Source organism: Gordonia araii NBRC 100433 (assembly GCF_000241265.1).
In the GTDB taxonomy this organism is placed as follows: Bacteria; Actinomycetota; Actinomycetes; order Mycobacteriales; family Mycobacteriaceae; genus Gordonia; species Gordonia araii.
Window position 1 is genome coordinate 1 of the sequence record NZ_BAEE01000065.1, and the last position, 41,750, is coordinate 41,750.

A 41,750-nucleotide genomic window follows, 5' to 3' on the forward strand; every position below is an offset into this window, starting at 1 on the left:
ACCGGCCGGCACCGGCGCGCTCCCGGACGCCAGCTCCGGGGTGGTCAGCAGCAGTTCGAGCCCGGCCTTCGCGTTCATGCCGTCGCGCAGCCCGTTGACGGCGAATCCGGCGCCCACGAGCCGGTCGCCCAGCGAGGTGCCCAAGATGAGGAACGGCAGGATGGCGACGGCCGGCATCCACCCGACCGTGATCAGTGCCGTGCCGGCCACCGCGATGACGACCATCGACGTCATCGGACGGTTGAGCTGGATCATCGACGCCTTGGTGCCGATCGTCTCCATCTGCCAGTCCTTGAGGAAGCCGCGTACTTCCGCCATCTCGCCCGGGAGGTCGACGGTCGCGGCGTCACCGAACACCCGGCTGACCGACTGGCCGGCGATGTATCGCTCCGTGTCGCCCGGCAGCGTGGAGTTCCATCGCAGCAGTCGGGTCATCCGCGGCCGATCGCTGGCCGCGAGGCGGAACATGATGACGACGTAGGTGATGACCGGCAGCAGCAGAACGAGCGCCAGGGTCCAGTTCACCGAGAACAGGTAGCCGAGGATCACCAGCGGAGTCACGATCGCGGTCGCCAGATCGACCACGGCGTGGGTGATCAGGTAGTGCAGCGCACCGATGTCGTCCTGAGCGAGTTTGCGCACCTCGGAGTGCCGCCTGCCCTGGAACCAACCCAGCGGCAAGCGCGTGAACTTCTCCATCACACGGCGTCGCAGCGCGGTCGCGTAGAACTGGTCGTAGACGTGCAGGCCCACCATCAGAGCCGAGGTCAGCAAGGCGCCGACGACCAGGACGACAATGCCGGTGACGCCAACCCGGACCAGGTCGTCGCGGGCCGCGCCCTCGACGAACCGCTTGGCCAGTTCCGAGAAGAGCACCAACGGCACGACGGCCAGAGCCGCCAGCAGCACCGCGATGACACCGCTGAGGATGAACGCCGGCTTGGCCGGGCGCAGCACCGAATGCTCCTTCGCCCGCGCCCGCGACGCCTTCAGCGCCTCCTGCTGGGTCTCGAGCGCCAGGACGGGCTCGGCCGGCGCGGCTTCCGGAGCCACTGCGGACGCTTCCGAGTCGCGTTGGGCTGGTGCGATCTCGACGATGTCCGCTGCTTCGGCCTCTTTGCCCATCGCGCGCCCGCGGATCCAGTACGCCTGGGCGTGCATGGTGCCCTTGTTGTGGCCGTCCTCCAAGGTCAGACGCGACCGGACCAGGCGGGTGGCGGTCGTCTCCGCCGCGACGTAAGCCTTCCAGCCTTGGAAGCTTTCGTTGCCGAGGGCGTCGACCAGAGCACGGCCGTCGTCGGTGCCCGGAACCCAGGTCGCCTCCAGGCCGGGGTGTTCGGGAATCGGCAGGTCTTTGTCGTCGTCGTGCGTGTACTCCAGGTACATGCGGATCGGCACGGTTTCGTCGGCCGCCGCGATCGCCGAGACGAACGCCGGCCACGTGGCGACGTCGCCGACCAGAAGATAGCCGGCCGGCTGCGGGTCTTCCATGTCCCAGCCGTCGCCGCCCAGGCGCTGGACGACGATCTCGTCGCCCGGCTCGGCATGCATCGCCCAGTACGACGCGGGACCGGCCGGTTCGTGCACCAGGAAGCACATCGAGAAGTCGCCGGTCGCCGGATCAGGGTCCATCATCGTGTAGCCGCGCTGATGGAGTTTGCTCCCGCCCTGCGGGTCGGGGAACCAGGCGCGCACCCAGGCGGTCGGCTTCTCGCCCTGCTCGTAGATCAGCCCGTCACTGCTGAAGTGAACCTTGACGACCGCCGATGTCACGCGCTCGACACCGGTCACCGTGACGATGTGATCCTTCGCCCCGAAGGCGCGCAGCAACGCGCCCTGAAACCCTTTGCCCATACTTCCGACCCTCCGAGAGTTAGATGAGGCTCATCTTATCTCGCGGCCGTGTATCGCTCGCATGGCACAGGTCACAGCGCCGGCGCGGTCGAGTCATGTCATCCGAGGCGGCGGTATCGGCTCGGGTTTGGCGCTCCGATGTGGGTCGTCACACCAGGTCGCAGATCACGACGGGAATGTCGCGGTCGGTCCGCTTCTGGTAGCTCTCGTAGCCGCGGTACGCCGAGACGATCTGCGGCCACAGCGTCGCTTTCTCGTCAGGCGACGCTGTTCGCGCGCGCACCGGCCGGCGGACTCCATCCAGGGTGATCTCGGCCTCCGGGGTCGTCTCCAAGTTGCGGTACCAGTCGGGGTGGCGATCGTCGCCACCTTTCGACGCGACCAGAATCACTCGACTCTCGTCGTGGACCGGCGTCGTCAGGTAGCACGAGCGCTCGAGCCCGGACTTGCGCCCGACGGTGTGCAACTCCACCACGGGCATGCCGTACGGCTTGGACAGGATTCGGTTGCCAGAAACAGTTAGCACGACGCGGTGCGCCACGTTCATCGCCTTGGCGCCATAGTCACGGATCGGGCGCATGGTTCTCCCCCACTTGATTGTTGACAGTGATCACATAAATGGCCACGTGGTATGTTAGCACCGTCCACATAGTGTGCAAAGCATCGAAGGACAGGCGGGCAAGCAGCGGCTGATCGACGGACTGTAGGACGCGTCGGCCGATTTCGTCGGATTCGAAACGCCCTGAAAACGGCCAGTCGCCAACGGAATTGATATCGACTGTTTAGTAAGATGGAGGGTCGAACTATAGGACTCCGAGGCTGAACTCCAGAGGTTGAATAATGGCTTCCGCTACTCCGTATCACCACGGCGATCTGCCCAGTGCGCTGGTGCGGGCCGCCATGGAGTTGCTCGAGGAGAACGGTGCGGCCGAGTTGTCGTTGCGCGCTGTCGCGCGCCGGGCCGGCGTCTCGACGGGAGCCCCCTACCGCCACTTCGCCGACCGCAACGCGCTGGTGTCGGCGGTCGCCGCGGTCGGCTACACCGAACTCGCCCAGGAACTCGTCGCGATCAATCCCGCGCCGGCCACGCCCGACGACGTCGCCGCTCTCGCCGTGGCCTACGTCAATTTCGCACTCCGTCGGCCCGGGCTGTTCCGGGTGATGTTCGCCGAGGGCTGCGACACCACCAGTCCCGACCGCGTGAATGCCGTCGCGGCCATTCACGATTACCTGACCTCGGCGGTGAAGCGGCTCCTGCCCGATGCCGACCCGGAATCGACGGCGACCGGCGCCTGGGCACTCGTACACGGCCTCGCTTTCCTCCACCTGGACGGCAAGCTCGATGCCTCGTCGCCGGAGGTCGTGGCGCAGCGCGTCTCCTCGGCGGTGGCCTCGGTGCTGGGGCTGTCGCTCGCCAGCCGCGCCTGACCGTCGCGTCGGAGACCAGCACGTTGACAGAGCGGAGCCGTGCCCCTTGACATCGGTAATGTAAACAGCGTAAACATACGGGAGTCTCCGGCCATGACCAAGCGCATCCTCAACGTCGTCACCAATGTCGGGCACTACGACGACCCGACGCACCTGACCGGATTGTGGCTGTCGGAACTCACCCATGCCTGGCATGTCTTCGAGCAGCGCGGATTCGAGCAGACGATCGTCAGCCCGGCGGGCGGGGACGCACCGCTGGAACCGCGCTCGCTCAAGTTCCCGAACTATGACAAGACCGCGAAAGCGTGGCGGGCAGACCCGGAGCGGATGGCGCTGCTGGCGAGCACGGCCAGCCCCGACCAGATCGACTCGGCCGACTACGACGCCATCTACTTCACCGGCGGACACGCCGTGATGTACGACTTCCCCGATAGCGAGGGCCTGCAGTGGATCACCCGGGAGATCTTCGAGCGCGGCGGCATCGTGTCCTCGGTCTGCCACGGGTACTGCGGGCTGCTCAACACCACGCTTTCCGACGGCAGCTACCTCGTCGCGGGACGCAAGGTCACCGGCTTCGCCTGGCAAGAAGAAGTCCTGGCCCGCGTGAACAAGCTCGTGCCGTACAACGCCGAAGAAGAGATGAAGAAGCGCGGCGCGCTCTACGAAAAGGCCAAGCTCCCGTTCGTCTCCTACGCCGTCGTCGACGGCAACCTCGTCACCGGGCAGAACCCGGGCTCGGCCAAGGAGACCGCGCAGAAGGTCGCGGCGCTGCTCTGATCAGGCGCGGCCGCTAGAGCGCCGCGAGGACCTCGGCCGCCGCCCGCTTGCCCGACCGGATCGCACCCTCGAAATAGCCGTTGAAACGGTCCGACGTTTCGGTGCCGGCCCAGTGCACCCGCCCGAGCGGGCGCGCCCGCTCGGCCCGCACCTGTGCCAGGTGCCCGGGCGTCGGCATGCCGAGGTATCCACCGCGCGCGAACTCGTCGTGATGCCAGGCCTTTTCGTGAAAGCTCAGCGGCATTTTCGCCCGCTCGCCGAAATGGTCTGCGACTGCCTCCAGGACCGCCTCGCGACGCGTCTTCTCGTCCAGCGCGTCGAGTTGCCGCGCCGCCGGTCCGGGCACGAGGACACAGATGTGCCCCGGGCCGCCGGGCGGCGATACGTCGAAGGCAGACCGGATCGGGCCGTCGAGGACCAGCAGCTGTCCGTCGCATCGATCGTCGCGCCAGAACGGCTCCTCGTATGCCGCTACCGCCTTGTACACCGCACCCATGCGCAGGTTGCGCTGCATCGACTGCCGCGCTGGCGAGAGGCCCGGCCGATGGGCGATCCGTTCAGCTGCGGGCGGCGCCACCGCGATGACCACCCGCTTGGCGCGAATGGCGGCATCGTCGGTATGCACGGTGACGCCGTCGGAAGAACGCTCGACATCCGCCACCCGCGCGTTCAGTTCGATGACGCCATCGAGATCGGCGGCCATCGCCTCCGCCAGACCGCCTGCGCCCCTGCTGAGGAGAGCATCCTGCGCCCCGTCCTTGACCGTAAGCATCTCCCGGACGCCGCCGGCGCCGGTGAACATGTCGGCGACCGTCGCCATGGAGATGTCCGACGCCGAACAGCAGGTGAGCTCCGCGAGGACGACGTCGAGCACGCGCCGTGCTTGCGCCGGCCGCACACCCGTCAGCCAATCGCTCAGCAGCCGGTCATCGGAGAGACCGCGTCCGAACCGAATGGCGAGCGACAGCCGGGCCAGCCCCGCGATCGCCCCGGCGGCAGTGCGCGAGAGCCGCGAGATCGGCCGACCGTCGGCCATCACCGTCTGGCGACCTATGTCGTAGGACGGAAACACCTCGACGCCCTTGCGCGCCGCGAGTGACCGCAGCTCGGTGTGCTGGGATCCCACCCACTGTCCGCCCAGGTCCACGGTGCTGCCCGCGGCGGTGTCCACCGACAGCGCCCGGCCGCCGACGCGCCCGGACGCCTCCAGCACGCGAACCGAGGCGCCAGCGCTCACCAGATCGCTGGCCGCGGTCAACCCGGCGTATCCTGCCCCGACCACCACCACGTCGACGTCGTCGCTCATCCCGGCCACCTTTCGTAAAACAGTTGTTGTATTACAAGTGTTACACATAAGTTAGGCTGGCACCATGCCCCGTTTGGTCGACCACGCGCAGCGGCGCGCACTCATCGACGACACCGTCGTCGCCATCGCCGCGGAGTCCGGGTTCGATGCCGTCACCATTCGCGCGGTGGCTCAGCGGATCGGCGCCTCCACCTCCGCTGTCACGCACTACGTGACCTCGCGCGACGAGTTGTTGCGCAACGCGATTCGACGAGAGATCGACCTGCGACTGGCGGAGGCCGACACCGCGATCGGCGCAAGTTCGGGCGTCGACGGTCTGCATGCCCTGCTCGACTGGGTGATGACCGGCCGGAATCACAACGGGCACCGGTTCTGGCTCGCGGCCATCCTCTCCGCGTCCAGCCAACCGGTGGTCGCGGCCGAACTGACCCGGTTCAACGACTGGTGGACGGCGCGGGTGCGCACGCTGCTCGCCGATACGCCGGTCGACGACGTCGAGGCCGCCTCCGACCTGATCGGAGTGCTGGTCGACGGCCTCGTCATCAACGGTTTCTACGAGGACGCCCCGGCGACGGCTCAGCGCCGTGCTCGGGTACTCGACCTGGCCTGGAACGCTCTCGGGTTGTAGTACGAGGGTCGGGCTACCACGCGTCGACGAAGCGTCCGCTCCCCCTGGACGGTCCGGCGGAGGCGAGGACCAGCGCGATCGCCGTGCGCGTATCCGCCGGGTCGACGACGTCGTCGAGCTCAAAGACCTCGGCGGCGTTGAAGGCCTTCGACGATTCGTGCAGCGCCGCCGTCAACGCGCGTACGCGGGACTCGCGCTCGGCCGGGTCGGCGATCGCCTCGAGTTCTTTGCGCGCCGCCAGGCGGACGGCGCCTTCCGGCCCCATCGCGCCCAGCGTGGCGCCGGGCCATGCCATCGTCATCAACGGCGCTCGTAGGCTTCCGAAACACATCGCCTGGGCGCCGAGCCCGTAGGCGCGTCGCAGGACCACCGCGACGGTCGGCACGGTCATCGCGGCGCCAGCGATCAGCAGGCGACTGCAGTGACGGACTAGCGCCTGCGCCTCTTGGTCCGGACCGACCATGTAGCCGGGCGTGTCGAGCAACGAGATCATCGGCAATCCGAAGGAGTCGCACAGCTGGACGAAGCGGGAGGCCTTGTCGCTCGCCGCGCCGGTGATCGTGCCCGCCATGTGCAGGCTGTTGTTCGCGATGATCCCGACCGGGCGCCCTTCGATGCGCGCGAGCGCCGTGATCAGTTCCGGTGCGAACTTGGCGCGAAGAACCGTGACCGAGTCTCGGTCGGCCAGCCGCGTGATGACCGGCAACGTGTCGAACGCTGTCCGGCTGCTTTCGGGCACGACCTCGCGCAGCGGCTCCTGGTCCTCGGCCGACCATCCGTCGACCGTCCCACGGAAGTAGCTCAGCAGGCGCCGGGCCACCGCGACGGCTTCGGCTTCGTCGGCCACCACGACGTCGACCACGCCGTTGGGTCCCTGGACGGCCACCGGGCCGATCTCCTCGGCGGAGAACTGTCCCAAACCGCCGCCGGCGATCATTGCCGGTCCGGCCATGCCGATGGATGCGGACTCGGTAGCGATGATGAAGTCCGAGCAGCCCGCGATCACCGCGTTGCCGGCGAAACACGAGCCGTTGACGATGCTGATCCGCGGCGCGCGGCCGGACAGCCCCGCCCACAACGCAAACGATTCCGCGTCGAGGGCGCTGACCAGCGGAATGTCGGTATCGCTTGGTCGGCCGCCACCGCCCTCGGCGAAGAACACCACCGGGACGCCGGTCCGCTCGATCACGTCGAACATCCGGTCGGTCTTCTTGTGCCCACGCATCCCCTGGGTGCCGGCCAGCACGGTGTAGTCGTAGGCCAGCACCGCGGTCGGCTGCGCGTCGACCGTGGCCATGCCCGCGACGATGCCGTCGGCGGGCGTGCGGGCGATCAGATCGTCGTGATCGCGCCGTAGACGTTGCGCTGCGACGGCGTAGCGGCCCCACTCGACCCACGATCCATCGTCGATGAGATCGCCGACGTTCTCCCGCGCCGTGCGGCCGCCGGACCGGTGGCGCTTGTCGACGGCCTCAGCGCGGGCGGCGTCCTCGGTCAATGCGCGACGGCGCCGGAGTTCGGCGATATCGGATCGGATGCTTTCGTCGGTCACGCGACACTCCCTACGGCGTCGGATGGTCTGGCAGGTTGTTCACCCGGTTATCGGCGGCGCCGAACGCCGCTTCGAGCAGCGAGGCGACGTGGACCCCTCTCGTACGGTAGAGGCTCCGGCGTCCGTCTTTGCGCACCCCGACCAACCCGGCCAGCCTGAGCTTCGCCAGGTGCTGCGAAACAGCCGGTCGGCCGACGTCCAGCACGTGGGCCAGCGTCGCGACATCGCACTCCTCGGCCCGCAACCGCCACAGGATCCGCATCCGCGTCGGGTCGGCGAGCATCCGCAGCAGCATCGAGGCGTCATCGACTACGTCGTCGGGCGGAACCCCGTCCCGCCACCCCAATTGGTTAACATGTGCGTACATAAGCACCATTATCCCCACGGAGGGAGATTGCCGTGGCGAACTCGCCGTGGACGGTCCGTGGCTATCGCCATCTGTTCGGCGCCCAGGTCGTCGGGCTAGCCGGGAACGGGCTGACGACGGTCGCCCTGGGCCTGCTCGCCTATCGCCTCGCTGGGCCCGATGCCGCTGCCGTGCTGGGCACCGCACTCGCGATCAAGATGATCGCGTACGTGACGATCGCGCCGGTGGCCGGCGGCTATGTCGATCGCTTCAACCGCCGGCGCCTGCTGGTGGTTCTCGATACCGTGCGGGCCGGGACGGTGGCGATGTTGCCGTTCGTCGACCAGGTCTGGCAGGTGTACGTGTTGCTCGCTCTCACCCAATCGGCGTCGGCGGCCTTCACCCCCACCTTCCAGGCCACCCTGCCCGACCTGCTGCCCGACGAGGGCCAGTACACGCGTGCGCTGTCCTACTCACAGCTCGCGTCCACACTCGAGACGCTGCTCAGTCCGGTGCTCGCGGCACTGCTGGTGACCGTCGTCGACTTCCACTGGCTGTTCGCCTGCACGTCGGCCGCCTTCGTCATCTCCGGTCTTCTGGTGGTCACCAGCGGGATTCCGGACGCGCCGACGATATCCCGCGGCGGGGCGGTCGACCGAATCTCGGCCGGACTGCGGATCTTCGCGGCGACGCCCAGGCTTCGCGGCGTGCTCGGATTGGACGTCGCGGTGGCCGGAGCCGGATCGATCGTGATGGTCAACACCGTCAACCTGGTGCAGCAGGATCTGGGACGGACCGAAGCCGACGTCGCCTGGCTCCTCGCCGCCAACGGCGCCGGTGTCTTCCTGGTGGCCTTCGCCGTCCCCCGCCTACTCGACCGGTACGGCGACCGCACGGTGATGCTCGTCGGCGCGGGGGTCCTGGCCGCGGCATCGGCCGGCATCCTCGCCCAGACCGTCGCGCTGTCGGGCGACTGGCGGTGGCCCGTGCTCCTCATCCTGTGGGCTCTGGTCGGCGGCGGCACCGGTGCCGTGCTGACACCCGTCGGGAACGTGCTGCGCCGGTCGAGCCGGCCGGAGGACCGTCCGGCCCTGTTCGCCGCCCAGTTCTCCCTCTCCCACGCGGCCTGGCTCGTCGCCTACCCGATCGCCGGGTGGGGAGCCACGATCGCCGGCTACGGTCCGACCTGGGCGGTGCTCGCCGCGCTCGTCCTCGCCGGGTTCGCCACCGCGGTGCACAGCTGGCGCCGCGACGACCCCGATCGGCTACCGCACTTCCACCCGACGACCGATACGCCGGAGCCTGGACACCTGGTCGGGGCTACCGCCGTGACGGGCGGCTACGTCCACACCCACGCGTTCGTCATCGACCGCGATCACCGGCGCTGGCCGCGCTGACGCATGGGTGCCATCGCGAGGTTGCGCAGTGCCGCCCCGCCGTCGAGCATGCCGAGCCGGCACATGACGCGCGACGCCGCGGCGATGCGGTAGGCCGACGACCGGCGGTCGCGTCGGTAGCGCTGGAACGCGCTCGCGACGTCGTCACTCACACCTAGCACCCGCGCGAGGGCCGCCGCGTCGAGAATGGTCTCGCAGGCGCCGCGACCCAGATTGGGCGCCATGGCGTGCACCGCGTCGCCGATCAGGACGGTGTTGCCGCGATACCAATGGCGCTGTCGCGGCGTGGTGCGGACGTGGTAGCGGAGTACGGTCTCGCCGATGGTCCGCCCGATCGTCGGCGGGACCGGGTCGGCCCACGACGAATAGGCGTCGACGACGAAGGCGAGCGGGTCGGCCTCCTCTCGTTCGGCGGCGGCCGTCCCGGGAGCCGGCGACCGGTAGGCCGCGTGCCAATCGCAACGATCGGCGCTCAGCGGGGTGATCCCGAAGGACTTTCCCGGCCCCCAATACTCGGTGAACATGTCGGTCGTCCCGTCGAACTGCCCGATCACGACCGAGACTCCGAGGGCGCGAGCCTCGGTCTCGCTCCCGGCGACGCTCCGCCGGACGCGGCTGTTGACACCGTCCGCCCCCACAATCACGTCGTGGTCCAGGCCCACGGTGTTCTCGATCTCGCTTCCGAAATGCACCGTGGTCGCCGGGCCGACCGCACTGTACAAGGCCTCGAGCAACGCCACGCGAGAGATCATCACGGTCTCCCCTCGGGCGGGGATCTGTGAGAGCAGCCGTCCGGCGAAGTCCCGGATCTCGGCGGACCCCTGCGGATGACCCGTGCGGCGCACGTCGTCGGCGATGCCGAGCTGCGACAGCACCGCCATCGCGTCCGGCCACATCCCCAAGGCACTGCCCATGTCCGGCAATCCCGCCGACCGCTCGAACACGTCGACCGACCACCCTTCGCCGCTGAGCAGGCCGGCCAATGTCAACCCGCCGATCCCGCCGCCGACTATCGCTACCCTTCCCATGATCTCGACTCTACTACGTACGTAGTATTCAGCGCCGAGGTGCGTTACCGTGGGCAGGTGACCAGGCGTGATGAGGTTCTCGACGCGGCAATCCGCGCTCTCGGTGAACACGGCCTCTACGGGCTCACGCATCGGAAGGTGGACCGCGCTGCCGGGCTGCCCGAGGGAACGACGTCGAATTACTTCCGCACACGGGCCAAGTTGCTCACGGGAGCGGTGGATCATCTCGTAGCCACCGAATTCGACGTGTGGAACCAAGGCGGTGCCGCGGAACTCACCACCGCGGATGACCTGGTTGAGCTCGCCACCCGTTTCGTGGAATGGGCGTTGACCGAAGGCCGAACGCGCTCGGTTGCCCGCATCGCGCTTCTGGAGGCGGCCATCACCGAGCCGGACGTCGCTGAGGTCTTACGCGCGGCCCGCCGGCAGGTCGAAGTCAAGGCCGCCGAACTGTGCTCGCCGCTCGGGTTGGACTCGACCGGCACCGCCGTCCTCCTCGACGCGACCGACTCGATCACCTTCCGTCAGCTCGCGATCCCCGCGCCCGACTTCGGCCCGCGCGCGTACTTCGAACGGCTCATCGGCGCTCTCACGACCGGTGGATGATCGCCCGGGCGAGCTATCAACGACATCCGGGGACGGATAGCGGCACCGTCGATACGATGTCGGCATGAGCAGGACAGCACAATGACCGATGCCAACGACTGGAACACCAAGATCATCGACGAGTTTCGCGCCAACGACGGCAAAGTCGGCGGCAACTTCGAGGGCGCGCCGATGGTTCTGGTCCACCACGTCGGCCGCAAATCGGGTAAGCAAAACGTGACGCCCATGATGTATCTGCCCGACGACGAGGACCCCGGCACCGTCTACGTCTTCGCCTCGAAGGCCGGCGCACCGACCAACCCGGCCTGGTACTACAACCTGGTCAGTGCGGGCGAGGCTCGCGTGGAGATGGGAACCGACGTATTCGACGTCGTCGTCACCGAGATCACCGGCGACGAGCGCGACCGCAAGTACAGCGAACAGGCGCGGCGCTACCCGGGCTTTGCCGGCTACGAGAAGAAGGTCGCCGGCATCCGCACAATCCCTGTACTCGCGCTGCGGCGCCGCTGAACCACGACCGCCGCGCCGGGGCAGCGAGCGCGACGAATCCGTGCGGGTCGCCGCTCGAGGACTGGAGAACAATGTGCACGAGCCTGGTGATCGGCGCCAGCGGCTTCCTGGGCGCACACGTCGTCCGCGACCTGGCCGAGCGCGGCGAGAACGTGCGCGCCCTCGTACGCTCCACCAGCGATACGCGCGGAATCGAGGGACTCGACGTCGAGCGCGTCACGGGCGACGTCTTCGACCTGGATTCGATTCGCGCGGCGATGAGCGGCTGCGAGGTCGTCTATTACTGCGTGGTCGACGCCCGGCCGTGGCTGCGCGATCCCACGCCGATGTGGCGCACCAATGTCGAGGGACTCCGCGGCGTTCTCGACGTCGCCGCCGGCGCCCGCCTCAAGAAGTTCGTCTTCACGAGTTCCGTCGTGACCATCGGCATCCCCGAATCCGGACCGGCCACCGAAGAACTCCGCAACAACTGGCTCGGCAAAGGCGGTGAATACGCCCGCACGCGGGTCGCCGCCGAGGATCTGGTCATGGAGTACCGCGACACTTACGGTCTGCCCGCAGTCGCGATGTGCGTGGCGAACACCTACGGCGAAGGCGACTACCTGCCCACCCCGCACGGCGGCATGGTCAAAGCCGCCGTGCGCGGGAAAATGCCGTTCTACCTCGACGGGGTCGGCGCCGAGGTCGTCGGCATCAAGGATGCCGCGCGGGCGATGACACTGGCCGGAGAACACGGACGACCGGGCGAGCGTTACATCGTGGCCGAACGATTCATGTCGCCCAAGGAGATCTTCGACGTCGCCTGCGCCGAAGTGGGCGTCGCCCCACCGTCGAAAGCGGTGTCCCGGCGGACGCTGACCCGGATGGCCGCACTCTCGACCGTGACCGCACGCATCCGGCGCAAAGACTCGTTGCTGACGCCGACGACGGTCCGCCTCATGCACGTGATGCCGAGAATGGATCACAGCAAAGCCGTCGACGAACTCGGGTGGACTCCCTCTCCGACGCCCGACGCCATCGCCGAAGCCGCGCGGTTCTTCGCCGCGTCGCGAAGCCGCCGGTAGTCAACGGCGCCGTCGTCGGCGCATCAATGTCAGACCGCCGCGATAACGTGAACGCACGTTCTAGCTAGCCGGTGCTCCGGCCGGAGGAGGTGGATACCATGCCCGACAAGGAACACAACGAGTTGGGGCTGCCGGATTCGCCTCTAGCGCTGGCACAGCTCGTGGACGCCGCCGTCGAGAAGCTCGCCTCGTCGCCACTGGGCCTGATGACCGACGCCGATGTGCTGACGATGGTCCAGACGCTGGAGACCGCGTGGCGGCGTGCCGACGGCGTGAACGCGAAGGTGCTGGTGGAGGTTTCCGACCGCGAGGTGTTCGGCGTTTCGGGGCATACGACTGTGAAGCGGTTCTACGCGCAGGAGCTCCGGCTGGGCGCTTCGGAAGCGAAGCGACGAGTAGAGGTCGCCGAGGCGATCGCGCCGATGAATGCGATGACCGGAGAGAAGCTCCCGCCCAAACGCGAGCCGCTGGCCGACGCGGTCGCCCAAGGCGAGATCTCTTCGGACCACGTGCACGAGGTGGAAGCGATCATGGCGAAGATTCCGCACAGCGCGTCCCCGGACGACGTCGAGGCGGCGGTCGAGATCCTCGCCAAAGCCGCCGGCGAGTTCGGCCCGCAAGATCTGCGGCCGCTGGGGCAACGGGTGCTGGCGTGGCTGGATCCCGACGGAGAACTGTCCGACGACAAGGATCGCCTGCGGCAACGCGGAATCACCATCGGCCGGCAAGACGACCAGCTGATGTCCAAGATCAGCGGCTACATCGACCCGAAGATGCGGGCCAAGTTTGAGCTGATCCTGAACAGTTGGGCCGCACCCGGGATGAACAACCCCGACGACGAGCACAGCATCTCCGGCACGAGCGGTGACCTCTGCGACCACGACCGGGATGCGTTGGCGGAGGCCGCCAAGCGCGACACCCGAACCCCGGCACAACGCAACCACGACGCAATGGGCGCGGCGTGGGACTGGATCCTGGGCCACGACGGACTGGGGAAGCCGGACCGGATTCCGTCGCAGTTGGTCATCACCATCGACGAAGCCGATCTCGCCCGCCGCGCCGGGGTGGCACTCACCTCGACGGGCACGATGGTGCCCGTCGCCGATCTGGTCGACCTCGCCGCCGATGCCACTCCCTGGCTGGAGGTTTTCTCCGATGCCACCCGTCAGGTCCTCGACTTCGGCCGTGGCCGTCGGCTGGCGAGCCTGGCACAGCGGTTGGCGATGTTCGGCCGAGACCGCGGCTGCACCCGACCCGGTTGCACCGAGCCGTTCGCCCGGTGCCAAGCCCACCACGCACAAGCCGATTTCGCCGCCGGAGGCAACACCAATCTTCACGAGCTGGGCGCGGCGTGCGGACCGGACAACCGCAACGTCGGCAACAAGCCGGGCCAATGGGAAACCACCATCATCGACACCGGACCCGACAGCGGGCGCGTCGGCTGGCGACTCACCGGCTCCGGCGGCCCGTTCCGCACCAACCCCGTTCACGACCCGGCAGCATTCCTCCGCAACCACCCGGTCGCCGACGGCGCCCCGAACCAGGCTGGCGACCCCGATCCACCGGAAACGACGCCGAGCGAACCGCCGCCCGGCCCTTCAACGCCACCGGTCATGCTGCGCGCACGACCGGACCCGCCCGAGCCACCACGGTGGGAACAGCACGCCTCGCCGGTGGAAGCCGCACTCGGTCGCCTACTCGAAGCCGCCTGACGCCTGCGTCTGACGAAGCGCCACCCATTCCCAGACGGCGAACAGCACGACGACCACCGCGGCCAGCAGAACCATCCACCGCAACGCGCCATCGGATCGGATTGCGATTCCCGCCACGACCAGCGCGACGGTCGCCCCGAGGTTCGCTGCCGTCACGGCGGCCAAGACTGCGCGCAGCGGCCAGCGGCTGGGCGCGAACCACAGGCCGACGCCCCAGACCGCCAGTGCGACACCGAGAATGACGTGCAGCACCGCGGGCATCACGGGGTTCACACCCCCGAGGACGAGCAGCGCGGCCCCGGCCAGCACACAGACGATCGCGTCGGCGCGCAGTGCCAGTCGTCCCGAACGGAAGCCGGAACAACGTGCCGGTTGGTGGGTGGCCAACGCCGCGGTCTGCACGCGCGTGCCGCATTCCGCACAGTCGGCGCAGCAGGCGACGGCGTGCCGGACCGACGGGTCCCGGTGACACACGCAAACGCATTCGTCCCCGGCCACGGCCTCAACACTGGTAGTCATGCGCAAAGCCTAATATGGGAACCTCGCTCCCCGGCCCTTTCCGCGCCGAAGCTCGCCCGGCGGCGCCGCCCCGGCCCGGGCCAACAGGTCGCGCACCTGCTCGTCGTCGGTCTGCTCGAAATCTCGATACGACGCTCCTACGGCGAAGAACGGTTCCGGCGTCGCCACGCAGACCACTCGGTCGGCGATCTCCGTCATCTGCCGGCACGCCGATTCCGGGGCGACCGGAATCGCCACGACGATCTCCGCCGGCCGGGACTCCCGCAGCGCCAGGACGGCCGCGCGCATGGTCGAGCCCGTCGCCAGCCCGTCATCGACGACGATCACCGTCTGGCCGGCCATCTCGATCGCGGGTCGCGTGCCTCGATAGCGCGCCTCGCGGCGCCGCAACTCGGCCGACTCGCGCTCGACGACTCGACCAACCTGTTCCGGTGTCACGTCCGCAGTTCGCATCACATCCTCGTCGAGCACCTGCCGACCACCGGCCGCGCTCGCACCGAACGCGAGTTCCTCGTGACCGGGTACCCCCAGTTTCCGCACGCTGGCCACGTCGAGTCGGGCACGTAGCGCGTCGGCCACCTCGAACGCCACCGGCACGCCGCCCCGGGCGAGGCCGAGCACGATGACATCGTCCCGGTCGCGATAGGCGAAGAGCAGTCCCGCGAGCGCTCGACCGGCTTCGCGCCGATCGTCGAACAGCCGACGTGACATGAGCGGACGCCTCCCTTGTCTTGCCGCGACCGCCGCCTGTCTCGACCGCGACGATGTCCATTCTCCCACCGCGCGATACAACCCGACCGCCGCCAATCCACCGATCCTCCCGCGAACTGGACACGTGTCTTGTTTACTGGGCTGGTGATTCTCGATCTCTTCCGCCTCGACGACAAAGCCGCCATCGTCACCGGCGCCGGGCGCGGTCTCGGTGCCGCTATCGCGCTCGGGTTCGCCGAGGCCGGCGCCGATGTCGTCATCTCAGCCCGCAACACCGACGAACTCGAGTCGGTGGCCGAAGCCGTGCGCGCGACCGGTCGCAAGGCGGCTGTCGTGCCCGCTGATCTGTCGACCGCGGAACCCAACCTTCTGGTGGACGCCGCGGTCGCCGAATTCGGCCGGCTGGACATCCTTGTCAACAACGTCGGCGGCGCCATGCCCAAGCCGCTGCTGGACACACGCGGCAAGGATCTCGACCGCGCCTTCAATTTCAACGTGACCGTGGCTCACGAAATCCTCGTCGCCGCGGTGCCGCACCTCCTCAACAACGAGGACGGCGGTTCGGTCATCAACATCACGTCGGCGGTCGGGCGCCTCCCTGGTCGGGGATTCGGCGTGTACGGAACGGTGAAAGCGGCCCTCGCGCACTACACCCGGCTCGCAGCACTCGACCTCAACCCGCGGATCCGCGTCAACGCGATCGCGCCCGGGGCGATCCTCACGTCGGCTCTGGAAGTGGTGGCCGCCGACGACACGATGCGCGGCGCCATCGAGGACCTCACCCCGTTGCAGCGCCTCGGCAAACCCGAGGATATCGCCGCGACGGCGCTGTTCCTCGCCTCCGACGCGGGCGCCTACCTGACCGGGAAGGTCCTGGAAGTCGACGGGGGCCTCCTCGTCCCGAACTTCGAACTACCCGTCCCCGACCTGTGAGGCCCGCGATGAGCACCGATCCGTCGACACTCGCCGACATCCACGACATCACGACGCTCAAGTACCGCTACGGCCGCTGCCTCGACACCCGGGAGTGGGACGGGTTCGCGGCCACGCTCGCCCCCGATGCCACGGCCCGGTACGGAACGGTCAGCCAAGGGGACCCGCTGCATTTCGACGGTCGTGACGCCATCGTCGACTACATGCGAACCTCGCTGACCGGCAACATCGTCTCCACCCACACGTTCGGCAACCCGGAGATCACGGTCGACGGTGACCAGGCCACCGGCAGCTGGTCGATGTCCGACGTGGTGATCGCGCCCGACTTCGACACCGTGATCACCGGTACGTCGTACTACTCGGACAGGTACGCGAAGATCGACGGCCGCTGGTACATCAGCCATACCGAGTACTACCGCCTCTACGAGGCGATCACCCCGATGGCCAGCAGCGGCATGCAGCTAATAGCGAATCGGTGGTCCAGCAGTCCGCCATCCACGTAGCGCGCTTGCGTGGTCGAGTGCTCACGATGGTCTCGATACACCCGGCTCGCTCCGCTCCCCGGGCACTCGACCACCGAAGGAGGACCCGCCCCAGAGCCAGCGCGCGCTCCGTTCTAGGTGGTCGAGTGCCGGCGAGCCGCCAGGCGAGCCGGCGTATCGAGACCACGCGTACGCGATCCTCGCCAACCACCATGGACCCGTTCACACCCCGGCTCACCACGGTCTCGATACACCCGGCTCGCTCCGCTCCCCGGGCACTCGACCACCGAAAGAGGCCCGGCCCTTCGACGCAGCCTACGTGCCCTTTGGCTGCCGAGGGCCCCTTCATGGGCGAGTGCCGTTCATGGGTGGTCGAGTGCCGGCGAGCCGCAAGGCGAGCTGGCGTATCGAGACCACGCAACGCGCTAAGCCAGGACCGCTACAGCCTCGACCTCCACGAGCATGTCGGGCTCGCCCAGCGCTGATACGCCCAACAGCGTGATCGGCCGGACGATATCGAAGCCTTCGCGCTGTGCTGCGCGCATGGCACCTTCGGCGAGGTACTGCATCTTGGCGGGCTCCCAGTCGACGACGTAGACGGTCAGCTTCGCGATGTCGGCAAACGTTCCTCCCGCGGCCGTGACGGCGGCGTTGACGTTGCTGTAGGCCTGCTCGACCTGTGCCGCCAGGTCCCCCGTACCAACGGGCGCACCGCCAGCATCGCGTGCGACCTGGCCGGAGATGAAGACGAGCTTGGATCCCTCGGCGACCGCGACCTGGGCGTAAACCTCGGGCTGCGGCAGCGTGGGCGGGTTGATCAGCTGGATTGACATGATGGACTCCTTTTCATAGCACTGCTATTTTATAGCAGTGCTATACAATTGGCAACATGTCACGAAAGCCACGGCCCGAGGTGCGCGACCTGCTGATCGAGCGCGCTGCCGGCATGCTCGCCCGGCGCGAGCCGATTAGCCTGCGCAGCGTGGTTGCCGGCACCGATGTGTCGACAATGGCCGTCTACACCCATTTCGACGGGATGCCCGGCCTGCTCGGCACCGTCCGTCAAGAGGGCTTCACCCGGCTGGCCGCCCGACTCTCCGCCCTCACGCCCAGCGATGACGCGGTCAGCGATGTCGCCGCCGCCGGGGCCGCCTACGCCGAATCGGCACGGCAAAGCCCCGAGCTCTACTCGTTGATGTTCGACGGCTCGCTGCCGCTCCCGGATTCAGAAGCCGCCGACGCCACCTTCGGTCATCTCATCGAGGCCATCACCAGAGCCGTCGCCGCCGGACGTTTCGATTCGTCGCTGGACCCGGTGGAGTTCGCCAACGAGGTGTGGATGTTCGGTCACGGTGCCTGCATGCTCGTCGCCAACGAAGTCGTCACGTTCGAGCAGGCCGAGCCCATCGTCACCTCCGGTCTGGTTCGGCTCTACACCGCAGCCGGAGACGAACCCGCGGCCGCCACACGGTCGGTCGAGATCGGCTGGAAGCGCGGCCGGTCCTAAACCAGAGAAACGCGCTACCCGGGATCGGGTGACACCGGCTGGTGGAGCGCGTCCACGAGTCCCCGCACGGCCGCCGCCTCCGGTGTGTAGGCCGGGAAATAGCAGCACACTTCGTCGGCGAAGTCGCCGAACCGTTGCCGGATCTCCGCGGCGCATTCCGCCGGACTTCCGACGATGCCGATCCGTTCGACCATCTCGTCGGTGATCAACGCTCGCATCGACACGAAGTCGCCGACCTTCGACAGCGCGTTCAGCTCGCCGTGGATCCCGCCCCACCCCTCCGCGTCGAGCACCGGCCGGTAGGCGGGCGTCGACCCGTAGAAAGCGATGAGGAAGGCCACGCCGTCGATCGCGGCGCGCAGCTCGCGTTCGTCGCGACCGACCGCAACCATGGCCTGCGGCACGATCGGGAACTCCGCCGACATCCTGCCGGATCGGCGCAACCCCTCCTCGACTGCCGGCAGCGTGCGATCGGCGAGGTGACGGACCGTGTTGAACGGCATGACGAGCAAGCCGTCGGCCACCTCGGCCGCAGTGCGCGTCATTATCGGGCCGAGCGCACCCATCAGTACCGGCGGCGGCCCGTACGGGTTTGGCCCGGGATTGAAGTTCGGCGGCATCAGCGTGTGGGTGTGGAACTCGCCACGGAAGGCCAACGGCGACTCTCCTTCCCACGTCGCGAAGATCGCCTTCACGGCTCGCACCGTCTCCCCCAGGAACTTCGCCGGCGGATGCCACACCGCTCCGTATCGCTTCTCGACGTGCACCTTGATCTGCGTTCCGAGACCGAGCCGGAACCGTCCCGCGCTGTAAGCCTGCAGGTCGTAGGCCGCGTGGGCGAGGTGCAGCGGACTCCGCGGACCGGCAATGGCGACGTTGGTCATCAGTTCCAGTGACGTGTCCGCCGCCGCGGCGACCAGCGGAAGGAACACATCATGCGGCCCTTCGAACGTGAAGGTGCCGTCGGCTCCGGTGGCCGCCAGCCGTCGGGCATCCTCCCCCGCAAGCGACAGCGAGCCGTCGAGCTGCAGATGGACCCGCACTAGAGCTTGAACCGTCCGGCAAACGCTCGGAGCGGCAGATCATTGCTGGTGATGATCCCCGGACGGGCCGCCACGACCGACTTCAGGGAGTTCAGCGCGGGCAGACCGGTCACGGTCATGCCGATCGACGCGAAGTTCTCGGGCTTCGAGAGATCCACGCCTTTCGCCGGGAACACCATGTGCTTGTTGTAGATCATCGGATCCCCGGTGATCTGGGTGATGTAGCAGCCGCGGATGTTCCACGCCGGATCGGTGTGGGGCGTCATCTGCCACTCGAGATGGGATTCGACGCGGGGCACGCCGTCGACCATGCCCTGGTATTTGATGTAGTTCGCGCCCAGCGAGCCCTTGGGCAGGAAGTACCAGCCGAGATCGACGTCCTTCGTACAGGCGCCCAGCTCGTAGCTGAACGTCACCTCGTCGAGTGTCAGGTCGAACGCGTCGGCCATGAGATAGACCGAATCGGCGAACACCGCGGTGTACTTGTGCAACGAATCCGGGATCGTCGGGTCGTCGATGGGACGCCCGTAGCCGACGGCCTTCCACGTGTCTACCGAGTGATGGCAGGAGACGTCGACCGACTCGGTCACGGTGATGTTCTCGATATCGGCGACGTCGGCGCTGTTCGCGATACCGAGGATCTGGTTCAGCCCAGGATTCATGCCCGTGCCGTAGAACGTGGCCTGCCCGCGTTCGCACGCCTCGGCGATGACCTCGCTGACCTTGCGCCCCGACGGATGCGGATGGTTGGTGTCGCGATGAAAACCCGTGATCCAGTCGGCGGTCGTGACGATGTTGATCCCCGCCTCGAGCACCTTCACATACAGGTCTTCGTCCGGAAAGACGCCGTGAAACGTCAGCACGTCGGGTTTGGCTGCGACGATCTCCTCGACGGTGCCGGTCGCCGCGACGCCGACCGGATCGAGGCCGACGATCTCACCGGCGTCGCGACCGATCTTGTCCGCCGAGTAGCAGTGCAGCCCGACCAGTTCGAGGTCGGGATGCGCCTGGATCCGTCCAATCATCTCGGTGCCGAGGTTGCCGGTGGCGACCTGAAAGACGCGAATCTTGTCGGTGATGGTCATGCATGTCCTTTCACAACTGCGCCGCTGTAGGGGCGCTCGGGGTCGCCCCCTGCCGGACCGCCGTCGGGGTAGAACTGCACGGCCCATTTACGTAGGGCGGTGAAGCCCTTGAACTCCTTGCGCGAGAGCGCGGGCGGATCCGAATAGCGTTGGTGTGCCCAGATCTCGATGTCGTTCTCGAACTGCTCGATCACGAAGCCGGCCATGGTCTTGCCGTAGTCGGTCATGACGCCGTCGAACTCGGGCCCGTCCTCCCCCGCTTTCCGTCCGATCCACACGGTGAAGCGGACGTCGGAGGTGCGGTCGTCGACGGGGGTGACCGCGGGCATGGTGCGGTTGTCGAGCATGCCCCAGCTCTTGGTGACCGAGCAGCCCAGACCGGCGTTGATCGATTCGACACCGCTGGTGGCCGCCTCGAGCGTCGCCCCCTCGTCGAAGGCGATGGTGAAGTCGACGTACGAGACCGGGCCGCCGAAGTCGTGGCGGGTGAACTCCGGCATGAACGGGGTGCCGTGGACGAACTTGAAATGGGCGAAATCGACGCCGTTCTCCATGATGTACTGCGGATGGATCTCGAGGCCGGGCCGGTAGAGCGTCGACGCGGGGATCGGCGGGTAGTAGTCGGCGGCCGTCTTGCCGTCGCCGAAGTCGGCGAAGATGTCGGGCACGTCGAAGTACGGTTCGCGCCCGTCCACGTCGAACCAGATCCAGACCGCCTCGTTGCGTTCGACGACGGGATAGCTGCGGATCCGTCTGCCCTTGTTCGGGTGCTTCTCGTAGGGGATGCACACGTTGCGGCCCTGGGAATTCCACTCCCAACCGTGGAAAGGGCAGACGAGGTTCTCCCCGTCCACGCGTCCGCCGTGCCCCAGATGCGCGCCGAGATGCTCGCAGTAGGCGTCGAACACCGACACCTTCCCCGACGCCGAGCGCCAGGCGACCATCTCGCGGTTGAAGTACTTCATCGTGTGGACGGCGCCCACGGCGATCTCCGGCGACCAGGCCACCTGGAACCAGCCGGTGGGCGTCATCGACAACGGCGTTCGTGCCATGCGCGCAAGAATACTAGAACCCTCTGTGAAAATGCGGATTTCTGCCGATACGATGGCAACCATGACGGAGGCGGCGGCGACGCGGCGAAGGGCCAACAAGCGGGGTCTCGCGACGCGCGAGAACATGATCTCCGCGGCCATCGCCTCCCTCGCCACTGGGGACCCCGCCGCTGTCTCGGGCAACCGCATCGCCCGCGACATCGGCGTGACGTGGGGTGCGATCAAGTATCAGTTCGGCGACATCGACGGACTCTGGGCCGCCGTTCTCCGGCGCACGGCCGAGTTGCGCGGCGACCTGCCGGCCAACGCCCGTCCCGGCGGCACCCTGCACGAACGCGTGACCGGCCTGGTGGACACCATGCTCGTCGGGCTCCGAACGCCGGAGTCGCTGGCGATCGAGACGCTACGCGCCGCGCTCCCCCGCGACCTCGACGAACTCGAACGCGAATTCCCGCTCACCGCAGCCGAGTTCGCGTTGTGGAAGCCCCAGTGGGACGACGCCTGCGTACGGGCCTTCGCCGACCTCGACGTGGACCCGACCCGCGTCAGACAGATGGCCGCGCTCATCCCGGCGGCCCTGCGCGGCTTGACGTCGGAGCGGATGCTGGGCACCTACAGCGACCTCGACGACGCCCGGCAGGGGCTCATCGACGCCATCGTCGCCTTGCTGAACCCGGACTCGCGCCAGAGCTGAAGCCGTCACCGGGTAGGTTGCCCTTATGAAACTTGGTCTGCAATTGGGGTACTGGGGCAAGGGCCCTGTCGAGAATCACGGCGAACTGGCTCGCGCGGCCGAAGCCGCGGGCTTCGACGCGATCTTCACCGCCGAAGCGTGGGGCTCCGACGCGTACACACCGCTGGCGTGGTGGGGCAAGGAGACCGAGCGGGTGCGCCTCGGGACGTCGGTGCTGCAGCTCTCGGCCCGCACCCCCACCGCTTGCGCGATGGCGGCCCTGACGCTCGATCACCTCTCCGGCGGTCGTCACATCGTCGGACTCGGCGTCTCCGGACCCCAGGTCGTCGAGGGCTGGTACGGCCAGCGTTTCCCCAAGCCGCTGGCGCGCACCCGCGAGTACGTCGACATCATGCGCCAGGTGTGGGCCCGCGAGGCGCCGGTCACCAACGACGGCCCGCACTACCCGCTGCCGCTGACCGGGGAGGGCACGACCGGCCTGGGCAAACCGCTCAAGCCGATCACCCACCCGTTGCGGTCGGACATCCCGATCTTCCTCGGCGCGGAGGGCCCCAAGAACATCGCGCTCACCGCCGAGATCGCCGACGGCTGGCTGCCGATCTTCTACACCCCGCGCCTGGCCGACATGTACAACGAATGGCTCGACGAGGGCTTCGCCCGCCCCGGCGCGCGCCGCAGCCGCGAGGACTTCGAAATCTGCGCGACCGCGCAGATCGTCGTCACCGACGACCGCGAAACGACCATGGCCGGCATCAAGCCCTTCCTGGCTCTCTACATGGGCGGCATGGGCAGCGAGGACACGAACTTCCACGCCGAGGTCTACCGGCGCATGGGATACGGCGACGTCGTCGACGAGGTGACGGCGCTGTTCCGCAGTGACCGCAAGGACGAGGCGGCCGCCATCATCCCGGACGCCGTTGTCGACGATTCGGCGATCGTCGGCGACGTCGACTACGTCCGCGCCAAGGTCCGCGAATGGGAAGCCGCCGGCGTCACCACGATGCTGGTGACCGCCGGCTCGGTCGAGCAGATCGACCAGCTCGCCTCGGTGGTCGGCACCGTCTGAGGCCGACCGGCCTCGCCTACCCGATCTGTTCGGTGGCTTCGCGCAGCTTCACCAGCTCCCGGGGGAAGTAGCCGACGAGCAGTTCTGGATCGGGCACGGCGTCGGCGCAGGCGATCACGCCGACGTGGACAACGCCGTTGTTGGACAGCACGGTGATGTTGAGACCCGCTCCGTGGAAGATCGGGCCAAGCGGATAGAGCGCGTCGATCTTCGCGCCCATGAAGTACAGCGGCATTTGCGGGCCTGGCACGTTCGAGATCACCAGGTTGTGAATCACCGGGCCCCGCTCGGAGAGGCGCAGCGCGGCGTAGGTGCGCATCGCGAGGCCGAAGGTCCGCGGCGGCGCGAACTCGGCCCAGTCCTGCAACGCGTCGGCCGGAATCGCCTTCTGGTGCTCCTTGGCGTTGCGGTTGGCCTCCTCCATCGACGTCAACCGCTCCCACGGGTCGGCGATGTCGGTGCCGAGCCGGGCGAAAAGCGCCGAAACCTTGTTCATCCCGTCGGCGCGCTGCGTCTCCTCGCGCACCGACACCGGCACGGTGGCCAGCAGCGGGGTGTCGGGCAGTTCGTCGTGATCGGTCAGGTAGGAACGCAGGGCGCCGCCCGCGACGGTCAGCACCACGTCGTTGACGGTGGCCCCGCTGATCCGGCGGATCTCTTTGAAATCATCCAGCAGCATGTCCGTGAGCCCGATCGCCCGCTGACCGGTGATGTTGCTGTTGAACGGGGTGCGTGGTGCGCGGAACGGCGGCGCCATCGCCGTCCCCCGCCTGATCCGGTCGAGGGTTTTCACGACGACGTCGACGGACGGCTGCACGACCCGCGTCAGGCTGAGCGGCCGAGCGATGCTCGCCGCGACTCCCCTGCCGAACAGCTCCAAGGCACCCGGTTCGCGCTCCTTGCCGTCGTTGACGTGCGCACCGTCCATCGCCGCGGCGACCGGCTGGGCATCGGGCTCCAGCGCGCACAGGTGCGAAACGATGCTCGCTCCCGACGCGCCGTCGACGGTGGCGTGGTGCATCTTCGCGAAGACGACGAGCCTCTCCCCGTCGTACTCAGGGTCTTTGTGGCCCTCGACCACCCACATCTCCCAGAGCGGGTGGTGCCGGTTCACCGGAAGCGACGCGAGGTGGTTGCAGAGTTCCGCTAACTCGTCGCGCCCGCCGTCGCCCGGGAGCGCGACTCGGTGCACATGCCGGTTGATGTCGAAATGCGAATCGTGGACCCAGACCGGGTGCGCGATCTCCAACGGGACTTTGCGCACCTTGCGGGTGAACTGCGGGATGCCGGTGACCGCGAGATCGAGCGCGTCCCGGAACTTGGGAAACGAGTATCCGCCCGGAATCGTCGACGGGTCGAGTACAAAGATCGCGCACACGTGCATCAGCTGCTCAGGCGTTTCGAGATAGAGGAAGCTGGCGTCGAGTCCACTCAGGCGTTCCATTCGCCACACACTAGTGGTCAGCCGCTGGTGATGTGCCATAACCCGCAGCGGCACAGATAGACGTCGAGATCCGGTGTCCGAAGCCGGCCGGCGCGCAGCACGGCGACCGCCAACCACGCGTCATCCTCGGTCGCATGCCCCGACTTGGCCGGGGTCGGACACGACTCGGGTGGTTCGCCTGCGGCGGGCGCCGGCCGTCGCCGCGCACCGGAACGGCGGGCCCGAAGCTCGGTCCGGGCCTCGATCCGCCGGAGATAGCGTTCCAGCTCGGCGTCGTCGAAGGGAGGCGTCATGACACGCCAAGTCTGCCATCGCGTCCCGCCGGACCGATAACATCGCGGGATGGCCCACCTGACGGCGATCGACCGTCTTCATCCGGCGTTGATCGCGACGATCGTCTTCGTCATCGCCGCCGCGAATCTGATCGCCCACTACGCACACGGTCGGGCCATCTTTCTGGTCATTCCCACGACGGCACTGCTGCTGGGTGCCGCGGCGTTGATCAGCGGGCTCAAGTGGAAAGATCTCGGAGTCACCCTCCCGCAGTTGCGCGCCGGCCTGCCGTGGGCCGCCGCGGTGGTCGCCGTGGTGGTGATCGTCATCGCCGTTGCGGTGGCGATTCCGCCGCTGCGCGAATTCTTCCTCGACGAGCGCTTCCGTTCGGCGAGGACCGCGTTGTTCGCCGCCTTGGTCGTCATCCCGTTCCAGACGGTCATTCCCGAGGAACTGTTGTTCCGCGGCGTCCTGCAGGGAGCACTGATGCGCACCTGGTCGGCCCCGGTCGCGCTGATCGTCGGCGCCGTCCTGTTCGGTCTGTGGCACATCACGTCGTCGATGAATCTGGCCGGCGGGAATCGCGGTCTGCGCGACATCGTCGGCGGCGGCAGCGCCGGACAGATCGCCGGCGTAGTTCTGGCCGTCGTGGCCACGACGGTGGCCGGGTTCGTCTTCGGCTGGCTGCGCTACAAGACCGACAGTCTCCTCACCCCGATCGCCCTGCACTGGGCGATCAACGCCACCGGCGCCCTCGGTGCGGCGGTGGCCTGGCGACTCTGACCCTCCTCGGGTGGGTTTTGGTGCCCGAAGTCGCGGCCGGTGTGCCAAAGTAGCGACATGACAAACGACGATTCGGTGAACGTCCCGGTATCGACCGATCCCGCTGTGCCGTCACCCGCGGATAGCCATGCGGTCGACACACCCAAAGACGCTGCCCCCAAAGGCAAGAGCTTCGGCGAGAAGGTCGGCGGCGTCATGCAGAAGCTGCTCCTGGCCCTGATCGGGGTCGGAGTCCTCATCGTCGCCTACTTCATCCTCGCGTCGATCGCGCCGCGTTGGTGGGCCGGCGTGGTCGAGAACATCGTCGGGAAGGACGCGGGGGTCACCAAGGGAGTGATCTACGGCCTCGCGTTCGGCATCATCTGCACGCTGGTCCCCATCGTCTGCTTCGCCATGGCCGTTGCGTCGTGGAGCCGCCTCAAGCATGTGATCGGCATCTTCTTCCTGCTGGTCGGCATCGTGTTCGCCATTCCCAACCTGCTGACCCTGGCGGTGAACGTCAGCGACCCGAACAGGTCGGCGTCGATCCGATCGGCGCAGACACGGCTGGGCGAGATCATCGGCTTCCAGGGCGCGACCCTGGTCGGCGCGATCGTCGGTGCGCTGATCGCCGCCGTCGTCGTGTACTTCATCGTCAAGTACAAGGTCCGCGGCCGGAAGATCGCTGCCGCCTCCGCCGCGCACGTCGACGACGACGAGAAGTAGCCACGCCGACGCCGGCGCGCCGAGCGGGGTTCCGCGCCGGAGTTTCAGAGCGCGGCGACGTCGGGTACCGGCGCCCGGAAGTCGGGTACGCGCGCCACGATCAGCGCGGCCGCCAGAACTCGGGACTGATAGGGATCGGTCGGGTCGTACCCGGTGAGTTCGTGCACGCGCTTGAGCCGATAGCTCAGCGTGTTGGGGTGCACGTGAACCTGTGCCGCGGCCGCCTTGCGGTTGGCGCCGTGCTTGAGGTGGGCGTACAGCGCGTCGAGCAGGTGCGGCTGACCGTGCAGCGGCGCGACCTGCTGGGCTAGTCGATCACGCGCGGCGCTCGGCCTGCTCACCTGGAATTCCACGAGGAGGTCGTCGAGCCGATACGAGCCGGGCGCGCGGTCCAGGGCGCGCGCCAGCCCGATGAGTTCGGCGGCATCGGCGACGGCCGCGGGAATCCCCTCCGGCGGCGCGGCCCCGATCTCACCGAGATAGACCGGCACGTCGAAGCGGTTGGTGAGTTCGACGGCCAGGGCGTCGAGGCGTTCGTGGACGCGCTCGTCACCGACAGGCGGATCGGCCATCAGCACTACGCCGTTCACCCCGTCGAACAGCAGTGGCGTCGTGGTGGCGCTCAGTTCGTCGAAGCTGCGTTGCAGCACCCGCATCCGTCGTCGCGCGATCAGCGTCGCGGCGGCGGCGTCGGCGTGTTCGGCGAACAACCTCACGGTGACCACGAGGTAGCTGGCGGCGATCGCGATGTCGGCTCGGGCGGCCACCGCGGCGACCGGTCGACCGTGTACCAGCGCCGCGCACAGTTCACGCCGAGCCTCCCGTTCGGACCGGTAGATCGACTGCTCCACCTCGGCGTAGGTGGCCACGACCGAGAGGTTGATGTTGGTCAGCACGTTGAGCAGTCGTTCGCCGACGGCGACGAGCTCGGGCGTCTCGTCCGGCCGGGCCGTGTCGGCGGCCGCGGCCAGCAGCGCCTGTGCCGAACCGTGGATCCCGAGAAGCAGCACGGGCAACGGCAACCGGTCTTCCGCGTGCTGCTCGGCGACCGGGCCGGCGAAAGCATGCACCTCGTCGTAGGTCAGCTCGCGATCGGCGGCGATCGCCTCGAGCACGGCATGACCGCAAAGGTGGATCGCGGGCAGCACGTCGTCGGTGAAGTGCGTATCGGGCAGTCCCGCCGGGGCACTCGACGCGAGCCCGTCGGCGAGCATCCGTTCGGCGATATCCGGCCAGCGCGCCCGCAGCCGGTGGACCAACGACGCCTCGCCCTGCGGATCGGAGCGCGCGGCGGTGTCGGGCACGGAGAGTTCGGTCATGAAGACATTGTGATGCACTCCTAGCCGAAGCGGCTCCTCGGCAGTAGATTCGGCACGACCTTTGTCTCACGATACAAATCGGGGCACGGGTTCTCTCTCCAGAGCGCAGTGACTCGGATCACCGCCGCTGCCTACGGTTGTCGCCATGCCCGCCGAGCTCTTCCGTTCTGAAGACGACCCCTTCTACTCAGCCCCACCGGCCCTCGCGTCGATGAGCCCCGGGCGCGTGATCCGTTCCCGCCGTGTCGCACTGGCGGCGTTCGGCAAGATCCCGGTCGGTATGCGCGCCTGGCAACTCGCCTACCGCACGATCGACGTGCACGGCGCACCGGACCTGGCCGTCACGACGATCCTCGTCCCACGGGGAGGCGGGCAGGGACTGCTTTCCTTCCAGTGCGCCATCGACGGGGTGTCGACGCGCTGTCTGCCGTCCTACGCACTGCGCCGTCACTCGCGTGCCGCCGGCGCGCTGAGTCAGGTGGAGCTACCGCTGATCCTCGCCGCCCTCGCACGCGGCTGGGCGGTTTCCGTGCCCGATCACGGTGGTCTGCGCGGCCACTTCGGCGCGGCCCGCGAACCCGGATACCGAGCGCTCGACGCGGTGCGCGCCGCCCTGGCCTTCGATCGGTTCGGCCTCGCGCCGGACACGCCGGTCGGTCTGTGGGGATACTCCGGCGGCGGCCTGGCGACGGTGTGGGCGGCCGAGGTCGCCGGCGACTACGCGCCGGAGCTGAATCTCGTCGGTGCGGCCGCCGGCTCTCCCGTCGGCGACCCGCGGGCGACGTTCCTGCGTCTCAACGGCGGCTGGTTCTCCGGCTTCCCGACCGTCTTCATCGCCGGTCTGCGCCGCGCCTATCCGCAACTGATCCCCGTCTTCGACCGCCACCTCGATCGCAGATTCGGCGAATGGCTCGACGACGCGGCGAACCGCACGACGCTGGTCGCGCTGGCGCGCCTGACGCGCCGCGACATCCGGCGCCACCTGCGCCACGGTCTCGACGATCTGCTGGCCGAGCCCGCACTGGCCTCGGTGCTCGAACAGGTCCGCCCCGGCCACACCGCACCTGAGATGCCGCTGCTGATCGTGCAGGGGCTGCGCGACGAGGTGATCAACGCCGCCGACGTGAGTGCGCTGGTCGGCCGCTACCGCGCGGCCGGGGCCCGGCTGACGTATCGCCTCGTGCCGTTCGGCTGGCACCTACCGCTCGAATTCGCCACCGCTCCCGGCGCGCTGCGCTGGCTCGGCGAACGACGAGCGTCCGCGACGACTGACCGCGAACCGCTCGCGGAGATGGGTGAGAAGTAAGTGAAGAAACACGCGATCAGGCGTCCCCTCGCACTGCTGTCGGCCCTCTCGGCTGCGGCACTGCTCTTGTCCGCCCCGGTTTCCGCCTCGGCGGCACCGGCGAGCGGTAGCTCCGGCGGGGCGCGGCCGTTCCCGGCGATCCCGGACACCGTCGGGCACGGTCCCCGCCAGGCCGGGTTCTGGTCGGCGTACGGCTATTCCGTCGTGCACCCGAACGTCGCGCCGCAGGGCGCCAACGACTTCCGCTGCAAGCCCAAAGACGGCCAGAATCCCGTCGTCCTGCTGCACGGCACCTTCGAGAACGGCTACAACACCTGGGCGTCGTTCTCGCCCGCACTAAAACGAGCCGGCTACTGCGTCTTCGCTCCGTACTACGGGCGCACCGACTTTCTCGACCAGGGCGGGATGGGCGTCGTCCTGCCGTCGATCACCGGCACCGGCGACATCGCCCGCTCGGCGACCCAGGTCGGCAGGTACATCGACCGCGTCCGCAAGGCCACCGGATCGGAGAAGGTCGACGTCGTTGCCCACTCGCAGGGCGGCCTGGTGGCCCGCCAGTGGATGAAGTTCCATCGCGGCGCCACACTGCGGGCCCCGGAGAAGAACAAGATCGGAAAGCTGATCACCTTCGGCGCGCCCAACCGCGGGACCACCCTGCTCGGCATCGCCTGGATAGGTCGTCAGATGGCCAAGGCCGGCCTGGACACCACCGGCTTCTACGCCTGGCTGTACGGGGCCGGTCCGATCGACCAGATGGTCGAGTCCCCGTTCATCAACCGGCTCAACCACTACATCGGCACCTACCCGAGCGTCGAGTACACCATCGTCGGCACACGCTACGAAGAGGTCGTCACACCGTACGAGTCGACCTTCCTGCGCGCCAAGGGCGTCGAGAACATCACCTTGCAGGACGGCTGCGAGCAGGACACCTCCGACCACCTGGCGATGGCGTACTCCCCCCGGGCCATCTCCATCGCCCTGCGCGCTCTCGACCCGCAGCGGTACCCGAAGCTGGTCTGCACGGCGAACCCATGGTTCTTCAGCTTCTGAATCCGCGACGATAAATCCGTTGCCCCGCCGGAAGTCGTGAACTACCTTCGTGATCTGCGCTTGGCGCACTGAACACACAATTTCATCAAACCGGCATGGCGGATAATCCGGGGCAACCCGGTGAAAGGCGCGTGACAACCGTCGCCGGGAGCAATCCCGGTACCCCATGCACTCCGAGCCGAGAATCCTTCACCCCAGGGCGGAGGCAAGTCCGAAACGATCTGGTGGCCCGCTCGCGGGCCGGGAGAGCCAATCGGTGACCCCAGCACCTGCCAGGTGCTGAACAGTAGCGACGGGACCTTGCGGCAGAGGCGGGAGTAACAGTCCGAGGCAGTCAATCGAGGGCGTACTCCACGAACGCGGCGGCGGGGCACGGCAGCTTCGCCAAGGCGGGAGAGATCAAGTAGGCGTTGACGGCCGAACGGTCGAGGGTGCGCGGTATTCCGGCCTCCAAAGGGTCGGAGCCGCGTGGGAAAGCGCATCCTCCGTCGAACAAGTCCACTAGCTCAGTTGGCAGAGCCATTGACTTTCCATCAATCGGTCGCCGGTTCGAGTCCGGCGTGGCGTACCAAAGCGAAAGCCTTTCCCCGGCAGCACTGCGACAGTGTCCTAAGCCCTGGCCCTAACGGGAACCGGGGCATCCGCGGGTCCGCAAGACCCAAGGGTGTTCACGCGCGAGTAGCGGTAGCGCAGAGACCGGCCGGTCACTGCGCGACGTGAAAGCGGTGGAGAAGCAGCTGCCGTCACGCATGGCGCCACGGACGGCGCTGGGCATGGTGGATACCGTCGAGAGGCGGTGGACAACCGGAAAACCCGACCACACGGGAATAGCGACCCGGAAAGGCCACCGAGAGCAGGGACGTAGTCTCAGTCCCCGCGCATCTGAACTTTGATCCAGCCAGACGCCGCGGCGATGGCAGCGCTGACCAGCAGCGACGCCAGACCGAGGATCAGGAAGTACGGGACTTCGCGTTGCGGGTCGTACCAGCCGGCCAGCACTCCGGAGAGCGCTGTGCCGAGCGCGACGGACAGGAAGAACAGTGCGACGAGTTGGGAGTGGAAGGCGCGCGGCGCCAGGCGGGTCGCCAGCGAGAGCCCGACCGGCGAGAGCATCAGTTCGGCGAAGCTGAACAGCATCAGGATGCCGATCAGGCCGAGCAGCGGCGCGCTGTTGGGGCCTCCTCCTGCCATCGGCAGGAAGCACAGGAACGCGACGCCCATGATCGCGGTGCCGAGCGCGAACTTCGCCGGTGCCGACGGTTGAGCCGGTCCAAGCGCGGTCCACACCGCTGCGAACACCCCGGCGAACACAATGATGAAAACGGGGTTGATCGACTGCACCCACGACGGAGGGATCTCCCAGCCGAAGATCGTCCGGTTGACCCGGGAGTCCGCGTACACGGCGACGGTGGTGAACTGCTGCTGGTAGAGCGACCAGAACACGGTCGACGCCGCGAACATCGGCAAGAAGGCGAACACCCGGCGGCGCTCCCCCGCCGAAATCTTCGAACTGCCCAGTATGTACGCGAAATATCCCGCGGCGACGACGGCGGTGACTCCCGCCACGACCGCCGCAAGATTCGACGCTCGCAGCAGCCCGCTGACGGCCGCGACCACGACGACAACCGCCACGACGACGGCACCGGCGAGCGCGCGCCGCAGCCCGCCGGCCGGCAGCGGATTCGGCACCGCACCACCGAGCCCGCCGAGCGAGCGGCGCATCACGGTGTAGACGATCAGGCCGATCGCCATGCCCACCGCCGCCAAGCCGAACCCGACATGAAAGCCGGCGTGGTGTTGGGCGGCACCGGTGATCAGCGGCCCGAAGAATCCGCCGAGGTTCACGCCCATGTAGTACAGCGAGAATCCCGCGTCGCGACGACGGTCGTCAGCGGTGTAGAGTTCACCGACCATGGCCGTCGAACTCGTCTTGAGCGCACCGCTGCCGAAGGCCACCAGAACGAGGCCGGCGCCCACTCCCCCCAGACCGGGCACGAACGCCAGACACAGGTGTCCGGCCATGATGACGAGCGCTCCGCCGAACAGGGTTCGCTCGGCGCCGAGCACGCGGTCGGCCAGCCACGCGCCGACGACCGTCGACAGGTAGACGAGTCCGCCGTAGGCCCCGACGATGCTGGTGGCCGACGACCGTTCCAGGCCGAGGCCGCCGTCGGCGACCGAGTAGTAGAGGTAATAGGCGAGGATCGCCTGCATCCCGTAGAAGGAGAACCGCTCCCACGTTTCGACGCTGAACAGCGCCGCCAGGCCCCACGGATGACCGAAGAAGGTGCGCTCCCGCTTGGCGACGGCTCTCTCGACGCTCACAGCTTCGGAACGATCGAGTACACGACCGTTTCCTTCGGCACTCCCTTCGCGCGGAAACGCTTGCGCCGCAGCACGAATCGCTCGTTGTCGATCTCGTCGACGACCGCGTCGCTCACGAAGACTTCCCCGGCGCCCGCCGCCGCGCCGACGCGCGCTGCGATATTCACGTCGACGCCGAGATAGTCGTCACCCACCGGCCGTGGCGTGCCGGTGTGGAGTCCGGCGCGCAACTGTGGCCGGTAGCCGCCGATTTCGATGGCGCTGATGGCGGTGATCGTCTCGAAGGCCGCCAGAATGGCTTGCTCGGCGTCGGCGAAAACAGCCATCGTGCCGTCGCCGAGGTTCTTGACCACCTGGCCGCCGCGCCTGCGTACGACCGTGGCGGTGGCCGCGTCGACCGCGCGGATCAGTTCGAGGACGTGGTCGTCACCGGCGCGCAGGGCCCAGGTGGAGAAGCTGACGAGATCGGTGAACATGATCGTCATCGGTCCGTCGGGGATACGCGGCGCGGCGTTCTTGCTCCGGCGCCGCGTGAGCGACTGCCACATTTCGACGGTGGCCAGGCTGAGTTCGCGCATCGCGCTCGGCTGTTCACCGTGTGCCTGTTCGATGAGCCGCGCCAACCGGTCGCTCGGCCGCTCGTCGCCGCCGAGGGGCGCGCCGCCGACACCGGGCACCAGGTTGCGCGCCGCACGGGCCAGCGTCACCGCACTCTCGCTGGAGTCGGTGCGTGCCAGCAGTTCGGCCGCCCGTTTGGCCACCGATCCCTCGGCCTTGTCCGTTCGGCCGGCCCGCTTGGCCGGTGCGCTCTTCTTGGCCGGTTTGTCCGCCGGGCTCATCGGACGCGTTCCGCGGCGGCCGCGTGCTCGAGCACGGCGTCGGCCAGCTCGGCCAGGGTCGCCCCGTCGGCGTCCTCGCTCAACGCGGTCCGAAGGTCCTCCGCTGCGCAGCGCAGTTCGAAGAGGCGGTCGGCCAGGTCGCGGACCTCCTCCGGCCGGAGAATCACCGCATCGTCGGGAATACTCGTGCCCGCCGTGAGCGTTCGTTGCTCATAGGCGCGCTGCCTGCACGATTGCCGACAGTATTTGCGCCGACGGCCGAGCGAGGAATCGACGATCTCGCGCCCGCACCACGCGCAGCTCGCCTCGCGCGTGCGTCGGCGTGCGGTGTCGGTCGTCATGAACCGAAACGCTACCCGATGCCGCCGCGCCCGCGGTGCGGGGCGACACGCCGTTCTCGCGTAGAATGGGTGGTCGCACGGCGCCGGGAGCGCCAGCGAAGCGGGCCGATTTCGGCCCAGACTGGGAGAGGACACCACCATGGCAGATCGAGTGCTTCGCGGAAGCCGACTCGGAGCGGTCAGCTACGAGACTGATCGCGACCACGATCTGGCTCCGCGCCGCATCGTTCAGTACAAGACCGACAACGGCGAGATCTTCGACGTGCCGTTCGCCGACGACGCGGAGATCCCGTCGAAGTGGCCGTGCAAGAACGGTATGGAGGGCACCCTGCTGGAGGGTGCCGCTCCCGAGGAGAAGAAGGCCAAGCCGCCGCGCACCCACTGGGACATGCTCCTGGAGCGCCGCAGCGAGGAGGAACTGGAAGTCCTGCTCAACGAGCGCCTCGAGATTCTCAAGCAGCGCAGGCGCGGCTAGGCGCGAACCAGCCATCCGGCCGGTTGACCCGATGGGTCAGCCGGCCGTTTTGCTGCCCTTGGCGCCGCGGCCGAGACGACTGTCCAACCCCCACCGCGCCACCTGCAGGAAGGCCTCGGTGATGACGCCGCCGTCCATCTTCGACTCTCCGATGGCACGCTCGGTGAACGTGATCGGAACCTCGGCGACGGTGAAGCCACCTTGCACGGCCCGCCATGCGAGGTCGATCTGGAAGCAGTACCCGGCCGAGTCGATGGCGTCGAAGTCCAAACTCTCCAGCACTTCGCGCCGATAGGCGCGGAACCCGGCGGTGATGTCGCGAATCGACGATCCCAGCGCCAGCCGGGCGTAGGTGTTGGCTCCGCGCGACAGGAATTCGCGGCGTTTGGGCCAGTTCACCGTCGACCCGCCCGAGACATAGCGCGAACCGATGGCCAGGTCGGCGCCCGCGTTGACCGCGTCGAGCAGACGGTGCAACTGTTCGGGCGCATGCGAGCCGTCGGCATCCATCTCGACGAGAACGCCGTAGTCGCGCGCCAATCCCCAGGTGAACCCCGCGAGGTAGGCCTTGCCAAGACCGTCCTTCTCAGTGCGATGCAGCACGTGGATCCGGCCGTCCTCATCGTCGGATGCGAGCTTGTCGGCCACCTCGCCGGTGCCGTCGGGACTGGAATCGTCGACGACGAGCACGTTCACGCCACTCAGCGCGGCGAACAGGCGATCAATGATGATCGGCAGATTCTCGCGCTCGTTGTAGGTCGGGACGACCACCAGCACGCCCTCGCCGGCCGGCCCGACGACCCCGCTTCCGGCCGCGCCCTGTCCACCGCTACTCATCGTGCTCCTTCGGTTCTCCCACCCGGATGGGCTCGCTGACTTGCGATCCCGGCTGCTGCGGCCGCCTCTCGGCACGCGTTCGGCTCCGACTGAATCTAGTACGCGTGGCCAGGGCCGCCAAAAGCGCCGCCACCCCGGCGGCGCAGACCACCACGGTTGGAATGGTCCCCAATCGCGTCGCCAGCGTCCGCTCGGTGCGCAACGGGACCCGATCGGTCAACGTGGCCGGCTCGAACAGCTCGGTCCGCGACGCGATGGTTCCGTCGGGGGAAACGATGGCGCTCACCCCGGAAGTCGCCGCCACCAGAACGGTCCGGCCGTGCTCGATCGCGCGGACCTGCGACATCGCCAACTGTTGGTAGGTCATCGACGTGCGGCCGAAGGTCGCGTTGTTGGTCGGCACGATCAGAACCTGGGCGCCCTGGTCGACCGATGACTTGGCGGCCCGGTCGAAGGCGACCTCCCAGCACGTCGCCACGCCGGCGACGACCGGGCCTGAGCGCGTCGGAATCCGTACCACCGACGGACCGTGGCCAGGCTCGAACGTGCCTGCCATGTCCGCGTAGGAGGAGAACAGCCGGAAGAAGCCGCGCCAGGGCAGGTACTCGCCGAACGGCTGGATGATGTGCTTGTCGTACCGGTCGACGATCCCCCGCTCGGGGTCCCACACCAGCACCGAGTTGGTCGGCTGTCCGTCCCCGTTGGTCAGAATGGTGCCGAGCACGATCGGCGCGTTCACCGCCCGCGCGGCACCGTCGATCTCGGCCGCCGCGTCGGGGTTGGTGAGCGGCGAGATGTCCGAGGCGTTCTCCGGCCAGACCACGAAATCCGGCGCTTGGACGCGTCCGCTGGCGATCTCGGCGGCCAGCAGCTTGGTCTCGCGAACGTGATAGTCGAGCACGGCTCGCCGTTGAGCGTTGAAGTCCAGCCCCAGTCGTGGCACGTTGCCCTGCACGACAGCTATCCGCAGCGTCGTCGGCGAGAGCACACGATCCACCGTGGCCGGGGTCACCAGGCTCGCCAGCAGCGGCGCCGCCAACGCCAGCAGGACCGTGACCACCGCGGTGACCACGCCGGCCGACAGCACATGCGGCTCCTCGTTCGCCGGCCGCGGACCACGGCGCCAGGCTCGCACGCCCAGGACGAACGCCCAGGCCACGGCAGCCCCGAACAGCGCGACGCCGAAGGACAGTCCCGTCGCTCCGACCAGCGAGGCCAGCGGCAGCAGCGGTCCGTCGACCTGGCTGAAAGCCGTCCGCCCCCAGGGGAAGCCGCCGAACGGGAACATCGAGCGCAGTGTCTCGACCAGGGTCCAGCTCGCGGCGAACCACAGCGGCGGCAGGGGAAGCCGCATGGTGACGGTCGCGATCGCCCCGAACAGCGCCGTGTAGACCGCGAGGGCACCGGCCAGGGCCAACCACGGCAGCGGACCGACGTATTCGCCGATCCACGGCAGCAGGGGGACGAAGAAGCCCAGACCGAACAACAGTCCTGCCACCGCTCCCTCGCCGGCACGGACGTCGCCGGTACCCAGGACGACGGCGAGCAGGCCGAGGGACACGACGGCGAGAAACCAGAGGTTGCTCGGCGGGAACGACGCCCACATGGCCAGTCCGGCGACCAAAGCCGTCGCCGGTCGAATCAGTCGGGTCATGCGATCTCCGCCGTCGCGCGAAGGGCGCCCGAGTCGTACAGGACCGCGCCGCGGTGCACCGTGCGGACACACGTCGGAATCGGTGCGCCAGGGGCGACGTCGGGCAGGGCCGGGACGCGGGAACGGGGGTCGGTGGACCAGCGCTGCACTTTGTCGTCGGAGCCGGCGACGACCAACGTATCGGCGTCGAACACCGCGTAGCTGGCCGGTGCGCCAGGCATCAGGACGCCGGACAGCCCGTCATTGCGCCCGGCCGCTCGCCATCCGCCGCGTGTGCACGCGTTGTAGGCGGCCCGCGCCGACACCGCCGATTCACGACGATGGTGGCCGACGGCGGCACCGATCGTCGCCCATGGCGAGACCGGCGTGACCGGCGAATCCGACGAGAAGGCCAACGCCACGCCGTCCTTCGCCAGCGCCGCGAAGTCGTTCATGGTGGCGGCGCGATCGGCACCGAGGCGTTGCTCGTACATTTGACCGGTACCGCCCCAGCGGGCGTCGAACAACGGCTGCATGACGGCGATGACGCCGCAGCGGGCGAGGATCTCCCGCTGTTCGGCGGTGACCATCTCGGCGTGTTCGACGCGGTGCGCACACGCCGCGAGCGCCGGCGTGCCGACTTCGCCGGCCAGTCGCGCCAGTGCGTCGGTGACCGCGCCCATGGCGGCATCGCCGATGACGTGGAACCCCGCCTGGCGCCGCAGGTCGGTGAGCGCTCGCAGGTGGGCATAGACCGCGTCGGTGTCCAGGTAGACCGCGCCGGTGACATCGGGCTGGTCGGCGTACGGCTCGTTCAGCCATGCGGTGCGCGAACCGAGGGCACCGTCGACGAAGAGGTCGCCGGCCAGCCCGGCCGCTCCACTGGTGGCGAGGAGTTCGCGCGCGTGGTCGGTGTCGCGGGCGGCCTCGCCCCACAGCCCGTGGATCTCGATCCCGGTATCGGTGGCGAGGACTTCGCGAAAGTCGTCGAGTCCGGCGATCTGCGGCCCGCCGTTCTCGTGGACCGCCACCACGCCCAGCGCCGCGATGTCGCGCAACGCCCGGTGGTGGGCCTCGGCGCGCTGGGTTGCCGAGAGCAGCGATTGCGCGGCTCGGCGGACGCCGTGGTGAGCGTCTCGGGTCAGGGGGCCGGTGTGGGAGAAGCCGGCCGCCGCGGCCAGGTCGGCGACCTTGTCGCGCAGCGCGGTGGACGCCAGGGCCGAGTGCTCGTCGACGCGGACCAGATAGGCGGGACGACCACCGACCGCGGCGTCGATCTCGGCGAGGACGGGCGGCAAGCACTGGTCCGCCTCGACGCCCTCCCACCGCGACTCGTCCCAGCCGTGCGCCCAGACCACCGCGTCGGCGGGCTGGCCGCCGACATACGCGGTCAGCCGGGCGAGAAGGTCGGCGCGGCTGCGACTCGCGCCGAGGTCCAGACCCGCATCGGCCAACCCGGTGGCGGTGAGGTGTACGTGAGAATCGACGAAGCCCGGTCCGACGAAACGCCCGTCGAGGTCGACGATGTCGGCGCCGGGGTGCATGCGTCGTCCGACGTCGTCGTAGCCGACCCACACCACGGTGCCGTCCGTGACAGCCATGGCAGTCGCGTCCGGGTTGGCCGGCGTGTGGATACTGCCGCCGAGGAGCAGTTGCGTCGACATGGAGAACAGTTTGCCGTGTCGGCGGGCGACGTCAGTGCGCGGGCGGCAATTGGCGCCGTTGTGTCGGCACCGCGGTCGGATCCGTCGCGTATTCGCTCGAGACGACATCCCCGTCGATGACGTCGCCGTCGAGGAAGACCGTACGAGCGCTGACGGCCGAAACGAGACCGGCGAAGCGACGCGCGCCGAAGGCAGTGACCGCCGGGCGGGCGATCCTCCTCGTCGGCCCGGCCATCAAGACGACGCCGAGCACGGTCGACACGACACCGGGGAGGATCACCAGGATCGAGGACAGCGCCAGCAGGGCGGTGTCGGGCAGCGGCTCGGTCGGCCGGATCTCGTTGCGCGCGGCGCGGCGCAGGTCGGTCACGACTCGTCGGCCGCGGGCGACGAGGAACCCGTATCCGGCGATGGCCGTCAGCAGCGTGATCAGCAGGGCCCAGCCGACTCCCAACCAGGCCGACAATCCCACGAAGGCGGCGATTTCGACCACGACGTACAGCAGCAGGATCCAGCGAATCCTCATAAAGGTGTCCTTCCCGATGGCCGCGCCCTGGCCATCTGTGCGCGGCCTTTGCCTATCCAACGTCGCCGACGTCGATTTTGCTCCCGGGCGGCGACGGGTACGTTGGGAAACCGTGAAGCGCATCACGAGTTTCGAAAACGAAGGCCTGACGTTCGACGTCACCGATTCCGGCCGGGGAGAGGCGATCGTCCTGCTCCACGGGTTCCCCCAGCGCGCCTCGTCATGGGACAAGGTCGCACCGCTACTGCAGGACCGCGGGTACCGGACGGTCGCTCCCGACCAGCGCGGGTACTCCCCCGGCGCCCGGCCGAAGGGCCGCAAGGCGTACTCCCTGCCCCATCTGGCCAGCGACGCGGCCGCACTGATCGACCAGGTCGGTGGGCCGGTTCACCTCGTCGGCCACGACTGGGGAGCCGCCGTCGCGTGGGCGGTCGCCGCCAACTATCCGGACAAGGTGAAATCCCTGACTGCCGTCTCGGTCGGCCATCCGCTCGCCTTCGTCAAGTCCATGGGCAAGAGCAACCAGATTCTCCGTTCTTGGTACATGCTCGCGTTTCAGATCCCGCGCGCTCCCGAGGCGATCCTCGCCACGACCAATGCGCTGGCCGTCAAGTCGATGACGCGCATGGGGATGACCCCGGAGATGATCGAGCGATTCCGTCGCGAGATCGTCGACACGGGTGCGCTGCGCGGCGGTCTCGGCTGGTACCGCGCGCTGCCGTTGGCGCCGCCGAATTACGTCGGCAGGGTCTCGGCACCCACGACGATGGTGTGGAGCGACGACGACGCGGCTCTCGACATCACGCAGGCCGTCGACTCGGAGCGCTACGTCGACGGTCCGTTCGAGTTCATCCAGCTCAACGGCGTGTCGCACTGGATCCCCGAGGAGCGGCCCGAGGAGCTGGCCGCGGCCATCGTCGCGCGCGCGACCTCCGCCTCGATCGCCTGACGCCGACCGTGCCCACTTTCCCGCCGACCGTGCCCAGTTTCGCGCCGACTGTGCCCTCCGACCTCGGATCGGTCTCGATACGCCCACTCGGCTAACGCCTCGCAGGCACTCGACCACCAATCGGTGCCGACCGTGCCCACTTTCGCGTCGACTGTGCCCAGTTTCGCGCCGACCGTGCCCACTTTCCCGCCGACCGTGCCCAGTTTCGCGTCGACCGTGCCCACGGGGCGATCGCGCTAGCAGCGCGCCACGGATCCGCTACTCGCCCGCACGACCTTCGATGTCGCCTTCGGTTTCGAGGTAGATGCGACGCAATTCGTCGAGCATCTCCGGCGGCGGCGCCTCCCACAGGTCGCGCTGCGCGGCTTCGAGGAGCCGCTCGGTGATCCCGTGTAGCGCCCACGGGTTCGACTTCTCCAAGAACTCGCGGTTGTTCTCGTCCAGCACGTAGGACTCGGTGAGTTGCTCGTACATCCAGTCGGCGACGACATTGGTGGTGGCGTCGTAGCCGAAGAGGTAGTCGACGGTCGCCGCCATCTCGAACGCGCCCTTGTAGCCGTGGCGCTGCATCGCCGAGATCCAGCGCGGGTTGACCACGCGGGCCCGGAACACCCGCGTCGCCTCCTCCGACAATGTCCGGGTGCGGACGGCGTCGGGGCGGGTCGAATCACCGATGTAGGCCTCCGGATCGGATCCGGTGAGCGCCCGGACGGTCGCGACCATCCCGCCGTGGTACTGGAAGTAGTCGTCCGAATCGGCGATGTCGTGTTCCCGCGTATCGGTGTTCTTCGCCGCGACGTTGATGCGCCGGTACGCGCTGCGCATGTCGTCTACGGCCTCCTTGCCGTCGAGGTTGCGCCCGTACGCGCAACCGCCCCATGCGGTGTAGACGGCGGCGAGATCCTCGTCGGACCGCCACTGCTGCGAGTCGATCAGCTGCAGCAACCCCGCGCCGTAGGTGCCCGGTTTCGACCCGAACACCCGTGTGGTGGCGCGACGGCTATCGCCGTGCTCCGCGACCGACTCCCGCACATGCGCGGCGACGAAGTTTTGGTCGGCCGGTTCGTCTTCGGCCGACGCGGCGAGCCGCACGGCGTCGTCGAGCATGGTCACGACGTGCGGGAAGGCGTCGCGGAAGAATCCGGAGATTCGGACGGTGACGTCGATGCGTGGCCGGCCGAGTTCGGTGAGATCGACGAGCTCGAGGTCGACGACGCGCCGCGACGCCTCATCCCAGACCGGCTCGACGCCGAGCAGCGCCAGCACCTCGGCGATGTCGTCACCCGAAGTGCGCATCGCGCTGGTTCCCCACACCGACAGGCCGACCGACCGCGGGTACTCGCCGTGATCGGCGAGGTAGCGCTCCAGGAGGGAGTCGGCCATCGCTCGCCCGGTCTCCCACGCCAGGCGGCTGGGCACGGCCTTCGGGTCCACCGAGTAGAAGTTCCGCCCGGTCGGCAGCACGTTGATCAAGCCCCGCAGCGGCGATCCACTCGGCCCCGACGGGATGAATCCGCCGTCGAGCGCATGCAGCACGCGGGGTAGCTCCTGGTCGGTGGCCCGCAGCCTGGGCACGACCTCGTTCGCGGTGAATGCCAGGATGTCGGCGACGGCAGACGGCTGCCCGGCCGACGCGTCGGCGACGGCGTCGTCGGTCCAGCCGCCCTTGTGGCATCGCGAGATGAGTTCGCGCGCCTGGGCTTCGACGGCATCGACGGTGTGGGTCCGCTCTCCGCCAGCCTCCCCGGGACTTTCGTCGAGCCCCAGCGCTTCCCGCAGCCCGGGCAGCGCGACCGATCCGCCCCACAGCTGGCGGGCGCGCAGCATGGCCAGGACGAGGTCGATCTCTCCGTCGTCGACGGGCGGTTCGCCGAGGATGTGCAGGCCGTCGCGAATCTGCACGTCTTTGATCTCGCAGAGCCATCCGTCGACGTGCAGCAGCATGTCGTCGAAGACGTCTTCGTCGGGCCGTTCGTCCAGG

Annotated in this window: 41 protein-coding genes, 1 tRNA gene and 1 pseudogene; 20 read left to right on the forward strand and 23 right to left on the reverse strand. The window is 68.3% G+C overall.

The annotated features are described in order from the left end of the window. Both GOARA_RS15140 and GOARA_RS15145 read right to left on the reverse strand, forming a co-directional pair. Positions 1–1,854 (reverse strand): SIP domain-containing protein (locus GOARA_RS15140; protein ID WP_007323283.1); only part of this gene is annotated, 1,854 nt, incomplete at its 3' end. A 148-nt stretch (positions 1,855–2,002) separates the two neighbouring features. After that, positions 2,003–2,434, reverse strand: coding sequence for a nitroreductase/quinone reductase family protein (locus GOARA_RS15145; RefSeq protein WP_007323284.1), 432 nt, complete (start codon positions 2,432–2,434; stop codon positions 2,003–2,005). A gap of 260 nt (positions 2,435–2,694) precedes the next feature. On the opposite strand from GOARA_RS15145, the gene GOARA_RS15150 reads away from it, so the two are divergent. After that, positions 2,695–3,282, forward strand: coding sequence for a TetR/AcrR family transcriptional regulator (locus tag GOARA_RS15150; RefSeq protein WP_007323285.1), 588 nt, complete (start codon positions 2,695–2,697; stop codon positions 3,280–3,282). Positions 3,283–3,375: 93 nt separating this feature from the next. Beyond that, on the forward strand, positions 3,376–4,059 hold the full coding sequence (locus tag GOARA_RS15155) for a type 1 glutamine amidotransferase domain-containing protein (protein WP_007323286.1): 684 nt from the start codon (positions 3,376–3,378) through the stop codon (positions 4,057–4,059). A gap of 13 nt (positions 4,060–4,072) precedes the next feature. Here GOARA_RS15155 and GOARA_RS15160 read toward each other — a convergent pair whose 3' ends face one another. Further along, a complete protein-coding gene (locus GOARA_RS15160) occupies positions 4,073–5,365 on the reverse strand; it encodes a flavin monoamine oxidase family protein (RefSeq protein ID WP_007323287.1) in 1,293 nt (430 codons plus the stop codon). A 64-nt stretch (positions 5,366–5,429) separates the two neighbouring features. Between GOARA_RS15160 and GOARA_RS19060 the strand changes: the two genes are divergently transcribed. Further along, the gene (locus tag GOARA_RS19060) at positions 5,430–5,993 is read left to right on the forward strand and encodes a TetR/AcrR family transcriptional regulator (RefSeq protein WP_007323288.1); all 564 of its coding nucleotides are present in this window, start codon (positions 5,430–5,432) and stop codon (positions 5,991–5,993) included. A 13-nt stretch (positions 5,994–6,006) separates the two neighbouring features. Here GOARA_RS19060 and GOARA_RS15170 read toward each other — a convergent pair whose 3' ends face one another. Next, positions 6,007–7,545 (reverse strand): acyl-CoA carboxylase subunit beta, encoded by a 1,539-nt coding sequence (locus GOARA_RS15170; RefSeq protein ID WP_007323289.1) that lies wholly within the window; start codon positions 7,543–7,545, stop codon positions 6,007–6,009. Positions 7,546–7,555: 10 nt separating this feature from the next. Beyond that, positions 7,556–7,912 (reverse strand): ArsR/SmtB family transcription factor, encoded by a 357-nt coding sequence (locus GOARA_RS15175; protein ID WP_040523606.1) that lies wholly within the window; start codon positions 7,910–7,912, stop codon positions 7,556–7,558. Positions 7,913–7,944: 32 nt separating this feature from the next. Between GOARA_RS15175 and GOARA_RS15180 the strand changes: the two genes are divergently transcribed. After that, positions 7,945–9,288: an MFS transporter gene (locus GOARA_RS15180; protein WP_007323291.1), complete on the forward strand. Its 1,344-nt coding sequence runs from the start codon at positions 7,945–7,947 to the stop codon at positions 9,286–9,288. Here the strand turns inward: GOARA_RS15180 and GOARA_RS15185 are convergent. Continuing rightward, complete coding sequence (locus tag GOARA_RS15185) at positions 9,267–10,316, reverse strand: FAD-dependent monooxygenase (protein ID WP_007323292.1); 1,050 nt, start codon at positions 10,314–10,316, stop codon at positions 9,267–9,269. The two genes, GOARA_RS15180 and GOARA_RS15185, sit on opposite strands and share 22 nt — an antisense overlap. A 57-nt stretch (positions 10,317–10,373) precedes the next feature. Between GOARA_RS15185 and GOARA_RS15190 the strand changes: the two genes are divergently transcribed. The 4 genes from GOARA_RS15190 (at position 10,374) to GOARA_RS15205 (ending at position 14,208) form a co-directional block, all read left to right on the forward strand. Beyond that, on the forward strand, positions 10,374–10,922 hold the full coding sequence (locus GOARA_RS15190) for a TetR/AcrR family transcriptional regulator (RefSeq protein ID WP_040523615.1): 549 nt from the start codon (positions 10,374–10,376) through the stop codon (positions 10,920–10,922). 81 nt (positions 10,923–11,003) lie between these two features. Continuing rightward, entirely contained in the window at positions 11,004–11,432 is a 429-nt protein-coding gene (locus GOARA_RS15195; RefSeq protein ID WP_007323294.1) for a nitroreductase family deazaflavin-dependent oxidoreductase, read from the forward strand. A gap of 71 nt (positions 11,433–11,503) precedes the next feature. Next, entirely contained in the window at positions 11,504–12,496 is a 993-nt protein-coding gene (locus GOARA_RS15200; RefSeq protein WP_007323295.1) for an NAD-dependent epimerase/dehydratase family protein, read from the forward strand. A gap of 98 nt (positions 12,497–12,594) precedes the next feature. Then, the gene (locus GOARA_RS15205; RefSeq protein WP_007323296.1) at positions 12,595–14,208 is read left to right on the forward strand and encodes an HNH endonuclease signature motif containing protein; all 1,614 of its coding nucleotides are present in this window, start codon (positions 12,595–12,597) and stop codon (positions 14,206–14,208) included. Here GOARA_RS15205 and GOARA_RS15210 read toward each other — a convergent pair. Together GOARA_RS15210 and GOARA_RS15215 are read right to left on the reverse strand one after the other, a co-directional pair. Beyond that, on the reverse strand, positions 14,191–14,727 hold the full coding sequence (locus tag GOARA_RS15210; protein ID WP_007323297.1) for a hypothetical protein: 537 nt from the start codon (positions 14,725–14,727) through the stop codon (positions 14,191–14,193). The two genes, GOARA_RS15205 and GOARA_RS15210, sit on opposite strands and share 18 nt — an antisense overlap. Before the next feature lie 42 nt (positions 14,728–14,769). Then, positions 14,770–15,438, reverse strand: a pseudogene (locus tag GOARA_RS15215) (phosphoribosyltransferase); the annotation flags it as partial. A 144-nt stretch (positions 15,439–15,582) separates the two neighbouring features. Here GOARA_RS15215 and GOARA_RS15220 point away from each other — a divergent pair. Together GOARA_RS15220 and GOARA_RS15225 are read left to right on the forward strand one after the other, a co-directional pair. After that, complete coding sequence (locus GOARA_RS15220; protein WP_040523619.1) at positions 15,583–16,371, forward strand: SDR family oxidoreductase; 789 nt, start codon at positions 15,583–15,585, stop codon at positions 16,369–16,371. 8 nt (positions 16,372–16,379) lie between these two features. Further along, on the forward strand, positions 16,380–16,874 hold the full coding sequence (locus tag GOARA_RS15225) for a nuclear transport factor 2 family protein (protein ID WP_007323300.1): 495 nt from the start codon (positions 16,380–16,382) through the stop codon (positions 16,872–16,874). A 404-nt stretch (positions 16,875–17,278) separates the two neighbouring features. Here the strand turns inward: GOARA_RS15225 and GOARA_RS15230 are convergent, their stop codons facing one another. Beyond that, on the reverse strand, positions 17,279–17,686 hold the full coding sequence (locus GOARA_RS15230; RefSeq protein ID WP_007323301.1) for a RidA family protein: 408 nt from the start codon (positions 17,684–17,686) through the stop codon (positions 17,279–17,281). Positions 17,687–17,742: 56 nt separating this feature from the next. Between GOARA_RS15230 and GOARA_RS15235 the strand changes: the two genes are divergently transcribed. Continuing rightward, positions 17,743–18,360 carry a TetR/AcrR family transcriptional regulator gene (locus tag GOARA_RS15235; protein ID WP_007323302.1) on the forward strand — a complete coding sequence of 206 codons (618 nt, stop codon included), beginning with the start codon at positions 17,743–17,745 and terminating at the stop codon, positions 18,358–18,360. A gap of 14 nt (positions 18,361–18,374) precedes the next feature. On the opposite strand, the gene GOARA_RS15240 is transcribed toward GOARA_RS15235, so the two are convergent. From GOARA_RS15240 to GOARA_RS15250, 3 genes are read right to left on the reverse strand one after another with little or no spacing between them, the layout of a single operon-like run. Then, positions 18,375–19,403 carry a TIGR03617 family F420-dependent LLM class oxidoreductase gene (locus GOARA_RS15240; protein ID WP_007323303.1) on the reverse strand — a complete coding sequence of 343 codons (1,029 nt, stop codon included), beginning with the start codon at positions 19,401–19,403 and terminating at the stop codon, positions 18,375–18,377. Further along, complete coding sequence (locus GOARA_RS15245; protein ID WP_007323304.1) at positions 19,403–20,488, reverse strand: NAD(P)H-dependent amine dehydrogenase family protein; 1,086 nt, start codon at positions 20,486–20,488, stop codon at positions 19,403–19,405. The genes GOARA_RS15240 and GOARA_RS15245 overlap by 1 nt, the downstream gene beginning before the upstream one ends. Then, complete coding sequence (locus GOARA_RS15250) at positions 20,485–21,540, reverse strand: Rieske 2Fe-2S domain-containing protein (protein ID WP_007323305.1); 1,056 nt, start codon at positions 21,538–21,540, stop codon at positions 20,485–20,487. The genes GOARA_RS15245 and GOARA_RS15250 overlap by 4 nt, the downstream gene beginning before the upstream one ends. 61 nt (positions 21,541–21,601) lie before the next feature. Between GOARA_RS15250 and GOARA_RS15255 the strand changes: the two genes are divergently transcribed. Together GOARA_RS15255 and GOARA_RS15260 are read left to right on the forward strand one after the other, a co-directional pair. Then, on the forward strand, positions 21,602–22,234 hold the full coding sequence (locus tag GOARA_RS15255; RefSeq protein WP_007323306.1) for a TetR/AcrR family transcriptional regulator: 633 nt from the start codon (positions 21,602–21,604) through the stop codon (positions 22,232–22,234). A gap of 25 nt (positions 22,235–22,259) precedes the next feature. Next, positions 22,260–23,300 (forward strand): LLM class F420-dependent oxidoreductase, encoded by a 1,041-nt coding sequence (locus GOARA_RS15260; RefSeq protein WP_007323307.1) that lies wholly within the window; start codon positions 22,260–22,262, stop codon positions 23,298–23,300. A 16-nt stretch (positions 23,301–23,316) separates the two neighbouring features. Here GOARA_RS15260 and GOARA_RS15265 read toward each other — a convergent pair whose 3' ends face one another. Together GOARA_RS15265 and GOARA_RS15270 are read right to left on the reverse strand one after the other, a co-directional pair. After that, positions 23,317–24,744, reverse strand: a complete 1,428-nt coding sequence (locus tag GOARA_RS15265) for a WS/DGAT/MGAT family O-acyltransferase (protein ID WP_007323308.1) — start codon at positions 24,742–24,744, stop codon at positions 23,317–23,319. A 17-nt stretch (positions 24,745–24,761) separates the two neighbouring features. Beyond that, positions 24,762–25,037, reverse strand: coding sequence for a hypothetical protein (locus tag GOARA_RS15270; protein ID WP_007323309.1), 276 nt, complete (start codon positions 25,035–25,037; stop codon positions 24,762–24,764). Positions 25,038–25,086: 49 nt separating this feature from the next. Here GOARA_RS15270 and GOARA_RS15275 point away from each other — a divergent pair, with 49 nt between their 5' ends. Both GOARA_RS15275 and GOARA_RS15280 read left to right on the forward strand, forming a co-directional pair. Then, positions 25,087–25,800, forward strand: coding sequence for a CPBP family intramembrane glutamic endopeptidase (locus tag GOARA_RS15275; RefSeq protein WP_007323310.1), 714 nt, complete (start codon positions 25,087–25,089; stop codon positions 25,798–25,800). Positions 25,801–25,857: 57 nt separating this feature from the next. Beyond that, positions 25,858–26,505 (forward strand): DUF2062 domain-containing protein, encoded by a 648-nt coding sequence (locus GOARA_RS15280; protein ID WP_007323311.1) that lies wholly within the window; start codon positions 25,858–25,860, stop codon positions 26,503–26,505. A gap of 44 nt (positions 26,506–26,549) precedes the next feature. Here GOARA_RS15280 and GOARA_RS15285 read toward each other — a convergent pair whose 3' ends face one another. Further along, a complete protein-coding gene (locus GOARA_RS15285; RefSeq protein ID WP_007323312.1) occupies positions 26,550–27,824 on the reverse strand; it encodes a PucR family transcriptional regulator in 1,275 nt (424 codons plus the stop codon). Between the two features lie 145 nt (positions 27,825–27,969). Between GOARA_RS15285 and GOARA_RS15290 the strand changes: the two genes are divergently transcribed. From GOARA_RS15290 to GOARA_RS15300, 3 genes are all read left to right on the forward strand, one after another. After that, positions 27,970–29,130 (forward strand): lipase family protein, encoded by a 1,161-nt coding sequence (locus GOARA_RS15290; protein ID WP_007323313.1) that lies wholly within the window; start codon positions 27,970–27,972, stop codon positions 29,128–29,130. Then, positions 29,131–30,180: an esterase/lipase family protein gene (locus GOARA_RS15295; RefSeq protein ID WP_007323314.1), complete on the forward strand. Its 1,050-nt coding sequence runs from the start codon at positions 29,131–29,133 to the stop codon at positions 30,178–30,180. Between the two features lie 495 nt (positions 30,181–30,675). Continuing rightward, positions 30,676–30,751 (forward strand) — tRNA-Glu (locus GOARA_RS15300). A 296-nt stretch (positions 30,752–31,047) separates the two neighbouring features. Here the strand turns inward: GOARA_RS15300 and GOARA_RS15305 are convergent. Genes GOARA_RS15305 through GOARA_RS15315 form a run of 3 tightly spaced genes read right to left on the reverse strand, consistent with a single transcriptional unit; the run spans position 31,048 to position 33,685 of the window. Further along, entirely contained in the window at positions 31,048–32,505 is a 1,458-nt protein-coding gene (locus GOARA_RS15305) for a peptide MFS transporter (RefSeq protein WP_007323315.1), read from the reverse strand. After that, the gene (locus GOARA_RS15310) at positions 32,502–33,344 is read right to left on the reverse strand and encodes an adenylate/guanylate cyclase domain-containing protein (protein WP_007323316.1); all 843 of its coding nucleotides are present in this window, start codon (positions 33,342–33,344) and stop codon (positions 32,502–32,504) included. Before GOARA_RS15310 ends, GOARA_RS15305 begins: the two co-directional genes overlap by 4 nt. Then, positions 33,341–33,685, reverse strand: coding sequence for a hypothetical protein (locus GOARA_RS15315; protein ID WP_007323317.1), 345 nt, complete (start codon positions 33,683–33,685; stop codon positions 33,341–33,343). Before GOARA_RS15315 ends, GOARA_RS15310 begins: the two co-directional genes overlap by 4 nt. Positions 33,686–33,824: 139 nt before the next feature. Between GOARA_RS15315 and GOARA_RS15320 the strand changes: the two genes are divergently transcribed. Continuing rightward, entirely contained in the window at positions 33,825–34,160 is a 336-nt protein-coding gene (locus tag GOARA_RS15320) for an RNA polymerase-binding protein RbpA (RefSeq protein WP_007323318.1), read from the forward strand. Between the two features lie 36 nt (positions 34,161–34,196). On the opposite strand, the gene GOARA_RS15325 is transcribed toward GOARA_RS15320, so the two are convergent. Genes GOARA_RS15325 through GOARA_RS15340 form a run of 4 tightly spaced genes read right to left on the reverse strand, consistent with a single transcriptional unit; the run spans position 34,197 to position 38,820 of the window. Then, positions 34,197–34,997, reverse strand: coding sequence for a polyprenol monophosphomannose synthase (locus GOARA_RS15325; protein ID WP_007323319.1), 801 nt, complete (start codon positions 34,995–34,997; stop codon positions 34,197–34,199). Beyond that, entirely contained in the window at positions 34,990–36,651 is a 1,662-nt protein-coding gene (gene lnt / locus GOARA_RS15330) for an apolipoprotein N-acyltransferase (protein ID WP_007323320.1), read from the reverse strand. Before lnt ends, GOARA_RS15325 begins: the two co-directional genes overlap by 8 nt. Further along, a complete protein-coding gene (locus GOARA_RS15335; RefSeq protein WP_007323321.1) occupies positions 36,648–38,294 on the reverse strand; it encodes an amidohydrolase in 1,647 nt (548 codons plus the stop codon). The genes lnt and GOARA_RS15335 overlap by 4 nt, the downstream gene beginning before the upstream one ends. Before the next feature lie 31 nt (positions 38,295–38,325). Beyond that, positions 38,326–38,820, reverse strand: coding sequence for an FxsA family protein (locus GOARA_RS15340; protein WP_007323322.1), 495 nt, complete (start codon positions 38,818–38,820; stop codon positions 38,326–38,328). A 112-nt stretch (positions 38,821–38,932) separates the two neighbouring features. Here GOARA_RS15340 and GOARA_RS15345 point away from each other — a divergent pair, with 112 nt between their 5' ends. Continuing rightward, entirely contained in the window at positions 38,933–39,769 is an 837-nt protein-coding gene (locus GOARA_RS15345; protein ID WP_007323323.1) for an alpha/beta fold hydrolase, read from the forward strand. Between the two features lie 258 nt (positions 39,770–40,027). On the opposite strand, the gene GOARA_RS15350 is transcribed toward GOARA_RS15345, so the two are convergent. Further along, positions 40,028–41,750: cobaltochelatase subunit CobN (locus GOARA_RS15350; protein WP_007323324.1), on the reverse strand; the 1,723-nt coding region annotated here is incomplete at its 5' end.

Excerpts from the sequence above, each read along its gene's own strand:
- GOARA_RS15320 (WP_007323318.1), top strand. The coding sequence starts at position 33,825 with ATGGCAGATCGAGTGCTTCGCGGAAGCCGACTCGGAGCGGTCAGCTAC.
- GOARA_RS15210 (WP_007323297.1), bottom strand. The coding sequence starts at position 14,727 with ATGACTACCAGTGTTGAGGCCGTGGCCGGGGACGAATGCGTTTGCGTG.
- GOARA_RS15325 (WP_007323319.1), bottom strand. The coding sequence starts at position 34,997 with ATGAGTAGCGGTGGACAGGGCGCGGCCGGAAGCGGGGTCGTCGGGCCG.
- GOARA_RS19060 (WP_007323288.1), top strand. The coding sequence starts at position 5,430 with ATGCCCCGTTTGGTCGACCACGCGCAGCGGCGCGCACTCATCGACGAC.
- GOARA_RS15310 (WP_007323316.1), bottom strand. The coding sequence starts at position 33,344 with ATGAGCCCGGCGGACAAACCGGCCAAGAAGAGCGCACCGGCCAAGCGG.
- GOARA_RS15270 (WP_007323309.1), bottom strand. The coding sequence starts at position 25,037 with ATGACGCCTCCCTTCGACGACGCCGAGCTGGAACGCTATCTCCGGCGG.
- GOARA_RS15175 (WP_040523606.1), bottom strand. The coding sequence starts at position 7,912 with ATGTACGCACATGTTAACCAATTGGGGTGGCGGGACGGGGTTCCGCCC.
- GOARA_RS15150 (WP_007323285.1), top strand. The coding sequence starts at position 2,695 with ATGGCTTCCGCTACTCCGTATCACCACGGCGATCTGCCCAGTGCGCTG.
- GOARA_RS15340 (WP_007323322.1), bottom strand. The coding sequence starts at position 38,820 with ATGAGGATTCGCTGGATCCTGCTGCTGTACGTCGTGGTCGAAATCGCC.
- GOARA_RS15255 (WP_007323306.1), top strand. The coding sequence starts at position 21,602 with ATGACGGAGGCGGCGGCGACGCGGCGAAGGGCCAACAAGCGGGGTCTC.
- GOARA_RS15195 (WP_007323294.1), top strand. The coding sequence starts at position 11,004 with ATGACCGATGCCAACGACTGGAACACCAAGATCATCGACGAGTTTCGC.
- GOARA_RS15185 (WP_007323292.1), bottom strand. The coding sequence starts at position 10,316 with ATGGGAAGGGTAGCGATAGTCGGCGGCGGGATCGGCGGGTTGACATTG.
- GOARA_RS15160 (WP_007323287.1), bottom strand. The coding sequence starts at position 5,365 with ATGAGCGACGACGTCGACGTGGTGGTGGTCGGGGCAGGATACGCCGGG.
- GOARA_RS15200 (WP_007323295.1), top strand. The coding sequence starts at position 11,504 with ATGTGCACGAGCCTGGTGATCGGCGCCAGCGGCTTCCTGGGCGCACAC.
- GOARA_RS15280 (WP_007323311.1), top strand. The coding sequence starts at position 25,858 with ATGACAAACGACGATTCGGTGAACGTCCCGGTATCGACCGATCCCGCT.
- GOARA_RS15250 (WP_007323305.1), bottom strand. The coding sequence starts at position 21,540 with ATGGCACGAACGCCGTTGTCGATGACGCCCACCGGCTGGTTCCAGGTG.
- GOARA_RS15155 (WP_007323286.1), top strand. The coding sequence starts at position 3,376 with ATGACCAAGCGCATCCTCAACGTCGTCACCAATGTCGGGCACTACGAC.
- GOARA_RS15315 (WP_007323317.1), bottom strand. The coding sequence starts at position 33,685 with ATGACGACCGACACCGCACGCCGACGCACGCGCGAGGCGAGCTGCGCG.
- GOARA_RS15205 (WP_007323296.1), top strand. The coding sequence starts at position 12,595 with ATGCCCGACAAGGAACACAACGAGTTGGGGCTGCCGGATTCGCCTCTA.
- GOARA_RS15230 (WP_007323301.1), bottom strand. The coding sequence starts at position 17,686 with ATGTCAATCCAGCTGATCAACCCGCCCACGCTGCCGCAGCCCGAGGTT.
- GOARA_RS15290 (WP_007323313.1), top strand. The coding sequence starts at position 27,970 with ATGCCCGCCGAGCTCTTCCGTTCTGAAGACGACCCCTTCTACTCAGCC.
- GOARA_RS15335 (WP_007323321.1), bottom strand. The coding sequence starts at position 38,294 with ATGTCGACGCAACTGCTCCTCGGCGGCAGTATCCACACGCCGGCCAAC.
- GOARA_RS15275 (WP_007323310.1), top strand. The coding sequence starts at position 25,087 with ATGGCCCACCTGACGGCGATCGACCGTCTTCATCCGGCGTTGATCGCG.
- GOARA_RS15225 (WP_007323300.1), top strand. The coding sequence starts at position 16,380 with ATGAGCACCGATCCGTCGACACTCGCCGACATCCACGACATCACGACG.
- GOARA_RS15260 (WP_007323307.1), top strand. The coding sequence starts at position 22,260 with ATGAAACTTGGTCTGCAATTGGGGTACTGGGGCAAGGGCCCTGTCGAG.
- GOARA_RS15285 (WP_007323312.1), bottom strand. The coding sequence starts at position 27,824 with ATGACCGAACTCTCCGTGCCCGACACCGCCGCGCGCTCCGATCCGCAG.
- GOARA_RS15235 (WP_007323302.1), top strand. The coding sequence starts at position 17,743 with ATGTCACGAAAGCCACGGCCCGAGGTGCGCGACCTGCTGATCGAGCGC.
- GOARA_RS15245 (WP_007323304.1), bottom strand. The coding sequence starts at position 20,488 with ATGACCATCACCGACAAGATTCGCGTCTTTCAGGTCGCCACCGGCAAC.
- GOARA_RS15265 (WP_007323308.1), bottom strand. The coding sequence starts at position 24,744 with ATGGAACGCCTGAGTGGACTCGACGCCAGCTTCCTCTATCTCGAAACG.
- lnt (WP_007323320.1), bottom strand. The coding sequence starts at position 36,651 with ATGACCCGACTGATTCGACCGGCGACGGCTTTGGTCGCCGGACTGGCC.
- GOARA_RS15145 (WP_007323284.1), bottom strand. The coding sequence starts at position 2,434 with ATGCGCCCGATCCGTGACTATGGCGCCAAGGCGATGAACGTGGCGCAC.